Origin of the sequence: Nocardioides sp. zg-1230 (assembly GCF_013155335.1) — a bacterium.
In the GTDB taxonomy this organism is placed as follows: Bacteria; Actinomycetota; Actinomycetes; order Propionibacteriales; family Nocardioidaceae; genus Nocardioides.
In genome coordinates, this window is sequence record NZ_JABJQZ010000002.1 from 340198 (window position 1) to 395815 (window position 55618).

At 72.0% G+C, this 55618-nt stretch carries 55 protein-coding genes and 1 pseudogene (2 of these 56 running past the window's edge); 37 read left to right on the plus strand and 19 right to left on the minus strand.

Features of this window, described 5'->3' with window-relative positions:
* The 3 genes in view from HOO61_RS09605 to HOO61_RS09615 are tightly spaced (at most 31 nt apart) and all read right to left on the minus strand, a layout consistent with a single transcriptional unit that may run on beyond the window.
* Positions 1 to 69 carry the beginning of an Mrp/NBP35 family ATP-binding protein gene (locus HOO61_RS09605; RefSeq protein ID WP_172258489.1) on the minus strand. 1092 nt of this gene lie to the left of the window's left edge, so 69 of the gene's 1161 nt are visible here — the first part of the coding sequence; its start codon is at positions 67 to 69; its stop codon lies beyond the left edge, outside the window.
* A gap of 31 nt (positions 70 to 100) precedes the next feature.
* Complete coding sequence (locus HOO61_RS09610) at positions 101 to 613, minus strand: DUF1003 domain-containing protein (RefSeq protein ID WP_172258490.1); 513 nt, start codon at positions 611 to 613, stop codon at positions 101 to 103.
* Entirely contained in the window at positions 610 to 1878 is a 1269-nt protein-coding gene (locus tag HOO61_RS09615) for a CBS domain-containing protein (protein ID WP_172258491.1), read from the minus strand. The genes HOO61_RS09610 and HOO61_RS09615 overlap by 4 nt, the downstream gene beginning before the upstream one ends.
* Before the next feature lie 191 nt (positions 1879 to 2069).
* Here HOO61_RS09615 and HOO61_RS09620 point away from each other — a divergent pair, with 191 nt between their 5' ends.
* From HOO61_RS09620 to HOO61_RS09645, 6 genes are all read left to right on the plus strand, one after another.
* A complete protein-coding gene (locus HOO61_RS09620; protein WP_172258492.1) occupies positions 2070 to 3983 on the plus strand; it encodes an endonuclease/exonuclease/phosphatase family protein in 1914 nt (637 codons plus the stop codon).
* A gap of 116 nt (positions 3984 to 4099) precedes the next feature.
* Positions 4100 to 5290, plus strand: a complete 1191-nt coding sequence (locus HOO61_RS09625) for an endonuclease/exonuclease/phosphatase family protein (RefSeq protein WP_172258493.1) — start codon at positions 4100 to 4102, stop codon at positions 5288 to 5290.
* Between the two features lie 41 nt (positions 5291 to 5331).
* Complete coding sequence (locus tag HOO61_RS09630) at positions 5332 to 6897, plus strand: class I SAM-dependent methyltransferase (RefSeq protein ID WP_172258494.1); 1566 nt, start codon at positions 5332 to 5334, stop codon at positions 6895 to 6897.
* 13 nt (positions 6898 to 6910) lie between these two features.
* Positions 6911 to 7138: a DUF6752 domain-containing protein gene (locus HOO61_RS09635; RefSeq protein ID WP_172258495.1), complete on the plus strand. Its 228-nt coding sequence runs from the start codon at positions 6911 to 6913 to the stop codon at positions 7136 to 7138.
* Entirely contained in the window at positions 7135 to 8199 is a 1065-nt protein-coding gene (locus tag HOO61_RS09640) for a hypothetical protein (protein WP_172258496.1), read from the plus strand. Before HOO61_RS09635 ends, HOO61_RS09640 begins: the two co-directional genes overlap by 4 nt.
* Before the next feature lie 35 nt (positions 8200 to 8234).
* Positions 8235 to 9680, plus strand: a complete 1446-nt coding sequence (locus tag HOO61_RS09645) for a phospholipase D-like domain-containing protein (RefSeq protein WP_172258497.1) — start codon at positions 8235 to 8237, stop codon at positions 9678 to 9680.
* 8 nt (positions 9681 to 9688) lie between these two features.
* Here HOO61_RS09645 and HOO61_RS09650 read toward each other — a convergent pair whose 3' ends face one another.
* A complete protein-coding gene (locus HOO61_RS09650; protein WP_172258498.1) occupies positions 9689 to 10300 on the minus strand; it encodes a hypothetical protein in 612 nt (203 codons plus the stop codon).
* A 132-nt stretch (positions 10301 to 10432) separates the two neighbouring features.
* Here HOO61_RS09650 and HOO61_RS09655 point away from each other — a divergent pair, with 132 nt between their 5' ends.
* Positions 10433 to 11629, plus strand: a complete 1197-nt coding sequence (locus HOO61_RS09655) for an acyl-CoA dehydrogenase family protein (protein WP_172258499.1) — start codon at positions 10433 to 10435, stop codon at positions 11627 to 11629.
* A 19-nt stretch (positions 11630 to 11648) separates the two neighbouring features.
* Here the strand turns inward: HOO61_RS09655 and HOO61_RS09660 are convergent, their stop codons facing one another.
* The gene (locus HOO61_RS09660; RefSeq protein ID WP_367650107.1) at positions 11649 to 12842 is read right to left on the minus strand and encodes an ROK family protein; all 1194 of its coding nucleotides are present in this window, start codon (positions 12840 to 12842) and stop codon (positions 11649 to 11651) included.
* A gap of 95 nt (positions 12843 to 12937) precedes the next feature.
* On the opposite strand from HOO61_RS09660, the gene HOO61_RS09665 reads away from it, so the two are divergent.
* From HOO61_RS09665 to HOO61_RS09695, 7 genes are all read left to right on the plus strand, one after another.
* On the plus strand, positions 12938 to 14479 hold the full coding sequence (locus HOO61_RS09665; RefSeq protein ID WP_216658767.1) for a sugar ABC transporter ATP-binding protein: 1542 nt from the start codon (positions 12938 to 12940) through the stop codon (positions 14477 to 14479).
* Positions 14476 to 15615, plus strand: coding sequence for an ABC transporter permease (locus tag HOO61_RS09670; protein WP_172258501.1), 1140 nt, complete (start codon positions 14476 to 14478; stop codon positions 15613 to 15615). The genes HOO61_RS09665 and HOO61_RS09670 overlap by 4 nt, the downstream gene beginning before the upstream one ends.
* Positions 15612 to 16736 (plus strand): ABC transporter permease, encoded by a 1125-nt coding sequence (locus HOO61_RS09675; RefSeq protein ID WP_172258502.1) that lies wholly within the window; start codon positions 15612 to 15614, stop codon positions 16734 to 16736. The genes HOO61_RS09670 and HOO61_RS09675 overlap by 4 nt, the downstream gene beginning before the upstream one ends.
* A complete protein-coding gene (locus HOO61_RS09680; RefSeq protein ID WP_172258503.1) occupies positions 16736 to 17986 on the plus strand; it encodes a substrate-binding domain-containing protein in 1251 nt (416 codons plus the stop codon). The genes HOO61_RS09675 and HOO61_RS09680 overlap by 1 nt, the downstream gene beginning before the upstream one ends.
* 123 nt (positions 17987 to 18109) lie before the next feature.
* Positions 18110 to 18952, plus strand: coding sequence for a sugar phosphate isomerase/epimerase (locus HOO61_RS09685; protein ID WP_172258504.1), 843 nt, complete (start codon positions 18110 to 18112; stop codon positions 18950 to 18952).
* Between the two features lie 30 nt (positions 18953 to 18982).
* Positions 18983 to 20143, plus strand: coding sequence for a Gfo/Idh/MocA family protein (locus HOO61_RS24835; RefSeq protein ID WP_172258505.1), 1161 nt, complete (start codon positions 18983 to 18985; stop codon positions 20141 to 20143).
* Between the two features lie 74 nt (positions 20144 to 20217).
* Positions 20218 to 21249, plus strand: a complete 1032-nt coding sequence (locus HOO61_RS09695; RefSeq protein ID WP_253942240.1) for a MaoC family dehydratase — start codon at positions 20218 to 20220, stop codon at positions 21247 to 21249.
* 1 nt (position 21250) lies between these two features.
* On the opposite strand, the gene HOO61_RS09700 is transcribed toward HOO61_RS09695, so the two are convergent.
* Positions 21251 to 22336 (minus strand): hypothetical protein, encoded by a 1086-nt coding sequence (locus HOO61_RS09700; protein WP_172258507.1) that lies wholly within the window; start codon positions 22334 to 22336, stop codon positions 21251 to 21253.
* A gap of 36 nt (positions 22337 to 22372) precedes the next feature.
* On the opposite strand from HOO61_RS09700, the gene HOO61_RS09705 reads away from it, so the two are divergent.
* The gene (locus tag HOO61_RS09705; protein ID WP_172258508.1) at positions 22373 to 23185 is read left to right on the plus strand and encodes a class I SAM-dependent methyltransferase; all 813 of its coding nucleotides are present in this window, start codon (positions 22373 to 22375) and stop codon (positions 23183 to 23185) included.
* 68 nt (positions 23186 to 23253) lie between these two features.
* Positions 23254 to 23439 carry a DUF5302 domain-containing protein gene (locus HOO61_RS09710; protein ID WP_129455506.1) on the plus strand — a complete coding sequence of 62 codons (186 nt, stop codon included), beginning with the start codon at positions 23254 to 23256 and terminating at the stop codon, positions 23437 to 23439.
* A 12-nt stretch (positions 23440 to 23451) separates the two neighbouring features.
* Here HOO61_RS09710 and HOO61_RS09715 read toward each other — a convergent pair whose 3' ends face one another.
* Positions 23452 to 24624: an MFS transporter gene (locus HOO61_RS09715; protein WP_172258509.1), complete on the minus strand. Its 1173-nt coding sequence runs from the start codon at positions 24622 to 24624 to the stop codon at positions 23452 to 23454.
* A gap of 49 nt (positions 24625 to 24673) precedes the next feature.
* Between HOO61_RS09715 and HOO61_RS09720 the strand changes: the two genes are divergently transcribed.
* From HOO61_RS09720 to HOO61_RS09730, 3 genes are read left to right on the plus strand one after another with little or no spacing between them, the layout of a single operon-like run.
* Complete coding sequence (locus HOO61_RS09720; protein WP_172258510.1) at positions 24674 to 25240, plus strand: histidine phosphatase family protein; 567 nt, start codon at positions 24674 to 24676, stop codon at positions 25238 to 25240.
* A 1-nt stretch (position 25241) separates the two neighbouring features.
* Positions 25242 to 26087, plus strand: coding sequence for a PHP domain-containing protein (locus HOO61_RS09725; protein WP_172258511.1), 846 nt, complete (start codon positions 25242 to 25244; stop codon positions 26085 to 26087).
* Position 26088: 1 nt separating this feature from the next.
* The gene (locus HOO61_RS09730; RefSeq protein ID WP_172258512.1) at positions 26089 to 26538 is read left to right on the plus strand and encodes a hypothetical protein; all 450 of its coding nucleotides are present in this window, start codon (positions 26089 to 26091) and stop codon (positions 26536 to 26538) included.
* Here HOO61_RS09730 and HOO61_RS09735 read toward each other — a convergent pair.
* Positions 26513 to 27265 carry an SDR family oxidoreductase gene (locus tag HOO61_RS09735; RefSeq protein ID WP_172258513.1) on the minus strand — a complete coding sequence of 251 codons (753 nt, stop codon included), beginning with the start codon at positions 27263 to 27265 and terminating at the stop codon, positions 26513 to 26515. The genes HOO61_RS09730 and HOO61_RS09735 overlap by 26 nt on opposite strands.
* Before the next feature lie 60 nt (positions 27266 to 27325).
* On the opposite strand from HOO61_RS09735, the gene HOO61_RS09740 reads away from it, so the two are divergent.
* A complete protein-coding gene (locus HOO61_RS09740; protein WP_172258514.1) occupies positions 27326 to 28180 on the plus strand; it encodes a ParA family protein in 855 nt (284 codons plus the stop codon).
* A gap of 154 nt (positions 28181 to 28334) precedes the next feature.
* Here the strand turns inward: HOO61_RS09740 and HOO61_RS09745 are convergent.
* Positions 28335 to 29480: pseudogene (locus HOO61_RS09745) on the minus strand (DEAD/DEAH box helicase); the annotation flags it as partial.
* Between the two features lie 248 nt (positions 29481 to 29728).
* On the opposite strand from HOO61_RS09745, the gene HOO61_RS09750 reads away from it, so the two are divergent.
* Positions 29729 to 30403 (plus strand): ferritin-like fold-containing protein, encoded by a 675-nt coding sequence (locus tag HOO61_RS09750; RefSeq protein ID WP_172258515.1) that lies wholly within the window; start codon positions 29729 to 29731, stop codon positions 30401 to 30403.
* A gap of 78 nt (positions 30404 to 30481) precedes the next feature.
* Here the strand turns inward: HOO61_RS09750 and HOO61_RS09755 are convergent, their stop codons facing one another.
* From HOO61_RS09755 to HOO61_RS09770, 4 genes are all read right to left on the minus strand, one after another.
* Positions 30482 to 30766, minus strand: a complete 285-nt coding sequence (locus HOO61_RS09755; protein ID WP_172258516.1) for a GlsB/YeaQ/YmgE family stress response membrane protein — start codon at positions 30764 to 30766, stop codon at positions 30482 to 30484.
* Positions 30767 to 30909: 143 nt separating this feature from the next.
* Positions 30910 to 31128, minus strand: coding sequence for a DUF3107 domain-containing protein (locus HOO61_RS09760; RefSeq protein WP_172258517.1), 219 nt, complete (start codon positions 31126 to 31128; stop codon positions 30910 to 30912).
* 65 nt (positions 31129 to 31193) lie between these two features.
* Entirely contained in the window at positions 31194 to 31781 is a 588-nt protein-coding gene (locus tag HOO61_RS09765) for a TetR/AcrR family transcriptional regulator (protein WP_172258836.1), read from the minus strand.
* A gap of 220 nt (positions 31782 to 32001) precedes the next feature.
* Positions 32002 to 34278: an immune inhibitor A domain-containing protein gene (locus HOO61_RS09770; RefSeq protein ID WP_172258518.1), complete on the minus strand. Its 2277-nt coding sequence runs from the start codon at positions 34276 to 34278 to the stop codon at positions 32002 to 32004.
* 293 nt (positions 34279 to 34571) lie between these two features.
* On the opposite strand from HOO61_RS09770, the gene moeZ reads away from it, so the two are divergent.
* The 9 genes from moeZ to HOO61_RS09815 all read left to right on the plus strand — a co-directional run bounded on the left by moeZ (position 34572) and on the right by HOO61_RS09815 (position 41739).
* Positions 34572 to 35771, plus strand: coding sequence for an adenylyltransferase/sulfurtransferase MoeZ (moeZ, locus tag HOO61_RS09775; protein ID WP_367650108.1), 1200 nt, complete (start codon positions 34572 to 34574; stop codon positions 35769 to 35771).
* 37 nt (positions 35772 to 35808) lie between these two features.
* Complete coding sequence (locus tag HOO61_RS09780) at positions 35809 to 36678, plus strand: hypothetical protein (RefSeq protein ID WP_172258520.1); 870 nt, start codon at positions 35809 to 35811, stop codon at positions 36676 to 36678.
* A 73-nt stretch (positions 36679 to 36751) separates the two neighbouring features.
* On the plus strand, positions 36752 to 37543 hold the full coding sequence (locus tag HOO61_RS09785) for a DUF4129 domain-containing protein (protein WP_172258521.1): 792 nt from the start codon (positions 36752 to 36754) through the stop codon (positions 37541 to 37543).
* The gene (locus tag HOO61_RS09790) at positions 37540 to 37974 is read left to right on the plus strand and encodes a hypothetical protein (RefSeq protein WP_172258522.1); all 435 of its coding nucleotides are present in this window, start codon (positions 37540 to 37542) and stop codon (positions 37972 to 37974) included. Before HOO61_RS09785 ends, HOO61_RS09790 begins: the two co-directional genes overlap by 4 nt.
* A complete protein-coding gene (locus HOO61_RS09795) occupies positions 37961 to 38944 on the plus strand; it encodes a MoxR family ATPase (protein ID WP_172258523.1) in 984 nt (327 codons plus the stop codon). Before HOO61_RS09790 ends, HOO61_RS09795 begins: the two co-directional genes overlap by 14 nt.
* Positions 38941 to 40221, plus strand: coding sequence for a DUF58 domain-containing protein (locus HOO61_RS24840; protein ID WP_172258524.1), 1281 nt, complete (start codon positions 38941 to 38943; stop codon positions 40219 to 40221). Before HOO61_RS09795 ends, HOO61_RS24840 begins: the two co-directional genes overlap by 4 nt.
* Entirely contained in the window at positions 40221 to 40727 is a 507-nt protein-coding gene (locus tag HOO61_RS09805) for a hypothetical protein (RefSeq protein WP_172258525.1), read from the plus strand. Before HOO61_RS24840 ends, HOO61_RS09805 begins: the two co-directional genes overlap by 1 nt.
* Positions 40724 to 41056 carry an MGMT family protein gene (locus tag HOO61_RS09810; protein ID WP_172258526.1) on the plus strand — a complete coding sequence of 111 codons (333 nt, stop codon included), beginning with the start codon at positions 40724 to 40726 and terminating at the stop codon, positions 41054 to 41056. The genes HOO61_RS09805 and HOO61_RS09810 overlap by 4 nt, the downstream gene beginning before the upstream one ends.
* A 5-nt stretch (positions 41057 to 41061) precedes the next feature.
* A complete protein-coding gene (locus HOO61_RS09815; protein ID WP_172258527.1) occupies positions 41062 to 41739 on the plus strand; it encodes a 1-acyl-sn-glycerol-3-phosphate acyltransferase in 678 nt (225 codons plus the stop codon).
* Between the two features lie 230 nt (positions 41740 to 41969).
* Here HOO61_RS09815 and HOO61_RS09820 read toward each other — a convergent pair whose 3' ends face one another.
* From HOO61_RS09820 to HOO61_RS09830, 3 genes are read right to left on the minus strand one after another with little or no spacing between them, the layout of a single operon-like run.
* Complete coding sequence (locus HOO61_RS09820) at positions 41970 to 43358, minus strand: DUF1116 domain-containing protein (protein WP_172258528.1); 1389 nt, start codon at positions 43356 to 43358, stop codon at positions 41970 to 41972.
* Positions 43355 to 44839 carry an FdrA family protein gene (locus HOO61_RS09825; protein WP_172258529.1) on the minus strand — a complete coding sequence of 495 codons (1485 nt, stop codon included), beginning with the start codon at positions 44837 to 44839 and terminating at the stop codon, positions 43355 to 43357. The genes HOO61_RS09820 and HOO61_RS09825 overlap by 4 nt, the downstream gene beginning before the upstream one ends.
* Positions 44836 to 45570 (minus strand): DUF2877 domain-containing protein, encoded by a 735-nt coding sequence (locus tag HOO61_RS09830; protein WP_172258530.1) that lies wholly within the window; start codon positions 45568 to 45570, stop codon positions 44836 to 44838. The genes HOO61_RS09825 and HOO61_RS09830 overlap by 4 nt, the downstream gene beginning before the upstream one ends.
* 81 nt (positions 45571 to 45651) lie before the next feature.
* On the opposite strand from HOO61_RS09830, the gene HOO61_RS09835 reads away from it, so the two are divergent.
* On the plus strand, positions 45652 to 46911 hold the full coding sequence (locus HOO61_RS09835; protein WP_172258531.1) for a CdaR family transcriptional regulator: 1260 nt from the start codon (positions 45652 to 45654) through the stop codon (positions 46909 to 46911).
* Here the strand turns inward: HOO61_RS09835 and HOO61_RS09840 are convergent, their stop codons facing one another.
* Entirely contained in the window at positions 46912 to 48312 is a 1401-nt protein-coding gene (locus HOO61_RS09840; RefSeq protein ID WP_172258532.1) for an ATP-binding protein, read from the minus strand.
* Positions 48313 to 48460: 148 nt separating this feature from the next.
* Here HOO61_RS09840 and HOO61_RS09845 point away from each other — a divergent pair, with 148 nt between their 5' ends.
* Entirely contained in the window at positions 48461 to 49327 is an 867-nt protein-coding gene (locus HOO61_RS09845; RefSeq protein ID WP_172258533.1) for a glycerophosphodiester phosphodiesterase family protein, read from the plus strand.
* A gap of 23 nt (positions 49328 to 49350) precedes the next feature.
* Here the strand turns inward: HOO61_RS09845 and HOO61_RS09850 are convergent, their stop codons facing one another.
* Complete coding sequence (locus HOO61_RS09850; RefSeq protein WP_172258534.1) at positions 49351 to 49803, minus strand: GNAT family N-acetyltransferase; 453 nt, start codon at positions 49801 to 49803, stop codon at positions 49351 to 49353.
* A 20-nt stretch (positions 49804 to 49823) separates the two neighbouring features.
* Positions 49824 to 50120 (minus strand): hypothetical protein, encoded by a 297-nt coding sequence (locus tag HOO61_RS09855; protein ID WP_172258535.1) that lies wholly within the window; start codon positions 50118 to 50120, stop codon positions 49824 to 49826.
* A 344-nt stretch (positions 50121 to 50464) separates the two neighbouring features.
* Between HOO61_RS09855 and HOO61_RS09860 the strand changes: the two genes are divergently transcribed.
* The 5 genes in view from HOO61_RS09860 to HOO61_RS09880 are tightly spaced (each overlapping or abutting the next) and all read left to right on the plus strand, a layout consistent with a single transcriptional unit that may run on beyond the window.
* Positions 50465 to 51832, plus strand: a complete 1368-nt coding sequence (locus tag HOO61_RS09860; protein ID WP_253942241.1) for a uracil-xanthine permease family protein — start codon at positions 50465 to 50467, stop codon at positions 51830 to 51832.
* Complete coding sequence (locus HOO61_RS09865; protein ID WP_172258537.1) at positions 51829 to 52683, plus strand: xanthine dehydrogenase family protein subunit M; 855 nt, start codon at positions 51829 to 51831, stop codon at positions 52681 to 52683. The genes HOO61_RS09860 and HOO61_RS09865 overlap by 4 nt, the downstream gene beginning before the upstream one ends.
* Positions 52680 to 53189, plus strand: a complete 510-nt coding sequence (locus tag HOO61_RS09870) for a (2Fe-2S)-binding protein (protein WP_172258538.1) — start codon at positions 52680 to 52682, stop codon at positions 53187 to 53189. The genes HOO61_RS09865 and HOO61_RS09870 overlap by 4 nt, the downstream gene beginning before the upstream one ends.
* Positions 53186 to 55597 (plus strand): aerobic carbon-monoxide dehydrogenase large subunit, encoded by a 2412-nt coding sequence (cutA, locus tag HOO61_RS09875; protein WP_172258539.1) that lies wholly within the window; start codon positions 53186 to 53188, stop codon positions 55595 to 55597. The genes HOO61_RS09870 and cutA overlap by 4 nt, the downstream gene beginning before the upstream one ends.
* A protein-coding gene (locus HOO61_RS09880) for a carbon monoxide dehydrogenase subunit G (protein WP_172258540.1) crosses the window boundary here: on the plus strand, positions 55594 to 55618 show its 5' end (the start). 623 nt of this gene lie beyond the right edge of the window; 25 of the gene's 648 nt are visible here — the first part of the coding sequence; its start codon is at positions 55594 to 55596; its stop codon lies beyond the right edge, outside the window. The genes cutA and HOO61_RS09880 overlap by 4 nt, the downstream gene beginning before the upstream one ends.

Here is a 55618-nt window from a genome sequence, read left to right on the forward strand (position 1 = left end):
GCGCTTGATCTCGGGATCGTTGACGGTCGCCAGGGCGTCCATCACCTGCTGCTGCGTGGGGGTGCTCATGAGGACGAAGTCTACGAGCCACCCCGTGGGATCACGGTGTCGGCTCGTCCTCGGGCTCGCGGCGCGAGAGGTCCTCGATGTCGCCGAGGAGTCCGCGCAGCTCCGAGCGCAGGAAGTCGCGGGTGGCGACCTCGCCGACCGCCATCCGCAGCGAGGCGACCTCGCGGGCGAGGAACTCCATGTCGGCGTGGGCCCGGGCGTTGGCCTGGCGGTCCTGCTCGGCGACCACCTTGTCGCGCTGCTCCTGGCGGTTCTGGGCGAGCAGGATCAGCGGAGCGGCGTACGACGCCTGCAGGCTGAGCATCAGGGTCAGGAAGATGAACGGGAACTCGTCGAAGCGCAGGTCACGCGGCGCGAGGACGTTCCAGGCGACCCAGGCCGCGACGAACATCGTCATCCAGAGCAGGAACTTCGCGGTGCCCATGTAGCGGGCGAACGACTCGGCGAAGACGCCGAACGCGTCGGCGTCGACGCTCGGGCGCCGCACGAGCTGGCGGCGCGTGTCGCGGGGGGTGTCGAGCCGGATGCGGCGGTCGGTGCTCACCGGGCACCTCCCGTGATCGGTCCGGGTCGCGGGGCCCGGTCGCGCCAGCCCTCGGGCAGCATGTGGTCGAGCAGGTCGTCGACCGTGATCGCGCCGAGCAGGCGGCCCTCGTCGTCCACGACGGGCGCGGCGACCAGGTTGTAGGTGGCCAGGTGGGCCGCCACCTCGTCCATCGAGGCGTCGGGGCGCAGCGGGTCCATCGACTCGTCGAGCGCGGCGGCCACGAGGGTCGAGGGCGGCTCACGCAGGAGGCGCTGGATGTGCGCCGCCCCCAGCAGCCGACCCGTCGGGGTCTCCAACGGCTGGCGGCAGACGTAGACCAGCGCCGCGAGGGCCGGGGTGAGCTCGGGGTTGCGCACGTGAGCGAGAGCGTCGGCGATGGTCGCGTCGGGGGAGAGGATCACCGGCTCGGGCGTCATCATCGCGCCGGCGGTGTCGTCGTCGTACGACATCAGGCGCCGCACGTCCTCGGCCTCGTCGGGCTCCATCAACCCGAGCAGCGTCGCGGCCGTCTCGGGGTTGAGCTCGGCGATCAGGTCGGCGGCGTCGTCGGCCGACATCTCCTCCAGCACGTCGGCGGCACGCTCGGAGTCGAGGTGCTCGAGGATCTCGACCTGGTCCTCGTCGGGGAGCTCCTCGAGCACGTCGGCCAGCCGCTCGTCGTCGAGGGCCGCCACGACGGCCGTACGCCGCTCCGGCGGGAGGTCGTGGATCATGTTGGCCGCGTCGGCCGGACGCATGTCGTTGAGCGCCGCGATGAGGTGGGTGGCGCCCTGGGTGGGCTCGTGCCGGGTCAGGCCGGTCACGTCGCGCCACTCCACGACGTGGGTCTGCCCGCGCCGCCGGAACCCCTTGCTCGGCTCCTGCACCGCGACGCGCGAGAGGACCCAGTCGCGGTTGCGCGCCTGCTCCATCGCGACGTCGTACACGACGCCGGTGACGCCCGAGTCCTTGATCGTGACCGTGCGGTCGAGCATCTGGCCCATCACGAGCGTCTCGGTCGAGCGCTGCTCGAAGCGACGCATGTTCAGCAGGCCCGTCGTGTGCACCTGACCGCTGTCGATCGCGGTGATGCGCGTCATCGGCACGAAGATCCGGCGTCGACCGAAGACCTCGGCGACCATGCCGAGGACCCGCGGCTGGCTCGTCTCGGTGCGGAGCGCGACGACCAGGTCGCGCACCTTGGCCACCTGGTCGCCCTGGGGGTCGAAGATCGGCAGCCCGACGAGCCGGGCCACGAAGACGCGGGTCGGGGTGGTGCTCACGGCCGCAACGGTAGCGTGCCGTCCGCTCTCCGGAACCGCCTCCGCGCCGGAGCCGTGGTGTACTCTCATGTAGCACGAGTCACTTCTGTCACATCGATCGGGCCCGGGCCGACACGTCTGACGTGCGGCGGACGGGCACGGTCGGGTCACCTCGACGACGCCACTTCCCCGACATCTGTGAGGCCCCTTCCATGCCCGGCACGTCTGCTTCCTCGCGCCCGTCCTCCTTCCGACGCCTCGGCGCCGTCGGTCTGACGCTCGCCACGGCACTGCTCGTGGCCCCCACCGCTCCCGACGCCGGCCCGGCGTCCGCGGCTGCTGCCCAGCCCGCCGCCGCGCCCGTCACGGCCCGCGCGGCCGACACCGCGCAGACGACCCCGGCCACCTTCTTCCGGGTCGGCAACTTCAACGTCCTCGGTGCCGACCACACCGCTCCCGGCGGCAAGCGCAAGGGCTGGGAGTCCGGCACCGTGCGCATGGACCGCGTGGTGAGCCTCCTCCAGCAGAACACCCTCGACGTCGTCGGCTTCCAGGAGTTCCAGCCGCCGCAGGCGGCCCGCTTCGGCGAGCTGATGGGCACCTCCTGGCAGACCTACCCGGGCCTCGACAACCCGGCCGGCCCCTCGGTCAACTCGATCGGGTGGAACACCGGTGTCTGGACGCTGCTCGAGGCGCGCACGATCCCGATCCCCTACTTCGACGGCGTGCCCAGCCGGATGCCGGCGGTGCTCCTGCAGAACGTCGAGACCGGCCGTCGGGTGTGGTTCTTCAACACCCACAACCCGGCCGACGTACGCGGTCCGGCGCAGTCCTACCGCGACACCGGTTTCGCGATGGAGGTCGCGCTCGCCAACGAGCTGCGGGCCGCCTACCCCGACGCGCCGTTCATCTCCCTCGGCGACAAGAACGAGCGCGGCAGCTACTACTGCAAGGTCGCACCCGGCTCGAACATGTGGTCCGCCAGCGGCGGCTACGTCGACGGCAGCACCTGCCAGCCGCCCGCCGGTGGCGCGATCGACTGGATCATGGGCACCAAGGACGTCTTCTTCAACGGTTACACCCGGGTGTGGAACGACTTCGTCTCCAAGACCAGCGACCACCCCCTCTACTACTCCAACGCCGTCGTGCCGGCCTCCGCGCCGAACGGTGTCGACCACGTCGTGGTCGTCGCCGTCCCCGGCCTGACCTCGGCCATCGCCGGCGGCTCGAAGGCCCCCGGCGAGGCCACGCGCATGGTCAGCAACGGTGCGTCGACCACCAACGCGCGCACCGCTACTGAGAGCACCCAGGCCGACGCCAACCTGACGACGCTGCTCACCGGGCGCCGGGTGTTCCCCAAGAGGGGCGGACACGGTGTCGGCTCCGAGAAGAAGCTGCCGTCGACGGTCCACGACTCGGCGGGCCAGTACGTCTCCAGCCTCTTCGACCTCGCCCACAACAACTCGGGGCGCACCATGTTCGCCTCGAGCCGCAAGGAGACCCGCTTCGTCCTGAGCAGCTGGAACCGCAAGAGCGGCGGCAAGGACCCCTACGGCGTGGACGACGGCACGGCCAAGATCGACCGGTTCAAGATCAAGCGCGACGACGCCCAGGCCGTCGGCTGGTGGCGCGAGACGATCGAGCGCAAGCCCGCCGAGCTGAGCGTCATCGAGCTGTCGGGGGTCCTGAAGGCCGGGCTCGACGACGGCTTCAAGGGCGCGGCGTACGAGAAGGCGGTCCGCAAGGCGTTCCAGAAGGTCGCCGGCATCCGCCGCAGCATCGCCAAGTCGCCGGCGATGAACGGCACGACGCTGCTGGTCGTCACCGGCACCGGCGGCGCGCAGAAGTCGAAGGGCTCCTCGCGCACCTGGGCGAAGAGCTACAAGGTGCCGATGTGGGTGACGGGTCCGGGCGTTCCGGCCGCGAGCGACCTCTACTCCCTCAACCCGTCGTTCAGCTCGCCCGGCAGCCAGCAGACGGGCTACTCCGGCGCGCAGCCCATCCGGGTCGGCGACCTGACCAACCTGGTCACGCGCACGCTGGGTGTCCCGCCGGTGCCGGCCTCGTCGATGGACCCGGAGCAGCGCTTCCAGGTCTTCGACCCGCTGCTGGTCCCGGGGTCCTGATCCGAGAAGGTTGGTGCGGCGCTGCGGCGCCCGGTTAGGCTTGCGGCTCCGAGCCGCCCACGTCCCGCGTGGCGCCGTCCGCCGGGGCGTCGGCTCACCCCCCGCAGAAGGTGGCCGTGAAGCACAAGGACCCCGAGACCCCGAGCAGCCCGCGCCGCTCGCGTGTCGAGCTGTGGGCTCCCTTCCTCGTGCTCGCGATCATCGCCGCTGTGGTGTGGGCGTCGTTCTGGTCGGACTCCGCGGTCGACGAGGTGGCCACCGACCGGACGGGCGCCTCGCAGGCCACGGCTGCGTCCGATGCGTCCGACGACCCGGGCGCAGCGGCCGGGGATGAAGGGTCCGACGGGTCAGGCCGGCCCTCGGGCTCGGCCGGTGCCGAGCCGGAGCACCCGGAGCCCGAGCAGCTCGAGGCGTCCGTACGCCGTTTCCGTGCCGCCCAGCGCCGGCTCGCCGCCCGCGTCTCCCGGCAGGTGAGGGAGGTCGAGCAGCGCCTGCAGTCCTTCGAGTTCCAGGTCGCGAGCTACAACGTCCTCGGTGACTCCCACACGGGGCCGGGAGGCAACCGGCCGGGCTGGCCCGACGCCGGCCCGCGCATGGACATGACGATCGGCCAGCTGCGGAGCAACGGGATCGACGTCGTCGGGTTCCAGGAGTTCGAGCAGAGCCAGTACGGCATGTTCACCTCGCGGGCGGGGGAGTACTCGCTCTACCCGGGCATGTCGCTCGGCAACCGGTCGGTGCGCTTCAACATCGCCTGGCGCTCCGACATGTTCCGGCTGGTGGAGGCGCACACGCTTCCCATTCCCTACGCCGGAGGCAACCGGATCGACATGCCGGTCGTCCTGCTGGAGTCGATCAGCACCGGACGCCGGGCGTGGTTCGCGAACTTCCACAACCCCGCCGACACGCCCAACCTCGGCAACAACGCCCGGTGGCGGGCCGAGGCGGCCGCCATGGAGGTCGCCCACCTGACCGAGCTCCACCAGGCCGACGGCACTCCTGTGATCGCCACCGGCGACTACAACGAGCGCGCCGAGATCTTCTGCCGCTTCACCGCGGGCGGCGTCTTCACCGCCGCCGCGGGCGGCAGCTCGGCCGGTGGCTGCTCGCCTCCGTCCGGGATGCAGGTCGACTGGGTCTTCGGCTCCACCGGCATCGCCTTCGGCGGCTACGCCGTCACCGGCACGGGCCAGGCGTCCGACCACAACATGGTGCACGCCACCGCCACCCTCACCGAGGGCGTCGCGGAGCCGGGGACCGACGACCCGACCGACGACGAGACCGACGGCGAGACCGAGGCCCCGTAGCCCCCGAGGCCGCGGGCGGGCCGCTCGGTATAGTCCGCCGCGTGAGGTCCCTGAGCCAGCTGCGGCGTCCCGGCGCGCTGGAGGTCCTCCGGATCGACGCCGCGGGCCTGCTGGTCGCCGACGCCCCCGAGCAGCTGGTCGACGTGGCCTTCGACGGTCGCCGCATCTGGTCGTTCTGGCTGCTCCGCGACGGCGAGCGGAGCGACGACGGGATCAGCCTGCAGTGGCCCAAGCCCCTGCGGCCGTTCCTCGACGGGGTCACCGAGGTGACCCTCAGCGACCCCGGCACCGACACCGTGCTCTTCTCCCGCGAGGTGCAGTTCGGCGAGCGCCCCGACCGGATCGCCGTCGTCAACCCCGCCGGCCGTCCGCTGGCTCTCGACAAGTCGCTCAAGCTGGTCGAGACCTTCGACACCCGCGACGCCGCCCAGGTCGAGCCGCTGCTCGACGCGATCGAGGAGGTGCTCGGCGCGTTGCGCCGGGCCGGGCTCGACGCCTTCCTCGCCTACGGCACGGCCCTGGGCGCGATCCGCGACGGCGGCCTCATCGGCCACGACAGCGACGCTGACCTGGGCTACGTCAGCACCTACGACCACCCGGTCGACGTGATCCGCGAGTCCTTCCGGATCCAGCGCGCCCTCACCGACATGGGCTACCGCGTCACCCGCTACAGCGCGATCGCCCTCAAGGTCCACGTCCTGGAGAGCGACGGCCTCGACCGCGGGCTCGACGTCTTCGGCGGGTTCATGCGCGACGGCAAGCTCTACCTGATGGGTGAGATCGCCGTGCCGTTCGAGCGCGAGTGGATCTACCCGCTCGGGACGGCCTCGCTGGAGGGACGTGAGTTCCCCGTGCCGGCCGACGCCGACAGGTTCCTCACCGCCACGTACGGCCCCCACTGGCGGGTGCCCGACCCGGCCTACAAGTTCACCACCCCCGCCAGCACCATCGAGCTCTTCAACGGCTGGTTCCGCGGGATGCGCACCGGACGCGCCGGCTGGCACGCCTACCACAAGCGCACCGCGCACCACGCCGCGTCGGTCTCGGCCGTCGCCGAGGCGGTCGCCGCACGCCACCCCGACCTCGCGACGTACGTCGACATCGGCTGCGGCCGCGGCACCGACGTCGCGTGGTTCGCCGACCGCGGCGTGACCGCGATCGGGCTCGACTTCCAGCCCTACGCCTACGACGCCGAGGCTCAGCGCCGCGCCGACGACCCGCGGGTGACCTTCCAGCTCTTCAACCTCCTCGAGCTGCGCCACGTGCTCGCCGTGCCGGCCTGGATCGCCCGGATGCCCGGCCCGCGCGCCGTCGGGTGCGTCCACGTCGTCGAGCGGCTCGGTCGCCGGGGTCGCCTCAACATGCTGCGCGCGGCCCGCATGGTGGTGGCCGGGACGAACGGCACCCTGCACCTGCAGTTCCTCAGCGAGAAGGGCCGCGACGGCTACGCTCGCCGCACCGGCGCCCGCAAGCCCCTCGACCCCGCGATCGTCGCGGCCGAGGTGGCGGAGTCCGGAGGCCGGGTCCTGGAGCAGGTCCGCGAGCACGTCTCGGACGCGCCCGGGAGCTCGCAGGTGTGCCGCATGATCATCGACTGGAACGCGTGAGGTGGGAGCAGACATGTTCGGACTGGGCATTCGGAGGGGGCACCGCTCCGGCCCCGAGGTCGGCGGCGACCTCGAGAAGCGCGTCGCCGCGCTCGAGGAGGCCGTCCAGGAGAACCGCGCGCTCAACGTGCGCCTGGCCGAGCTCACCGACGTCGTGACGGAGCTGCTGCTGCCGGTGGCCGCGCGTGACGAGGAGAAGCTGGAGGAGCTGCTCGGGAAGTACCGCGAGGACTTCTCTTGAGCGCTGGCCCGCGCGGCCACGGTGGGCCACGCCGGGTGTTCCTCCACATCGGGCTGCCCAAGACCGGGACGACGTACCTCCAGCAGGTCGTCTGGGCCAACCGCGCCCCCCTGCGGTCGGCGGGGCTGTTCCTGCCGGGGTTCGGTCACCGCGAGCACCTCTGGGCAGCGCTGGACCTGCAGGAGCGGCCGCGGCTCGCCCGACGCCACCCGGACGCACCCGGGGCGTGGCGGCGGCTCGTCGACCAGGCGTCCGCGCAGTCCGGCGACGTGCTGATCACCCACGAGTTCCTCTGCGGGGCGAGCGCGCGGCAGGCCTCCCGGGCCATCGCCGACTTCCCCGACGCCGAGGTGCACCTCGTGGTCACCGCGCGCGACGCGGCCAGCGTGGTGTCGGCCGGGTGGCAGGAGTCGGTGAAGAACGGCAGCACCGTCGACCTCGACGCGGTGATGGCGGGCAAGGCCGCGGGTGGGCCCGAGTTCAGCATGCGCACCTGGGACCTGGCCGGGGTCCTCGAGCGGTGGACCCCCGACCTGCCGGCCGAGCGGGTGCACGTCCTGGTGATGCCCGGGGCCGGCCAGCCGCGCGACCTGCACTGGCGGCACTTCGCCGAGGTGCTCGGCGTCGATCCCGGCGCCTTCGAGGCGCCCGCCGATGCGGTCAACCCCGCCCTCGGGATCGTCCAGATCGAGACCCTCCGGCTGGTCAACAAGCACCTCCCGCCCTATTCGGCGCAGGAGCGCGGGGTGTGGATCCGCGGCTACCTCGCCGAGGACCTGCTGGCCCGGCAGCCGCGTGAGCGCGGAGGCCTGCCGGCGCACCACCGGGAGCGGTTCGCCGAGCTCGACCGCGCGGCCACGGCGCTGATCGCCGACCGCGGCTTCCACGTGCTGGGGGACCTCGCGACGCTGACCGCGGACACGGGGGGTGCCCCGGGGCGCGAGCCCGACACGGTCACCACCGACGAACTTCTCGAATCGGCCTCGCGACTCGTCGCTGATATCGTGGCCGACGTCCGCGCGAGCACAGGTGATGTGCCGCCACGTCGGGGGAATCTCTGATCCGGGCGCCCTGAGGGTGCCACGTAGGAGTCTTTGTGCGTTCCAAGTTCGTCGTCCTGCTCGCCACCTGTGGGCTCCTGGCCTCGCTGGCCGCGTCCACCTCGGGTGCCACCGCCGCGCCCGCACCGACCCCGGGTGCGGTTGACGCGTCGTCGTCGGCCCCGCTGACGGGACTCGCCGCGCGCAAGCCCGGCAAGCCCAACAAGAAGTGGAAGGTCCCCACCGGGGCGAAGTTCAACAACCCGATGATCCCCAGCAAGCGCTTCGTCATCGAGCGCCACGTGCTGCGTGCGATCCGCAACACGCCCAAGGGCGAGCGGATCACCATCTCGGCCTACTCGCTGGACCGCCAGGTCTTCGCCGACGAGCTCATCCGCGCCAAGAAGCGCGGCGTGAAGGTCAAGGTGCTGCTCAACGACCACCTCGTGCCCGGCGCGCAGGTCCGCATCCAGAAGGTGCTCGGTCACAACACGAAGAAGAAGAACTTCCTCAAGCGGTGCACGTCCGGCTGCCGCGCCGACGAGAACGAGTACAACAACCTGCACAGCAAGTTCTACCTCTTCAGCCGCACCGGCAAGAACCGCAACGTCGTCATGCTCGGCTCCTACAACATGACGCTCAACGCCGTGCGCTGGCAGTGGAACGACCTGTGGACCACGGTCGGCAAGGCGACGCTGTACGACCAGTACATCGCGCTGTTCAACGACATGCGTCCCGACTGGGACAAGCGCCGTGCGACCTACGGGTTCTGCGAGGCGGGGCTCAACTGCCCCTCGGGCGACCAGCACAAGTACTACAACATCGTCTTCCCCCGCTACACGACGCCGTCCAACGACGCCGTCCTCGACATCCTCAACAACATCCAGTGCGTCTACACCGATGCCGCGGGCGCGCAGCGCCGCACCCAGCTCGCGCTGTCGATGCACTCGATGCGCGGCAAGCGCGGCAACTACATCGCCGACAAGCTCCGCGACCTCTACGCGCAGGGCTGCAACCTCCGGGTGAACTACGGCCTGATGGGCTTCCACACCAAGCAGCACATCGGTGCCGCGACCGCCCGTGGGCGCGTGCCGCTGCGCTCCACCGGCTTCAACCTCAAGGAAGACGTCCCGACCGGTGACCCCGAGATCGACAACATGCCCGAGAACATCGAGCGCTACACGCACCACAAGTACTTCGTGCTGAAGGGCTCCTACAAGGGCAACGTCGACAGCAACATGGTGTGGACCGGCTCGACCAACTGGTCCAGCCTCGGCACGCCGCAGGACGAGATCCTGTTCAGCATGCACGGGCGCGGCAACGTGCGCGACTACATGGAGAACTTCAACCTCATGTGGCAGAAGCCCTACAGCCGCGACGCCTACACCACGACGTACTCGTCCTGGAAGACCGTCAACGGCCGCCGCGTCGGCGTCGGCCCGATGGTGACGGTCGAGCCCGACCGCCTCAAGGGCGCGGGCCCGACCTGGGAGAACGACTGAGCTGAGGCTCAGCCCTCCTGCTCGCCGGCCTCGTCGGCCGGCAGGAGGGTCTCGGCGAGCCCGCGGACGGTCTCGAGGTCGGGGCCCTGGAGCACCACGGTGCTGCCCTTGAGGTCGTAGGCCAGCACGGTCGCGCCCTCGTGGTCCCACGCCGACCAGTCGCCGGTGCCCCAGTCGGAGAGGTCGACGTCGTCGGCCGCCACGAGGTCGGGCTGGTCGGCCAGCACGTCGTCACTCGTGCCGGGAAGCTGGTCGAGGACCACGTCACCGGTCGGTGCGGTGAACTCCATCCGCCACCACTGCGGGTCGGGCTGGTAGCCGCCGCCCACCGTGGTCCAGCCCTCCGGGAGGGCCGAGGGGACCATGGTGATGAGCTCGTCGCTGGTCGCGCGCAGCGCGGCCTTCTTGTAGCGCTCGGCCACGGCCGGCTCGGTGCCGAAGTCGACCGGCTCGACCGGCGCGGCGGTGGGCGTCTCGCTGGGGGTCTCGGTGGGAGTCTCGGAGGAGGAGGTCTCCGACGAGGGGTCGATGCCCGTGTCGGGGGTGTCCTCCCCGCACGCTGCGAGGAGCAGGACGAGGGAGGCTCCGAGGGCTGGTCCGATCGTTCGGGTGGCTCGCATGCGTTCACTCTCTCACGCGGGCCCGACCATCCGGCGACTGTGACGACTGTCTCGGCTCGGGACCCTGCCCCCGGCGTTCGGTCGACACCTAGACTCCGAGCGATCCAGCCGCGAGCGCCCAGGAGCCACCACATGCCCCGCCTCTGCCAGACCGACGGCCTCTCCGAGGACCAGACCGAGATCCTGAAGGCCGTACGGCAGTTCGTGGACGAGCAGATCATCCCGGTCGCGCAGGAGCTCGAGCACGCCGACGAGTACCCGACCGAGATCATCGAGGGGCTCAAGGAGCTCGGGGTGTTCGGCCTGACGATCCCCGAGGAGTTCGGCGGGCTGGGGGAGTCGCTGCTGACCTACGCCCTGGTGGTCGAGGAGATCGCGCGCGGGTGGATGAGCGTCTCGGGCGTGATCAACACCCACTTCATCGTGGCTTACATGCTCATCCAGCACGGCACGGAGGAGCAGAAGCAGAACTACCTCCCGCGCATGGCGACCGGCGAGGTGCGCGGCGCGTTCTCGATGTCCGAGCCCGGCCTCGGTTCCGACGTGTCGGCCGTGTCGACCAAGGCGACGAAGGCTGACGACGGCAGCTACTCGATCACGGGCCAGAAGATGTGGCTGACCAACGGCGCCACCTCCACCCTGGTCGCGGTGCTGACGAAGACCGACGAGGGCGCTGAGAGCGTCTACAAGAACATGACGACGTTCCTGGTGGAGAAGGAGGCCGGGTTCGGCGAGACCGCCCAGGGCGTCACCGTGCCGGGCAAGATCGACAAGATGGGCTACAAGGGCGTCGAGACGACCGAGCTCATCCTCGAGGGGCACCAGATCGGCGCCGACCAGATCCTCGGTGGGGAGCCGGGCAAGGGCTTCTTCCAGATGATGGACGGCGTCGAGGTCGGGCGCGTGAACGTCGCGGCACGCGCGTGCGGCCTGGCGTGGCGCGGCTTCGAGCTCGCTATCGCCTACGCCCAGCAGCGCAGGACCTTCGGCAAGGCGATCGCCGAGCACCAGGCGGTGCTGTTCCGGCTCGCCGAGATGGCCACCAAGGTCGAGGTCGCGCACACGATGATGGTCAAGGCCGCGCGGCTGAAGGACACCGGCCAGCGGATGGACGTCGAGGCCGGCATGGCCAAGATGGTGGCCTCCGAGTACGCCAACGAGGTCGTGGAGGACTCCTTCCGCATCCACGGCGGCTACGGCTACTCCAAGGAGTACGAGATCGAGCGGCTGATGCGCGAGGTCAAGTTCATGCTCATCGGCGAGGGCACCTCCGACATCCAGAAGATGATCATCGGCCGCAGCCTGCTCAAGGACTACCAGCTGCGCTGAGCCGCGGTCCGAGCCGGGATCAGCGGCCCCCGGCCGCCTCGGCCGCGGCGTCGGCCGCGGCCAGCGCCTCGCTGGCGGCCTCGACGACGTCGGGGGAGAGGACGTGCTCGATCGCGAGGGCGGAGGCGCCCAGCACGGCCGCCTCGCCGCCCGCGCGCGAGGTCACGATGCGCAGGTGCTCGGTCGCCAGCGGCAGCGACCGGTGGTAGACCGACTCGCGGATCCCGGCCAGCAGGTGCTCGCCGGCTCCCGCGACCTGGCCGCCGATGACGACCACCGACGGGTTGATCAGGTTGACCATCGTGGCGACGACCTCGCCGATGTCGCGCCCCGCCTGGCGCACGACGCCCATCGCGACCCGGCTGCCCGAGCGCACGAGCTCGACCACGTCGCCGCCCGTCTCGGCCTGCTCACCCTGGGCGCGCACCGCCGCCGCCAGCGCCGGTCCTGCCGCCACGGCCTCGAGGCACCCGGAGTTGCCGCACCGGCACGGTACGTCGTCGGCGCCCGGCACCCGGACGTGCCCGAGGTCGCCGGCCGTGCCCTGAGCGCCGCGCTGCAGCACGCCGCCGGAGACGATGCCCGCGCCGATGCCGGTGGCGACCTTGATCAGCACGAGGTCGTCGACGTCGCGCAGGTGCCCGCGCCGCTCGCCGAGGGCCATGATGTTGACGTCGTTGTCGACCAGCACCGGGACGTCGTACTGCTCCTGGAGGTAGGCCGGCACGTCGAAGCGGTCCCAGCCCGGCATGATCGGCGGGTTGATCGGGCGCCCGGTGGAGTGCTCGACCGGGCCCGGGAGGCCGATCCCGATGGCCGCGAGGTCGGTGACCGGGCGCTCGCTCGTCTCGAGGAGGTCACGCACCGACTCGACCACCCATGACAGGACGGCCTCGGGGCCGTCGGCGACGGCGATCTGGGCGTCGACCTCGCCGAGGATGGAGCCGTTGAGGTCGGTCAGCGCGGCCCGCGCGTGGGTGGCACCGACGTCGACGCCCACGACGAGCTTGGCGGTGGGGTTGAGCGCGAAGAGCGCGGGCGGGCGGCCGCCGGTCGACCGGGCGCCGCCGAACGGGGCGACCAGGCCCAGCCGCATCAGGGTGTCGATGCGAGCGGTGATCGTCGACCGCGCGAGCCCCGTCGCCTCGGCCAGCTGGGCACGGGTCCAGGGCCTTCCGTCACGGAGGAGATCGAAAAGCTCACCGGTGCGCACGGGCGGAGTCAAGCACATGCATGACTTTGCACGCTAGAGGTAACACTTTTGGTAGGTGCTCGACAAAAGCCCGTGACGCGTGCCACAGTGTCGCCGTGCCCCCGATCAACCCCCCGAACGAACCGGCTCGCGAGCAGGGTGGGAACGCCCTCGTCGCGACCGGGATGACCAAGAGCTTCTTCGGCAACACCGTGCTCGACGGACTCGACCTGACGCTCCGCGCGGGCCAGGTCCACGGCCTCGTCGGCGAGAACGGCGCCGGCAAGTCGACGCTGATGAAGATGCTCGCCGGCGTCTACACCCCCGACAGCGGCACGATCGTGGTCGGGGGCGAGCAGGTCTCCTTCAGCCACCCGGTCCAGGCGCAGCGCGCCGGCGTGTCCACCGTGTTCCAGGAGTTCAACCTCCTCCTCGAGCGCACCATCGCCGAGAACATCTGGCTGGGCCGCGAGCCCCGTCGCTTCGGCCGGTTCGGTCCGGTCGACACCGGGCGCATGCGGCGCGACACCGAGGAGCTGCTGACCGGGCTCGGCGTGTCCGGCCTCAAGGCCGGCACCCTCGTGCGGAGCCTCTCGGTCGCCGAGCAGCAGATCGTCGAGATCGCCAAGGCGGTGAGCTTCGACGCCAAGGTGATCCAGATGGACGAGCCGACGGCAGCGCTGGCCGACCACGAGGTCGAGCTCCTCTACTCGATCATCCGTCGCCTCACCGAACGCGGTGTGGCGATCGTCTACGTCTCGCACCGGCTGAAGGAGATCTTCGACCTCTGCACGACGATCACGATCCTCAAGGACGGCCAGCACGTGGCCACCCGGCCGGCCGCCGAGCTGTCCGAGGCCGAGCTCGTGCGCCTGATGGTGGGCCGTCCGCTGACGACGTACTTCCCCGAGAAGCCCGCCGACGTCGTCGTCGGGGACGTGCGGCTCGCGCTGTCCGGAGTCGGCAACGGCTACGTCGACGACATCTCCCTCGAGGTCCGCGCCGGTGAGATCGTCGGCATCGCGGGACTGCAGGGCTCCGGACGCACCGAGGTCCTCGAGACCGTCTTCGGCGTCCACCCGGTCTCGCGCGGCACCATCACCCTCGACGGGTCGCCGCTCGAGGTCAGCAGCCCCCGCCAGGGCGTGCGCGCCCGGCTCGCGTTCATCACCGAGGACCGGAAGGCCAAGGGCCTCGCGCTCAACCAGTCGATCCTCGACAACGCCCTCGGCGTGGTGCGCTCGGTCTTCCCACGGCGCACCACCACTGCGCGGCGCGAGATGCCGGGCGTGCTGTCCAACCTCGACGTCGCCGCCCACAGCCTGGCCCAGGAGGTCCAGTTCCTGTCCGGCGGCAACCAGCAGAAGGTCGTGCTGGCCCGCTGGCTGAGCATCGACCCGCTGGTCGTGCTGATGGACGAGCCCACCCGCGGCATCGACGTCGGCGCCAAGCACCGCGTGTACGAGCTGATGCGCGAGCTGACCCGTCAGGGCGTCGCCGTGCTGATGGTGTCCAGCGAGCTCCCCGAGGTGATCGGCATGTCCGACCGGATCCTCGTGATGCGCGACGGGCTGCTCGCCGGCGAGCTCCCGGCGGGCTCGAGCGAGGAAGCCGTGCTGGCGATGGCCACCGGAGCAGCGAGCGAGGAAGCCGCATGAGTGCCACCACCGACAGGACGCCGGAGCCGGCGCACACCCCCGACCCCGACGGGAGCGTGGAGCCCCGCGACTCCGTACGCCGCCGGCGCGCCGCGCGACCGCGCGGGTCCCGGCAGCTCGACTCGACCGCCCTCATCTACCTCGTGCTGGTCGCGGTCATCGCCGTGTCGGCCGTGCTGACCGGCATCGAGGGACGCAACTTCTTCAGCCAGGGCAACATCTGGGCCGTCCTCACGGCGATGAGCGTGCTCGGCCTGATCTCGATCGGCCAGACGCTGGTCATCCTCGTGGGCAGCCTCGACCTGTCGGTGCCCTACGTCGTGAGCCTCGCGACCGTGATCGCCGCCGGCGGCATGAAGGGCCTCGACGGCAACATCCCCGCCGCGGTCTTCAACACCCTCGTGGTGTGCGCCGTGATCGGCCTCGTGATGGGGCTGCTGGTCAGCGTCCTGCACGTGCACGGCTTCATCGCCAGCCTCGGCATCGGCCTGATCGTGAGCGGCTACCTCGGCACCAACTACCAGGGCAGCCACGGCAGCGCAGCTCCCGACCTGCGGCTGCTGGGTCGCAGCGGCATCGTGGGCTGGATCCCCACCGCGTTCCTCGTCCTCCTGGTCTGCGCGGTGCTGGTGACGCTCCTGCTCCGCTACACCCGGCTGGGTCACCACGTCTACGCCATCGGCGGCAACCGTGACGTCGCCCGCATGTCGGGCGTGCGCACCACCCTCCCGGTGGTCTCGGCCCACGTGCTCTGCTCGGTGCTGGCCGGTCTCGCCGCGCTCCTCCTGCTCTCGCGCACCGGCGTCGGGTCGCCGACCATCGGGTCGCAGGGCCGCTACGACCTGCTGTCCATCGCGGCTGTCGTGCTCGGCGGCACCCTGCTCGCCGGCGGCAAGGGCAGCGTCGTCGGCACCATGGGCGGCGTCGCGATCTTCGCGGTCCTCGACAACGTCATGGGCGTCATGCAGGTCAACCCGTTCCTCAAGGACTTCGTCCGCGGCCTGGTGATCGTCCTCGCCGTCGCCGTCTACGCCCGCCGCAGCGTCGTACGCCGCCCACCGCGGTTCGGTGCCTCCAGACCCGTCCTCCCCGTCCCCTCCTCGAAGGGCCCGTCCACGAAGGGGGAGCCCGCATGAGCGCCACCACCTCCACCCCCAGCACGGCGGGCCGCACGCTCCCGCTCTCCGAGGGCTCGCTGGTCCAGCGAGTGCTGCGCGGCGCGGTGACCCCGGGTGGCGCGGTGTTCATCCTCGCCGCGATCCTCTTCCTCGCCGTGGTCTGGGCGAACCCCTCCTTCGGCGACCCGCCGCAGCTGATCCGCTTCATCGGTCGCACCGCACCGATCGCGATCGCGGCCATGGGCCAGTACTACGTGATCGTCTCCGGCGAGTTCGACCTCTCCATGGGCGCGGTCATCGCCACACAGGTCGTGATCGCCGGCAACTACATCGGGGACGACGAGAGCCGGGTGCTCCCGGCCATCGCGCTCATGCTGCTCATCGGCGTGATCGTCGGACTGGTCAACGGGCTGGGCACCACGATCCTGCGGGTGCCGAGCTTCATCGTCACCCTCGGCACCATGCTGGCCCTCGGCGGGCTCGTCCGGTTCCTGACCGGCGGCGCCGCCACCGGCAACCCGGTCGACACGTTCCGCGAGATCGGGCGCGGCGGCATCCAGGACGTCCCCGTCCTCGAGGTGCTGCCCTACCCCGTGATCATCCTCGTGGTCATCATGGGGGCCGGCGTGTGGCTGATGCGCTCGCCGTTCGGACGCACGATCATCGCCACCGGCGACAACCCCGACGCCGCCAGCCTGGCCGGTGCCCACGTCTGGTGGGTCAAGACCCGCGCCTTCATGCTGTCGTCGCTCTCGGCCACGGTCGCCGGCATCCTCCTCGTCGGCTACGCCGGCGTGCACCCCTCGGTGGGGGCCGGCTACGAGTTCACGGCGATCACCGCCGTCGTGCTCGGCGGCGTCGTCCTCGGCGGCGGTCGCGGCTGGCTCCTCTCCGCCGCGGCGGGCGCCTTCGCGCTCGAGCTGCTCTTCTCGTTCCTCAACTTCCAGGAGATCGAATCGACCTGGAGGCCGACGGTCCAGGGCGTGATCATCATCGTCGCCGTCGCTGCTGCCGGCCGTGCGTGGTCCTTCGGCCGGCGACCCCCTCGGGCGTCACCACCTGCACAACCCGCCACACCTGCTCAACCCGCACCATCACCCACCACTGCCCGCCCGGGCACTGAAACAGGAGAAATCTGATGCGCCGAAAGATCCACCGCGCGCCGATGGCCGTGGCCTCGGCCCTGCTGCTCGGGGTGTTCGCCACGTCCTGCAGCACCGAGGACCCGACGGACTCCGCGTCGGGCACCGACGAGAGCTCGGAGACGTCCGAGTCGCCCGACGCCGCGGAGAGCCCGGAGGAGGGCGGCGAGGAATGGTTCGACCAGGCCGTCTACGACGAGCAGTACGAGCAGCGCTCGGCGACCTTCGAGGGCGACCCCGAGACCCCGTGGCTGCAGTACATCGACGGTGAGATGACCGACACCGCCGAGTACAAGTCCAACAAGGCGGGCAAGGCGTGCTTCGCCAACGCCTCGATCTCCAACCCGTGGCGCCAGACCGGCTGGATCACCATGAACCAGCAGCTCAAGGACCTGCAGGACAAGGGCGTCATCTCCGAGATGGAGACCCGCGACGCCGGCGACGACGACAACACCCAGATCGCCGACATCGACTACTTCATCTCCGAGGGCAACTGCGACGCCTTCATCATCTCGCCCAACTCCACCGCCGCCATGACCGACGCGGTCGAGCGTGCGTGCGAGACCGGCAAGCCCGTGATCGTCTTCGACCGCGGCGTCGAGACCGACTGCGCCACCAGCTTCATCCACCCCATCGGTGGCTTCGCGTGGGGCATCGACACCGCCGAGTTCCTCATCGACAACCTCGAGGAGGGTGACAAGGTCGTCGCGCTGCGCATCCTTCCCGGCGTCGACGTCCTCGAGCAGCGCTGGGCCGCGGCCGAGAAGCTCTTCGAGGAGAACGGCATCGAGGCGGTCGACTTCTTCACCGGCGCCGACCCGACCGAGATCAAGACCTTCATCACCGACGAGCTCAACAAGGGTGAGGTCCAGGGCGTGTGGATGGACGCCGGCGACGGTGCCGTCGCCGCCATCGAGGCCTTCGAGGACTTCGGTGCCGACCTGCCGGTCATGACCGGCGAGGACGAGATGAGCTTCCTGCGCAAGTGGGAGGACACCGGTCTCACCGGTCTCGCGCCCGTCTACTCCAACTTCCAGTGGCGCACCCCGCTCCTCGCGCTCGAGAAGATCTGGGCCGGCGAAGAGGTCCCGAAGGAGTGGGTCCTGCCCCAGACCCCGATCACCGAGGACGAGCGCGGCGACTACCTCGAGGCCAACGACGGCATGCCCGACGGCCACTACGCCAAGTTCGGCGGAGAGGACCTTCCCGGCTACCCCGAGGTCTGGCAGGAGCGCCAGATCCCCTGATCCGGCACTGAGACGGATCCGATCATGATCTGATCCACCCGTCGGTGGGCCGGGCTCGCGCCCGGCCCACCGTCACCCCTCCCACCCCGCACGTACCCCGGACGAATCCTGGAAGGACGGCCCATGCGAGAGATCGGCGTCAACACGTGGGTCTGGACCTCGCCGCTCACCGACGCGGACGTGGCCGACCTGCTGCGCCGGATCGCCGACATGGGCTTCGACGCCGTCGAGCTGCCGCTCGAGAACGCAGGCGACCTCACCGTCCCGGTCGTGTCCGACGTGCTCGCCGAGACCGGCCTGACGCCCTGCGTCGTGGGAGCGATGGCGCCGGGCCGTGACCTCGTCGACGCCTCGTGCGTGGCCGACACGCAGGACTACCTGCGGGCCTGCATCGACTTCGCCGCCGGTGTCGGCGCGCGCTCGGTGTGCGGCCCGTTCTACGCCTCCACCGGCCGGGTCTGGCGCATGGACACCGACCAGCGGGAGGCGGCGTACGACGATCTCCGCAGGCACCTCGCCCCGGTCGTCGACCACGCGGTCGCGCGCGGCGTACGCCTCGGGATCGAGCCCCTCAACCGCTACGAGACCTCCCTCGTCAACACCGTCGACCAGGCCCTCACCGCCCTCGAGCCGTTGCTCGGCGAGGGACTGGGCCTGGCCCTCGACAGCTACCACCTCAACATCGAGGAGCGCTCCAGCGCGGACGCGGTCCGAGCCGCAGGTCAGCACCTGGCACACGTCCAGGTCTGCGGCAACGACCGCGGCGCCCCCGGCGGCGACCAGACGGACTGGCCGGCCCTGTTGTCCGCTCTCGACGAGGTGGGCTACGACGGCCCCCTCGTCATCGAGAGCTTCACCGCAGACAACGCCTCCATCGCCACGGCCGCCTCCATCTGGCGTCCGCTGGCACCCACCCAGGACGAGCTCGCCCGAGACGGCTTGTCCTTCCTCCGGTCGCTCGCCTGAGCGACCGCCACCGCAAGTCAGGAGAAGCACGTGACCAGCACACCCAGCGCATCGGGCGCCGCCGGGTCCCCGGGAGTCGCCGTCATCGGCTACGCCTTCATGGGCAAGGCCCACTCCCACGCATGGCGCAACGTCGCGGCACTCCGCCCCGGCGCTCCCGGCGTACGCCAGCAGGTGCTGGTGGGTCGTGACGCGGACGCGGTGGCGGCCGCCGCAGGCCAGTACGGCTGGGCCGAGTCGGCCACCGACTGGCGCGCGGTGCTCGACCGCGACGACATCGACGTCGTCGACGTGTGCGTCCCCGGGCACCTGCACGCCGAGGTCGCGATCGCGGCGCTCGAGGCCGGCAAGCACGTCATCGCCGAGAAGCCGCTGGCCAACACGATGGCCGAGGCGGAGAAGATGGTCGCCACCGCACGAGCCGCCCGCGAGCGCGGCGTGCACTCCATGGTCGGCTTCAACTACCGGCGCGTGCCCGCGCTGGCACTGGCCCAGCGCCTCGTCGCCGACGGCCGGCTCGGCGACGTCCGTCAGGTGCGCGTCTCCTACCTGCAGGACTGGCTGGCCGACGACACTGCGCCGATGACCTGGCGGCTGCGCCGCGAGCTGGCCGGCTCGGGCGCGCTGGGCGACCTCGCCTCCCACGCCGTCGACCAGGTGCGCTTCCTGCTCGGCCAGGAGGTCACCGCGGTCAACGCGACGACCCACACCTTCGTGCCGCAGCGCACCGGGGCAGACGGCCCCGAGGAGGTCACCGTCGACGACGCCGCGTGGGGCACCCTGCGCACCGACGGCGGCGCCGTGGTCAGCCTCGAGGTGACCCGCATGGCGACCGCCCGCAAGAACGCCCTCGGCATCGAGGTCTACGGCAGCGACGGGGCCCTGCGCTTCGACCTCGAGTCGCTCAACCACCTCGACGTGTGCCTCGACGGCGCCGACAGCTTCACCCGCCGGCTCGTCACCGAGCAGCAGGACCCCTACATCGACGGCTGGTGGCCGCCCGGGCACGTCCTCGGGTGGGACGCCCCCTTCACCAACCAGGCCGCCGACTTCCTGACCGCGCTCGCGGCGGGCCGTGAGCCGACGCCGTCCTTCGAGGACGGTCTGGCCGTCCAGCGGGTGCTGGCCGCGATCGAAGCCAGCTCGGCCCGCGGGGGCAGCTGCGTCGAGGTCGAGGGCCGGCTCGGGTGATGCGCTGCGGCGCGTGACGCATCCCACGTGACCGCGGCGGCCCGACGCGGCGCCGCTGCGGCACGATGTCCGGCATGAAGACCAACGCCGGCAACTTCTTCGAGGACTTCACCGTCGGGCAGGTGATCGAGCACGCGACCCCGCGCACGATCACCGAGGGCGACCGGGCGCTCTACGGCGCGATCTACCCCACGCGGTTCGCCGTGCCGTCGTCGGCCGCGTTCGCCGCGTCGGTCGGGCTGTCCGCCCACCCGGTCGAGGAGCTGATCGGCTTCCACGTCGCCTTCGGCAAGACGGTGCCGGACGTCTCGCTCAACGCGGTCGCCAACCTCGGCTACGCCGAGTGCCGCTTCCACGTGCCGGTGGTGCCGGGTGACACCCTGCGCACCCGCTCGGAGGTCATCGGGCTCAAGGAGAACTCCAACGGCCGCACCGGCGTGGTGTGGGTGCGCTCGACCGCGACCAACCAGCGCGGCGAGGTCGCCATCGACTGGGCGCGGTGGGTCATGGTCCACAAGCGTTCCGCCGAGTCGCCGGCCCCCGAGACCGTCGTACCGTCGCTGGCCCCGACCGTGGCCGCCGAGGACCTCGTGGTGCCCGCCGGCCTCGACTTCTCGTCGTACGACGTCGTGGCCGCGGGTGGCCCGTACCGGCTCGGCGACTACGAGGTGGGGGAGCGCATCGACCACGTCGACGGCGTCACGCTCACCGACGCCGAGCACATGATGGCCACCCGCCTGTGGCAGAACACCGCCAAGGTGCACTTCAACACCGACGCGCGCCCCGACGGGCGGCGTCTCGTCTACGGCGGCCACGTGATCTCCCTGGCGCGGGCGCTGTCCTTCAACGGCCTGGCCAACGCCCAGCTCGTCGCGGCGATCAACGCCGGCGCCCACCTCGCGCCGGCCTTCGCCGGGGACACGGTCCACGCCTGGTCCGAGGTCCTCGACACGGCGACCCTCGACGCGCCGGGCGTCGGGGCGTTGCGGCTCCGCCTGGTCGCCACCCGGGGCCGCGACGAGTCGATGACCCTGCGCGGCGACGACGAGAAGTACGCCGACGGGGTCCTGCTCGACCTCGACTACTGGGCGCTCGTGCCGCGCTGAGTCACCGCTCGGCGGGGGCTGGGGCGCACCGCGCGCGCAGGTCGTCGCTGATCGCGGCGAGCGCGGCGTCGAGACCGGTCTCGTCCGCGAGCCCCAGCCGGGACAGCACGACCTGAGCGGCGGCGAGCAGCTCCTCGTCGGTCGCGTCGTCGGGCGTACGGCCGTCGCGGGGCGGTGCCGGCAGCAGGTCGTCGAGGTCGCCCACGACGTCGTACGAGCTGGTCCGCAGGCCGGCGACGATCGCCGCCGACCGCTCGTGCACCCAGGGGTGGTGCCGGGCGGGGAGGACGAAGGACTCACGCGACGCGGAGCCGACCAGCGCCTCGGGGACGAACGTCCCCTTCACGTGGCGGGTCAGCTCGGGCGACCGCTCCGCGCGGGGCAGCCGCTCGTTGACCCGCCGCAGGAGCTCCGCCTCGACGAGGCCGAGGGAGTCGTTGGGCCGGTGGGCCTCGGTGTCGAGGCCGGTGACGTCGACGCCGAGCACCGAGGCGGTCCGCAGCCACAGCTCCTCGCGCGGCGCGCCCGGGGGAGGTACGACGACGAGGTGGGCGCGCCCGGCGGGGAGGCCGCCCGACCAGAGCGCGAGGATCGCCGGCACGTCCTGGTAGCGCCAGAACTTCTGGTCGTCCTCGTCGCGTCGCACCGTGGCGAGGAAGCGGCGGTAGCGCTGCCGGGCGCCCATCTTGACCCGCTGCTGCCACGCCGAGGGCAGCACCCGCCCCAGGTCGCGTGCCGTCACGACCAGGTGCACCTCGTCCGCGGCGCCCGCGAGGTCGGCGAGAGCGGCGGCGGCCGCCTCGGCGGGGGAGTCGGAGAAGTGCTCGTTGGTCAGCAGGACGTCGCCCCGCCACGCCCCCGCCTCCTCGAGGAGCCGCTGCCACGCGTCCAGCTCGCGGTCGCTGAGCGTCTCGACGACGGCGGTCATGCCCTTGACGACGGCTGCCGCGGCGAAGTGGTCGCGACGCCGGCCCGGCAGCAGCAGGCCACGACCACGCAGCTCGTCGCGGTGCCGCCACCACAAGTCCTGCAGGAAGGAGGTGCCGGACTTCGCCGTGCCGACGTGGAGGAACACGCGGCGAGCCATGCCGGTGACCCTACTGGAGGACGGCAGACTCGCTCCGTGGCCTGGGATCGCACGTTCTTCTACGACACCTACCCGCGGCTCGAGGCCGCCTTCGCGGCCCGCCTCGACGAGAGCCTCGCACCGCGGGACCCGTCGGTGCTGCTGCAGGTGGTGCGCGAGCTCGACCTGCGCCCCGACAGCAGGGTCGTCGACGTCGGCTGCGGCGAGGGCGCCCACGCCGTCCGCCTCGCGACCCACTTCGGATTCCGCGTCCTGGGCATCGACCCGGTGCAGCGGCACCTCGACCTCGCCCGGGCCACCCGCCGCGACCTCGTGCCCGACATCGCCTCCCGCCTCGCGTTCGAGCGCGGCACCGCCACGCACGTGCCGGTGGCCGACGCCTCGCTCGACCTGGTCTGGTGCCGCGACGTGATGGTCCACGTCGAGCACCCCCAGGACGCCTTCGCGGAGTTCGCTCGCGTGCTCCGGCCGGGCGGCCACGTCGTCGCGTTCCAGGCCGTGGCGACCGACCTGCTCGGCCAGGAGGAGGCCGTCCAGCTCTTCGACGTCATGGGCGTGGTGCCCTCCTCCGCCGACCCGGGGGTGATCGACGACGCGATCGCCCGGTCGGGACTGGAGGTGGTCGACACCCTCGACCTGTCCACCGAGTGGGGGGAGTGGTCGCAGGAGCAGGACGGCAGCGGGGGCCGCGCGCTCCTCCACCTGGCGCGGTTGCTGCGCGACCCCGGGCGCTACCGGTCCGAGTTCGGCGACGCGGCGTACGACGTCATGCTGGGCGACTGCCGCTGGCGGGTCTACCGCACGATGGGCAAGCTCGGCGCGCGTGTCGACGTGCTCCGCAGGCATTAAGCGCTCGACCCCGCGCGGGGCGTTTGGCAGGGTGGGCACCCCGTACCGTCATCGACGAGGAGGACCTCATGGCTGATCAGGACCCCAACGCAGACATCAAGGCGAAGATGCGGGAGGCCCTCGATCGCAAGAAGGGCCACGACCACCCCGACGACCGGGCCGACTCGCGCGAGAAGGCCCACGGCTCCGAGGTCAACGACAAGAACGTCGCCAAGCCGATGCACCGTCGCAAGGCCGGTGGCGGCGGCGTCTGAGGCCGGACCCGGTCACCGGCGCGCGCCGGCGGGCACCTCGTCCGCCGGCGCGAACGCCTTCGCCAGCCAGAACAGGGCCACCACGAGCACCAGGGGCACGGCGAAGCCGACGCGCAGCGAGCCGGACCCGACGGCTCCTGTCATGACGGCGCCGAGGAGCGCGCCGGCGTAGTTGAACTGGTTGAACCGGGCGACCACCGCGTCGACGCGGGCCCGTCGCGTCGCCGGGTCGGCGTCACGCCCGGCCAGTGCCGCCGCGGCGGAGAAGCTCAACGGGGCCACCACCGCCACCCCGCAGCCGAGGAGCGTGAAGCCGAGCACCGCGACCGGCCACGACGGGGCCGCGACCACGATCGTCAGCGCGACCAGAGCGATGCCCGCGCCGACCCGGAGCAGGCGGACGGCGCCGACCCGCTCGGTCAGGCGGTCGCCGGCCAGCCGCACGATGCCGCTGGCCACGAGGTAGGGCAGAGTGGCCAGGGCGACCAGGCCGTCGGGGGCGCCGAACTCGTCGTCGAGGTAGACCGGCCCCCAGGTGGCCGCTGCGGTGTCGACGGTGTAGAACACGACGAGCGCCAGCCCGACCGTCACGATCGCGCGCCACGGCACGTCGGTCTCGGTGCTGGTGGCCGCTGGGCCGTGGTCGCGGGGGAGGTACGACGCCGCCGTCGCCGCGAGCGGGAGCACGGCCACCAGCGCCACCGCGGGCCAGGGGACGTCGCCGGTGAGCAGGGTCGCGACGGCCCCGACGATGCCGCCGAGGGTCCACGCCCCGTGGCACGACGGCAGCACGACCCGGCCCCAGCGGTGCTCCAGGGCCACGGCCTGCATGTTGCCCGTCGCGTCCACGAGCCCGAGGCCGACGCCGTACGCCGCCAGGCCGAGCACGAAGACCACCGTGGTCGGGGCCAGGACGGCCGTCGCGACCGAGACCGCCACCACCAGCAGCCCGGCACGCAGGACCGCGGCGCTGTCGAGGCGCGGTGCGAGCCGCTCGGCGACGAGCGAGCCGACCCCGGCGAGGAGCACCATCATCAGCAGCACGGCCGAGAGCTCGAGCTCGCCGAGGTCCCAGCGCTCCTGGAAGCGCGGCAGCCGCGTCGTGAGGCTGATGAACACCAGGCCCTGCACGGCGAACGCGGCAGCGATCGCCCACCGGGCGCGGCGGAGGTCGGCCGTCGTCATGCCGAGCATCGTGGCAGCCCCGTCCGACGCGCGTGACAGACTCGCGGACATGTCCAGCACAGGTCCCGAGCTCTGGGTCGTCCGGCACGGCGAGACCGAGTGGAGCCGCGACGGCCGCCACACGTCCGTCACCGACCTGCCGCTGACCGACGAGGGCGAGGAGGCCGCCACAGCGCTGGCCCCTCGCCTGGCCGAGGTGGAGTTCGACCTCGTCCTGACGAGCCCCCGCCGGCGCGCGCGTCGTACGGCCGAGCTGGCCGGCTTCGCCGACGCGGAGGTCGACGACGACCTCGTAGAGTGGGCCTACGGCGACTACGAGGGAGTGACCACCCCGGAGATCCGCGAGGACGTGCCCGGCTGGACGGTGTGGACGCATCCCGTGCCCGGCGGCGAGACCGCCGACGAGGTCGCCACGCGCCTGGACCGCGTGGTGCGGCGCACGCGCGAGCACGACCGCTCGCTCGTCTTCGCGCACGGCCACTCGCTGCGCGTCCTCACGGCACGGTGGCTGGAGCAGACCGCCGCCGAGGGGCGGTTCTTCAAGCTCGACACCTCGACCGTGTCGGTGCTCGGCTACGAGCGCGAGCACCCGGCCCTGCTGAGCTGGAACAGCTGACGTGCGCATCGACCTCCACACGCACTCCTCGGCGAGCGACGGCACCGACACCCCCGGCGACCTGGTCCGCGAGGCCGCGGCGGCCGGACTCGACGTCGTCGCGCTCACCGACCACGACGCGATGTCGGGGTGGGCGGAGGCCCAGCAGGCGGGCGACGAGGTCGGCATCACCGTGGTGCCCGGGCTGGAGATCAGCACGCGCTACGGGCACCGGGGGGTCCACCTGCTCGGCTACCTCCCCGACCCGACGCACCCCGCGCTGGTGCTCGAGCTCGACCGCATCCTGGAGGGGCGCACCGCGCGCACGCCCGCGATCGTCGCGGCCCTCCGCGCCCACGGCATCGACATCTCCGAGGACGACGTACGACGTGAGTCGGGCGGGTCCGTGGCTGCCGGACGACCGCACGTCGCCGACGCCCTCGCGCGACTCGGCGTGGTCCGCGACCGCACCGAGGCGTTCGCGACGCTGCTCAGCCCCGGCCAGCCCGGCTACGTCAACCGCTACGCGTCTGCGCTGGAGGAGATGATCCCCCTCCTCGTCGACGCGGGAGGTGTCGCGGTGCTCGCGCACCCGTGGGGTCGCGGCAGCCGGTCGGTGCTGTCCGCCGAGGCGCTCGCCGAGCTCAAGGACCTCGGCCTCGCCGGGATCGAGGTCGACCACCAGGACCACTCCGCAGCAGACCGCGCCGAGCTGCGCGCCATCGCGGCCGACCTCGACCTCGTGGTCACCGGCAGCAGCGACCACCACGGTCTCGGCAAGGTCGACCACGACCTCGGGGTCAACACGACCGCCCCCGAGCACTACGAGCGGCTCCTCTCGCTCGCGGGGCCCTCTCTCGGTGGTTGAGGTGCGAGCGCAGCGAGCCTCGAAACCACTCCCCGACCGCGTGCTCCTCTACGGCGTCACGGGGAGCGGCAAGTCGACGGCCGCGCTCGCCGTCGGCGCCCGGACCGGCCACCCCGTGGCCCTGGTCGGCGAGCTGACCTGGCTGCCCGGCTGGGTGCCGGTGGACGGCGTGGTCCAGCGCGAGCTGATCGGCGAGGTCGTGGCGGGGGAGCGGTGGCTCCTCGACTCGGCGTACGGCGCCTGGCTCGACCTCGTGCTCCCGCGCGCGGAGTGGAGGCGTGGCTCGCGACGCTCTAGCCAAACGTCGCGAGATCCGCGCCCGTCGCACAGCGGGGAGTCTCGTCGTGACATGTCGAGCACGATGTTCCCCACTGTGGGGCTGCCGCCTGTGGGGGCCGGCCCGCACCTCCGTCAGGTCCGCACCGTCACCGGCGGCCCATGTTCTGCGTGAGCCGGAGGGCGCGGTTGGGGATGGCCTTCGTCAGGGCGATGATCGTCTTGTACTGGGCGCCGGGGATCGAGTACGCGCGGCCCTTGTCGAAGTCCTCGAGCGACTTGCGCACGAGGAAGTCGGCCTCGAGCCACATGAAGCCCTCGCCGCGCTTGACCTGCATCCGCTGGTGGAACTCGGTCTTGGTGAAGCCCGGGCACAGCGCCATCACCTTCACGCCGCGTGACTTGTACTCCAGGTGGGCCCACTCGCTGAAGCTGTTCACCCACGCCTTCGACGCCGAGTAGGTGCCGCGGGGGAGGAAGGCGGCGACGCTGGAGACGTTGATGATGCCGCCGTGGCCGCGCTCGGCCATCGCGCCGAGGGCGGCGTGGCTGAGCCGCAGGACAGCGGTGACGAGGACCTCGAGCATGGCCGTCTCGTCGTCGGCGGTGTTGTCGAGGAAGCGCTTCTTGAGCCCGAAGCCCGCGTTGTTGACCAGCAGGTCGACCGGCCGGTCGCGGTCCGCGAGGCGGGCCTCGACCGTGGCGAGCTGCTCGCGGTCGGTCAGGTCGGCGACCAGCACCTCGACCTCGACCCCATGGGCGCGGCGCAGGTCCTCGGCCACCTGCTCGAGGCGGGCGGAGTCGCGAGCCACGAGGACGAGGTCGTCGCCGCGTGCGGCGAGCTGGACGGCGTACTCGTGGCCGATGCCGGCGGTCGCGCCGGTGATCAAGGAGGTGCTCATACCACCAGCATTTCAGGACCCGGCGTGCGCGTGCGACCCGGTCCGGCACAATTGCCCGCAATGAGCACCAAGAGCCGGGGAGCGGCCCCCATCACGCTGGCCGTCGCCAACCAGAAGGGCGGGGTCGCCAAGACCACGTCCGTAGCCTCGATCGGTGCCGCGCTGGCCGAGCTCGGGCACCGGGTCCTGCTGGTCGACCTCGACCCGCAGGCCTGCCTGACCTTCTCCCTCGGCATCGACCCGGAGGACCTCGACATCTCGGTGCACCACGTGCTGACCCAGGGCGTCGACGCGACCGAGGTCATCCTCGAGACCGAGGAGGGCGTCGACGTCCTGCCGGCGACCATCGAGCTCGCCCGGGCGGAGGCCGACCTGCTCACCCGCACCGGCCGCGAGCACGTGATCAAGGGTGCACTCGAGCAGCTCGCCGACGACCTCGAGGAGTCCGAGGAGGGGGCCTACGACTGGGTCCTGCTCGACTGCCCGCCGTCCCTCGGCGTGCTGACGGTCGCCGCTCTCACCGCGGCCGACGGCGTGCTCGTCCCGCTGCAGTGCGAGACCCTGTCGCACCGCGGGGTGGGGCAGCTGCTCGACACGGTCCACGACGTACGCCGTTTCACCAACCGAGGCCTCGAGGTCTGGGGCGTGCTGCCCACGCTCTACGACGGTCGCACCAACCACGCCCGCACGGTGCTGGAGACGATCAGCGAGACCTACGACCTCGAGGTCGTCGAGCCGCCGATCCCCAAGACCATCAAGTTCGCCGAGGCCCCGGCCGCCGGCCGGTCCATCCTCGCCACCAGCCGCAGCAGCAAGGGCGCCACGGCCTACCGCGAGGTCGCCCGGAACCTCGTCGAGCGGGCCTCCCGCCCCAAGAAGAAGGCGGCGAAGAAGCCCGCTCGCGCGACGAGGTGACCCGGAGGCCGGTGGGTCAGGCCTTGGGGGCCTCGACCGACTGGCCGCCGCGGGTGCGACGGCGGTTGCGGTTGCGACGGCGCGGGGCATCGCCCGACGACGAGGCGGACGAGGAGTCCGAGCGGTCCGAGCCCGAACGACGCTCGCGCGGCGCGCGCTCCTTCTTCTCGACCGGGGCGGGGTCCACGACGCGGCCCTTGGTGCCGGCCGGGATCCCCTGGTCGTGGAAGAGGTGCTCGGAGGTGGAGTAGGTCTCCTGCGGCTCGGGGAAGGGCAGGTCGAGCGCCTTGTTGATCATCTTCCAGCGGTGCACGTCGGCCCAGTCGACGAAGGTGATCGCCGTGCCGGTGGCGCCGGCGCGGCCCGTGCGACCGATGCGGTGCACGTAGGTCTTGTCGTCCTCGGGGCACGTGTAGTTGATGACGTGGGAGACGCCGCGCACGTCGATGCCGCGGGCCGCGACGTCAGTGCACACGAGGACCTGGATCTTGTCCTCGCGGAAGCGGGCCAGCGCCTTCTCACGCGCGACCTGCGCCATGTCGCCGTGGAGCGGGGAGGCCTTGAAGCCGCGCTCCTGGAGGTCCTCGGCGACGCGCTGCGCCTGGCGCTTGGTGCGGGTGAAGACGATCATCTTGTCGGCGTCCTCGGCCTGCAGGACGCGGCCGATGATCTCGGGCTTGTCGAGGTCGTGGGCCTGGTAGATGAACTGCGCGGTCGCGGGGACCGTCGCGTTCTCGTACGACGACTCGGCGCGGATGTTCATCGGGTGGCGCATGTGGGTGCGGGCCAGCGCCACGATCGCGGCGGGCATGGTCGCCGAGAACAGCATCGTCTGGCGGGTCTCGGGCGTCTTGGAGATGAGGGTGATGACGTCGGGCAGGAAGCCGAGGTCGAGCATCTCGTCGGCCTCGTCGAGCACGAGGGCATGCACGTGGGAGAGGTCGAGCGCGCGGCGGTTGGCCAGGTCGATGAGACGGCCCGGGGTGCCGACGACGATGTCGACACCGGCGTCGAGTGCCTCGAGCTGCGGCTCGTAGCCGACGCCGCCGTAGACGGTGAGGACCCGCAGGCCCATGTCCTTGCTGGCCAGCGCGAGGTCGCCGGAGACCTGCAGCGCGAGCTCGCGGGTCGGCGCGACGATGAGCGCCTGCGGCTTGCCCTGCGGCAGGTCGGCGTACGCCGGGTTGGTCGGCGCGATCGAGCGCTGCAGGACCGGGATGCCGAAGGCGAGGGTCTTGCCGGTGCCGGTGCGGGCCTGGCCGATGAGGTCGGTGCCGAGGAGGGCGACCGAGAGGGTCATCTCCTGGATGGCGAAGGGGGTGGTGATGCCGGCGCGGTCGAGCGCGTCGCAGATCTCGGGCAGCACGCCCAGTTCACGGAAGGTGGTCACGAAGTGGTGTCGCTTTCGATGAGTCGGGTTGTCCCACGCGTATGCGGTCAGCCCACTCGAAAGCCCCTGCGGGCAAGTGCCGACCGCGCACATACAGGCGGCCACCGGCAGATGCGTCGGCGGCTCGGTCACCATGATGCTATCGCTAGGCTGCGAACATGACGGAATCGCCCGACGAGGACTACCGCCGCGCTGCAGTCGACCTCCTCGGGGCGATCGCCTACGGCGAGCTTTCGGCGTTCGAGCGCCTCGTCGAGGACGCCAAGTTGGCACCCGGGATCGACGACAAGATCGCGATCGGGGCGATGGCCACCGCCGAGTTCGGGCACCTGCAGAAGCTCGTCGAGCGCCTCGAGCAGCTCGGCGCCGACCCGACCGAGGCGATGCAGGCCTTCCGGCCCAGCTTCGACAGCTTCCACGCCCACACGGCGCCGTCGGACTACTACGAGGGCCTCATCAAGGCCTACGTCGGTGACGGGCTCGCCGCCGACTTCTACCGCGAGATCGCGGCCTACCTCGACGCCGAGACCCGCGAGGTCATCATCAGCTCGCTGGAGGACTCCGGGCAGACGGCGTTCATCGTGGAGCGCGTGCGTGCCGGGATCGCCGCGGACCACCGGCTGGGTGGCCGGCTGGCCCTGTGGGGCCGGCGCCTGATGGGGGAGGCCCTCACCCAGGCCCAGCGCGTCGCCGGCGACCGCGACTCCCTCACGGCCCTGCTGGCCGGGGGAGTGGACCGCCCGGGGCTCGACCTGGCGGCGATGGGCCGGATGTTCACCCGGCTGACGGAGCTGCACGCGGCCCGGATGGCGCAGCTGGGGCTGGAGGCCTGAGCCGGGCTCCTGACGCATCGACGTGACGAGGCCCCGCATCCGTCGGATGCGGGGCCTCGTGCTGTCGCGCGGGTCGCCTCAGAGTCGCGAGCGGCTGCCGGTGTTGCGGCCGGTCACCGTCGAGGCGATCACGACCAGGACGGCCGCGGTCAGGATCGCGACGATCCAGCGGACCCAGTCGACGCCGCGCGAGCCGTCGCCGCCGAAGAGGGAGTAGATCCAGTAGCCCAGCAGCACGCCGCCGATGCCGCAGAGGATCGTGAGCCAGATGGGGATGTTGTCCTTGTCGCCCGGTGCGACGAACTTGCCGAGCAGACCGATGATCGCTCCGATGATGAGGAGGACGATGAGATCTACGACCATGATGGGCCACCTTTCTTTGCCACGAGCTCGTGACGGGAGTGCCGGCAGTGTGTGCCGGCTTCTCCATCATGTTCCCCGGCGTGGGCCGGTTCAATCACCGCGCGCCCCAAGGGATGGGGTGTCATCACCCCGGGCGGTGGGCCTCAGCGGAAGCCGACGGTGCTCGCGGTCGGGGACCCGAGCTCGATGTAGGCGACCTTGTCGGCAGGCACGACGACGGAGCGGCCCTTGGTGTCGGCCAGCCGGAGCACGCCGTTGCCGGACAGCGCCTCGGTGAGTCGGGCCTCGATGTCCTCGGGCGTGCTGTCGGTGTCGAGCACCAGCTCGCGCTGCGCGTGCTGCACGCCGATCTTGACCTCCACGATGTTGCTCCTCAGCTCAGGGGGTTGGGGTGTCGTCTCGATGATGCCGGGTGAGTGGTCGCCGGTCAGTGGTCGTCGGTCATCGGGTAGCCCCGGATGCCGCGCCACGCCAGGCCGGCGATGAGGGCCGCGGCGTCGTCCTGGGCGATCTCGCCGCCGCCCGCGAGCCAGAACCGCGCCGAGACCTGCGCCATTCCCACCAGGGACACTGCCAGCAGCTCCGAGGCCTCGTCGGGCAGACCCGTGTCGGTGCGGATCACGTCGGCGATCATCGACGCGCACTCGGTGGTGACCCGGTCCACCCGCTCGCGCACATCGGGTTCGCTCGTGAGGTCGGACTCGAAGACCAGCCGGAACGCGCCCTCCTCGGACGCGACGTAGCTGTAGAAGACCTTCATCGTCGCCGCGACGCGTTCGCGGTTGTCGTTGGTCGAAGCGAGCGCCTCGCGACAGTTGTCGATGATGAGGTCGCATGAGGTGTCGAGCAGCGCGAGGTAGAGGTCGAGCTTGCCGGGGAAGTGCTGGTAGAGCACGGGCTTGGAGACTCCGGCGCGGTCGGCGATGTCGTCCATCGCGGCGGCGTGGTAGCCCTGCGCCACGAACACCTCGAGCGCGGACTCGAGCAGCTGCACGCGACGCTCGCGACGCGGCATCCGGCCGCCGCGCGGTCGGGGGTGGACGCCGTCGGACGTGGTGTCGGTGCTGCCTGCGGTCACGTCGTGCTCCTGTTGCCGGGGGGTGGTGCTGGAGTGCTGCTGGGCCGTGCAGCCGGAAGGTACTGCCGGGTAGGCCACGCCGAGCCTATCGGCAGCCGGACGTGCGAGGAGGGACCCCGGTCGTGCCGGAGTCCCTCCCCGTGTGTCGGGCGACGCCTCAGTAGGTGACGTCCACCAGCATCGTGCGGCTGGCGCCGTCGACGCTCTTGACGGTGGCCTTCACGCCCTCCCCGGCGACCTGCACCGAGTTCTGCGGGTTGTCGGTGCCGTCGTAGTAGGCAGACACCAGCGTGTCGTCGAAGGTCGCCTGCTGCTTCACGCCGCCGGCGCACGTCTCCAGCGTGGTGTAGCCCTCGGCGTTGTCCGCTGCGACCTGCTTGTGCAGGCAGGTCGGGTCGATCATGTCGAGGCCGAAGGTGGCGTCGAACGGCTCACGCCGGTTGGTCGGGCTGCTGCCGTCTTCGTAGGTGAACGAGTTCGGAGTGGCATCGACCGGCAGGGCGTACCCGGAGCCCGGGTGCACCGAGGTGTTGTTGTCGGCGGTGGTCGGGTCGACCATCCACACGAGCATGCCGTCCTGGAAGTCGAAGAACTCCACCCAGTTGGGCCGGCTGATCGCCTCGGAGAAGTTGTACGGGCCCTCCGCCAGGGTGGCGTCGTAGCCGACGTACTGCCGGTTCTCGATGAGGTAGTAGCGGTTGTCCGACACCGTCTCGAGGCCGGTCGAGCGCTTCCAGCCCTTGGCCGTCCACCCGGCGTCGAGGGTCTCCACGTCGTCGGTGAAGGTGGTCCGGTCGGCCTTGACCGAGATGTTGTCGAGGAACGCGCCGGCCTCGTTCACACCGCCGTCGGTGGCGTAGCGGAACCGGAACTTCGTGGCCTGGCCGCCCGGCTTGTAGCTGAACCGGAGGCCGCCCCAGCGCGTCTTGGAGCCGGTGAGGCCGCGACCGATCGTGGTCCAGGTGGTGCCCTGGTCGGTCGAGTACTGGGCGTAGAGGAAGTCGTAGCCCTGCTCGATGTCGTACCACCCGTCGGCGGTGACCGTGACCGAGGTGGCGGCGGGCACGTCGCGGGTCAGGGTGTTGCGCAGCTCGTCTCCGCGACCGGACCACCAGGCGTAGTCCCCGCCGGGGATGTCGACCTGGGCCTGCGTCGTGGTGGCCTGGGGCAGGTTCACCTTGACGGCCTGGTAGGCGCCGTCGACCTGCTTCTCCGAGGGGCTGAGGCTGATGCTGCGGGTGCCCTCGCCCTTGTTCACCTCGGTGTACTTCAGCCAGCCGAGGAAGAGCTTCTCCTCCGGGCCGAAGCTGCCGGGCTGGGTGCCGATGCCCTCGTCGGCGCCGCCGTGGCCGAGCCACGAGCCGGACGACATGGTGGTCCAGAAGGACGAGCCGTTGTCGCCGCCGTTGGTGTCGTAGAAGTCGGGCAGGCCGAGGTCGTGGCCGTACTCGTGGGCGAAGACGCCCAGGCCGCCGTTCTCAGGCTCGACGGTGTAGTCACCGATGAAGTAGTCGCTCTCACCGATGCGCGCGCCACCGTTGAGGTTGGGCTTGCCGTCGACGGACGGGCCCTCGGACCCGGCGGTCGTCGGGTAGGCGTACCAGCGGTGCGACCAGATCGCGTCGGGGTCGGCGCCGGCCTCCTCGCCCTCGCCGGCGTGGACGGCCTGGAAGTGGTCGATGTAGCCGTCGGCCTCGTCGAAGTTCCCGTCCTCGTCGAAGTCGTAGCGGTCCCAGACATCGAACTGCTTCAGGTAGTCGTTGAGCTCCGCGGTCGACTTGCCCGACGAGGTCGCCCACGCGTCGGCCGTGTCGTTGATGAACGACCACGAGCCGCCGTCGTCCTCGACCGCGTTGTCCCCGTACGTCGACGCGTTGCCCGGGACCGTGACCCAGTCCTCGGTGGTCACGTCGACGGTGTAGGCGCCGTTGGACTGGGCGGAGTAGAAGTTCGCCATCGACTCGCCCGAGCCGTTGAAGAGCTCGTCGTAGTAGGCCTTGCCGTAGTCCGGCTCCCAGGTCGTGGAGTTGTCCTTCGTGCGGTCGGGCTGGGGGATCTCGTTGTGCAGCGGTCCGGGGGTCTCGCCGAGCTTGCGCGAGCCCTGGTTGCCGAACTCCGAGAGGATCGTCCAGATCTTGTCCTCGCCGGTTTCGCCGAGCTCGACGAACTCGCCCTCGGCGACCTCGACGACCTGGCTGCCGTCGGCCTGGGTGCGGGCCTTGGCCGTGCCGTTCTCGAGCATCGCGCGGGCCTTCGCCTTGAGGCGGGCCTGCTTGCGGATCTGCGGCGAGGTCCGGTTGTCGGGCTTGGCCCGGACCTGCTCCGAGGACGCCGGGGCGCCGTCGGAGGGGACCGCTGCCGCGGGGAGGGCGGCCGCGCCGAGGGCGAGGCACGCCGTACCGGCCACGAGGCCGGACAGTGACTTCTTCTTCACAGGGAGTTCTCCGTGTTCCGAGAGGTGGGGGGATGGTGATGGACGACCCGGACGAACACCAGAAGTGGTCACAACGGGTCACCAGCGGGCTACTCCACCCCAGCCACGACGGGTCTGGCAAGGAAAACTTTCGCAATCCACCCCAGAGGCCGGAGATGCTGCGGTGGCGGCACCCGTCGGCACTCGGTCGGCACCGCGTCCGCATCCCGGGACCGGTCGGGTGCCTGGTGGGTCCGCGGGGAACATGGAGGACGCGGGTGCTGTTGCACCCACACCCGAGTCAAGGAGAAGACGTGTCGTTCCCCGCACTTGTCGAGCCCGCCGCCGAGCTCACCACCGACGAGGTGCGCCGCTACAGCCGCCACCTGATCATCCCCGACGTGGGCATGGCCGGACAGAAGCGGCTGAAGAACGCCAAGGTGCTGGTCATCGGCGCCGGCGGTCTGGGCTCGCCCGCCCTGCTCTACCTGGCCGCGGCCGGAGTCGGCACGCTGGGGATCGCGGAGTTCGACGAGGTCGACGAGTCCAACCTGCAGCGCCAGATCATCCACGGCATGTCCGACATCGGGCGCTCCAAGGCGGAGTCGGCCAAGGAGTCGATCGCCGAGGTGAACCCCTACGTCGAGGTCGTCGTGCACCCCGAGCGCCTCGACAACGACAACGTGCTGCAGGTCTTCGAGGGCTACGACCTCATCGTCGACGGCACCGACAACTTCGCGACCCGCTACATGGTCAACGACGCCGCCTACTTCCTGAAGATCCCCTACGTCTGGGGCTCGATCTACCGCTTCGACGGGCAGGCGTCCGTCTTCGCCCCGACCCTCGCCGACGACGCGCCGTGCTACCGCTGCCTCTACCCCGAGCCCCCGCCGCCGGGCATGGTCCCGAGCTGCGCCGAGGGCGGCGTGCTGGGAGTGCTGTGCGCGAGCATCGGCTCCATCCAGGTCAACGAGGCGATCAAGCTCCTCACCGGCATCGGCGACCCGGCCATCGGCAAGCTCGTCATCTACGACGCCCTCGAGCTCGAGTGGCGCAAGCTCAAGGTCCGCAAGGACCCCAGCTGCGCACTGTGCGGCGAGAACCCCACGGTCACCGGCCTCATCGACTACGACGCCTTCTGCGGGGCCGTCTCCGACGAGGCCGCCGAGGCCGCCGCCGGGTCGACCATCTCGGTCACCCAGCTCGAGGCGATGCTCAAGGAGCGCGAGGAGGGCGCCCGCGACTTCGAGCTCATCGACGTCCGCGAGCCCAACGAGTTCGAGATCAACCGGATCCCCGGCGCCCGGCTCGTCCCCAAGGGCGAGTTCCTCAACGGCAACGCCCTGGGCGACCTGCCCAGCGACAAGCCGATCGTGCTGCACTGCAAGTCGGGCGTCCGCTCGGCCGAGGTGCTCGCCATCGTGAAGGGCGCCGGCTACGCGGACGCCGTGCACGTCGGCGGCGGTGTCGTCGCGTGGGTCAGCCAGGTCGACCCCAGCCAGCCGGCGTACTGACGCGTAACCCTCCGACGGCGGACGTCGTTGGAGGGACATGCGTACTCCCACGAAGGTCCTGACCCTGGCCGCGGCGGGCCTGGTGGCCGCAGCCGCCACGAGCGCCCCCGCGACTGCTGCCCCCGAGAAGCAGGCGCGCGTCGCGTGGGCGCCCGCCGCGTCGGCCGCCATCCACCCGGGCGTGCAGATGTACACCGAGGGCGCCCAGTGCACCGCCAACTTCGTCTACACCGACACCGCCGGCACGACGTACGTCGGCTACGCGGCGCACTGCGCCGGGACCGGTGAGGCCACCGACACCAACGGCTGCGACGCGGGCTCCCTGCCGCTCGGCACGAAGGTCGACTTCGTCGAGGGCGGCTCGCTGGTGTCCGAAGGCACCCGCGTCGGTGGTGGCACGCTCGTCTACTCCTCGTGGCTGGCGATGCAGCGCGCCGGCGAGACGGACGAGAACGCCTGCGCCTACAACGACCTCGCGCTGGTGCGGGTGGACGCCGCGGACGCCGACAAGGTCAACCCGTCGGTCCCGTTCTGGGGTGGCCCGGTCGCGCTCAACATGTCCGGCACCGCCGCCGGCGACACCGTCTACTCCTACGGGAACTCGAGCCTGCGTGCGGGCATCGAGCAGCTCTCGCCCAAGCAGGGCACGAGCCTCGGCACCGAGGGCGAAGGGTGGTCCCACCCGGTCTACACCGTGACCCCGGGCGTGCCCGGTGACTCCGGTTCGGCCTTCCTCGACGCCGACGGCAACGCGCTCGGCACGCTGTCCACGCTGGCCCTGGCGCCGCTCGCGGGCTCCAACGGAGTCGGCGACCTGGCCCATGAGCTGGCCTACGCCCAGGCCACGAGCGGCATCGCGGGCCTCCGTCTGGTGCCGGGCACGGAGCCCTTCAGCCCGATCCTCTGACCTGCCCGAGGCGCCTGTCCCCACCAGGCGTGCCCCCCTCGCATGGCGCGACCCCGTCACCTAGGGTCGCGCCATGCGTGCGTTCGGGAACTGGCCGCCCGGCCTGCGCGCCGTCGCCGCCGTGGCCGGTGCGTGCCTGCTGATGGTCCTGGTCGCGTGGGCGACGCTGATCGGCCCCGACGAGGTCTTCACCGGGCCCGGGCCGCGCCAGGCCACGACCACCACCGAGACGTGCGCTCCTCGTCCGCCCGTCGCGGACGACGCGGGCTCACCCAGCGGCGACGACCCGAACGACGTCGTCGAGCGGTTCTACTGCAAAGACCCCGTCGAGGCCTCGGACGACGGCCAGGAGGTCGTCGAGAGGCCGCCACCGGTGTGGATGTCGGTGATCATCTGGATCCTGCTCGGGGCCATGGTGGCCGGGGTCGCCGCACTCGTGCTGTGGCTCCTCGCCGCGGTGCTGCGGGAGGTCCGGGCCCGCCGGATCCGCCCGGAGGAGCGCGACGAAATCGCGTTCGCCGTGCTCGACGAGCCGGTCCGGGTCGCGGAGCAGGTGGCCGCCGACGCGGAGGAGCAGGACACCCTGCTGCGCGAGGGCGACCCCCGCAACGGCATCGTCGCCGCCTGGCACCGCTTCGAGGTGCAGGGCGAGCGGGCGGGCGTGGGCCGGCGGGTCTCGGAGACGTCGTCGGAGTACGCCCTGCGCATCCTCGACCTCGCCGACGCCGACGCCGGGCCCGTCAACCGGCTTGCCGAGCTCTATCGCGAGGCCCGGTTCTCCGACCACGCGGTCACCGAGGCGCACCGCTCCGAGGCCCTCGCCGCCCTCGCCGCCATCCGGCACAGCCTGGGGGCCCGGACGTGAGCCTCCGCGAGCGGTGGCGCGGCCGCCTGGCGGGCGGTGTGGCCCTGGCGGGCGCCGGGTACGTCGTCACGCTGCTGCTCGACATGGACCCCCGCCCCCTGCCGTACGCCGTGTGGTCGGTCGTGGTGCTGGCGCTGGCGTTCCTGGTCCTCGACATCGTCGACGTGCCGGCCGCGGAGTGGCAGCAGGGGACGACGTCGTCGGCGGACCGGGTCGACGAGGCCACCTCGGACCTCCGCGTGCTCTCCAGCCACCAGCAGGCCGACCAGCCCTCGGACGCCCTGGCACGCCGGCTCGTGGCACTCGCACGAGGCCGTGACCCCGACCTCGGCGACGCCGTCGAGCGCGAGCTCGCCGACGCAGGCCGGCTCTCCCCGGCCGACATCGACCACATCCTGACCCGAATCGAGGACGTCCGTGACCGCAGCTGATCCCCGCACTGATCCCGCCCAGGTGGCGGAGTTCGCCGAGCGCGTCCTCGACGAGGTGGGCCGCGCGGTGGTGGGCAAGCGCGAGGTGCTGGCGCTGGTCCTCGCCGGCATCCTGGCCAAGGGCCACGTGCTGCTGGAGGACTTCCCCGGCCTGGGCAAGACCCTCGCCGCGAGGTCCTTCGCCCGGGCGCTCGGCCTGGAGTTCGCCCGCGCGCAGTTCACCCCCGACCTCCTGCCGGCCGACCTCACCGGCTCCTACGTCTACGACCAGCGTCGCGCGGAGTTCGACTTCCGGGCCGGCCCGGTCTTCGCCGGCCTGCTGCTGGCCGACGAGATCAACCGCACCCCGCCGAAGACGCAGGCCGCGCTGCTCGAGGCGATGCAGGAGGGACAGGTGACCGTCGAGGGCCAGACGCACGCGCTGCCGAGTCCGTTCCACGTGCTGGCCACCGCCAACCCGGTGGAGTACGAGGGCACCTACCCGCTGCCGGAGGCCCAGCTCGACCGCTTCCTGCTCCGCGTCGCCTTCGGCTATCCGAGCGCGTCGGAGGAGTACGACGTGCTTCGCCGCCGCCTCGACCGGCAGCGCGAGGAGGTCGACGTCGCCCAGGTCACCGACGCCGGCGGCCTCGCCGCGGTGCAGGCCGCCGTCGAACGGGTCGTGGTGGACGAGTCGGTTGCTCGCTACTGCGTCGCGGTCGTGGCCGCGACCCGCGCCCACGCCGACGTGCTGACCGGCGCCTCGCCGCGCGGCAGCCTCGGCCTCGTGCTCACGGCCCGCGCGTGGGCGGCGATCCGCGGCCGCGACTTCGTGGTGCCGGAGGACGTCAAGGCGGTCGCGCGCGCCGTGCTGGCGCACCGGATCACGGTCAAGCCCGACCTCTGGATGACGCAGGCGTCCGGATTGCGCGTCGTGGACGCGGTCCTGTCGTCGGTGGAGGCGCCGCGTACGCTGGAGTCGCACCGGTGACCTCGTGGCGGCCGACCCCCGCGCTCGTCCGGGCCTGCCTGATCGCGCTCGGCGGGATCGCCGGCGGGATCGTGCTGGGCCAGGAGGTGCTGGTGGTGCTGGCCGCCCCCTTCGTCGTGCTGGCCGCGGTGGGGCTCGCGTCGCGACCGCGCCACGCCCCGCGGGTCGTCGCGCGCATCGACCACCACCGCCTCCACGAGGGGCAGGGCACGACCTCGCGGCTCGAGGTCGACGACCTCACCGGGGTCGAGCACGTCACCCGGGTCGGCGCTCGCGCCGCCCACGTCGCCACCTCCCCGACCTACGGGGCATCGGGCTCGCTCGTCGCGGACGGCCTGCCCGGGCTCGAGTTCAGCCCGCGCCGGTGGGGCCGGCGCGCGGTCGGCGCCGAACGGGTCGCCCTGACCAGCGGGTGGGGAGGGTGGCGCTGGGGTCCGGTCGACCTCCCCGAGAGCGGTCTCGTCGTGCTGCCGCAGCGGGCGCCGTACGACAGCCGCGCGGAGGTGCCGCAGCCCGACGGCCTGGTCGGGCGGCACCGGTCCCGGCGGCTGGGCAGCGGCACCGAGCTCGAGGGCATCCGCCCCTTCGCTGCCGGCGACCGCCTCAAGCGCATCACGTGGCCGGTCTCGCTGCGCACCGGCGAGCTGCACGTCATCACCACGCGTGCCGAGCAGGACGCGGGCGTGTGGCTGGTGGTCGACGGCCTGCGCGACCTCGGGGTCTCCGGCGGGATCGACGGCGCGGCGAGCACCCTCGACCTCACCGTCCGCGCGGCTGCCGCGCTGGCCGAGCACCACGTGCGCACCGGCGACCGGGTCGGACTCCTCGTCGTGGCCGCCGACGGCGCACGGGTGCCCCTCGGGTCCGGTCCGCGCCACCTCCACCGGCTGCACGGCACGCTCGCCCGGGTGCGCGCCGGGGCGCGCAGCGCCGCCCCCGAGCGGCTCGACCTAGGCGCGGGCGCGGGCAGCGCGGTCTACGTCCTGTCGCCGATGCTCTTCACGCCGCTCGTGACCGCGACGGCGAGCCTGCAGCGCAGGGGAGCCTCGGTGGTCGTCATCGACACCCTCGGTGACGCCCTGGACGCACCGGAGGGCTCCGACCGGCTCGCCCTGCCCACCCTGGCCGCGCGGATGCGGCGGATCGAGCGCGACGACCGGCTGCGCCACCTGTCCGCGCTCGGGACGCCCGTGGTGCCGTGGCGCGGGCCTCGCACGCTCGACACGGTCCTGCACCAGCTGGCGCGCCGCGAGCGGGTGCCGAAGGTGCGCACGTGATGCGCCTGCTGCGCCCCGGGGTCACCGTGCCCGTCGTCGCGCTGCGCGCGCTGCTGTTCGCGCTGCCCTGCGCCGCGCTGGCGCTCGCCCTGCCGCAGGTGCCGCACGGGTGGGTCGTCGTCGGTGTCGTGGTCTCCGCAGCGGCCTGGGCGTGGCTGCCCGACCACGCCGTGGGCGTCGTTCCGCTGGTGCTCGTCGGCGGCTGGTGGGCGGTGCACGACGTCGTCGACTGGCGGCTGCTGGTGGTCGGCGTGCTGCTCGTCGCCGCGCACCTCGCCGCAACCCTGGCGTCGTACGGCCCCTCGACGCTCGCCGTCGACCCGCGCCTGGCACGGCTGTGGCTCGCCCGCGGCGTGCTGGCACTCGTGCCGCTGCCGGTCACCTGGCTCGCTGTCCGCGGCCTCGACCCGGGACTGGCACCCTCCTGGCTGTGGCTCGCCGCCGCAGCGACCGTCGTCGCCCTGCTGCTGGCCACCGCCCGCCTGGTCCGACCCGAGGTGTCATGACGACCGAGGAGGAGCGCGAGCTCTACGCCGAGCTCGTGCTGCAGTGCGCCGAGTCCGTCCCGAGGGGTCGGGCGACGACGTACGGCGCGATCGCCGACGTGGTCGGCGAGCGGCTCGGGCGGGGTGGTCCGCGCCTGGTCGGGTCGGTGCTCGCCGCCCACGGGGGCGGGGTGCCGTGGTGGCGCGTGGTCCGTGCGGACGGGTCCCTGCCGCCCTCCCACGACGAGGAGGCCCGCCAGGCCTACCTCGAGGAGGGCACCCCGCTGCGGCCCAGCGGATCCGTGGATCTGACACGGGCGTTCTGGTCGCCGCGCCTCGGGGCAGAATGACCGCCATGCTCTACACGGTCGCGCACGGCGTCATCCCTCCGCTCGCCCGTGCCGTGTGGCGCCCGGAGGTCGAAGGCCTGCACCACGTGCCCGCCACCGGACCGGTCATCGTGGCCAGCAACCACCTCTCGTTCTTCGACAGCGTCGTCATCCCGGTCGTGGTGCCGCGCAAGGTCGTCTTCCTCGCCAAGTCCGACTACTTCACCGGCACCGGCGTGAAGGGCACGCTCACCCGCGCGTGGTTCGAGGGACTGGGCATGCTGCCGGTCGACCGCGACGACACCAAGGCCGCGATCGCCAGCCTCGACACCGCGCTCGAGGTGCTGCGGCGCGGGGAGGCGTTCGGGATCTACCCCGAGGGCACCCGTTCGCGCGACGGCCGGCTCTACCGCGGCCGCACCGGCGTGGCCCACCTTGCCCTGACCGCCGGCTGCCCGGTGGTGCCCGTCGGCCTGCAGGGCACCGAGGACATCCAGCCGGTCGGCTCCAGCCGCCCGCGGCTGGGCAAGGTCGACGTGACAGTCCGCTTCGGCGAGCCGATCACGGTCGCGGGTGAGTACGACGGCGTCCCCAGCGGTCGCGCGCGCCGCGACCTGACCGACCGGATCATGGGCGCGATCGCCGGGCTCACCGGCCAGGAAGCGGCCGGCGTCTACAACGAGCGACCCGCGCCCTCCGCCTGACGCGCCTGGCGCGCCTGGCGCGTCGCGGCGCTGGCCTGCGTCGTCGCCCGGGGCGTAGTCCAGTGAGATCGGGTTGCCACATCTGGGTAGTCCAGCGAGATCTGGCTGGCGAAAAGGCCTCCAGACGACCACTTCCCACTGGACTATCCCGCGCCCCGGCCCGGCCACGCCGGCCCGGCCGGCCTCGCCCCGCTCGGGCCGGCCCGCCCAGGCCAGGACCGGCCGGGCGACTACGACTGCGGGGCTCGGACCGCGAGGGCGGCGAGCGCCTTCGGGAAGATCTCCGCGGGCGGGGTGACGAGTCCGGCACCGACCTGGCCGACGCCCGCGACCGCGCCGGCCATGCCGGTGTTGATCTGCGGCAGGATGCCGGTGCGGCACACCTTGGTGACGTCGATGCCGGTGGGCGTGCCCTGGAACTCCAGCACGGGCACCGACCAGCGCGGGTTCTCCGCGAGGGTGATCTCGTGCATCCGCCGGGTGGTGGCCAGCGCGTCGGGCACCGTCCCGCCGACGAGGCGGACGATCGCCGGGGCGGTCGCCATCGCGAAGCCGCCGATGCCGGCGGTCTCGGTGATCGCGGAGTCGCCGATGTCGGGGTTGGCGTCGTCGGGGCCGTAGTCGCCGAGGAACAGGCCCTCCGCGACCTGTGCCGGGCCGGTGAACCACTCGTCGCCCGTGCCCGAGACCTGGATGCCGAAGTCGGTGCCGTTGCGGGCCATCGCCACGACCATCGTGGAGCCCGGGACGTCGCGCCCGGCGTCGAGCGCGAGCTTGCACGCGGGCATCGCGAGGTTGAGGAAGAAGTGGTCGTTGCCACCGACGAAGCGGAGCACGTCGGCGACGTCCTCGCCGTCGAACCCGGCACTCACCATCGCGGGGGAGAGGTCGCGCAGGAGCATCAGCGTGCCGGCGCGGTTGCGGTTGTGCGCCTCGTCGCCCATCTGGAGCATCTGGGTGAGGATGCCCGTGACGTCGGTGGCCTCCTCCGTGCCACGGACCGCGGCCTGCAGCAGCGGGCCGAGGACGTCGCCCATCCAGCGCAGCCGGGTGAGCACCTCGGGGGAGTAGGCGCCGTAGCGCAGCACCTTGCCCAGGCCCTCGTTGAGGGAGCAGTACGTCCGGCGACCGGTCGCGCGGTCCTCGAGGACCCACATCCACATCGACGGCGTGACGACGCCGGCCATCGGGCCGACGGCGCTGCGGTGGTGGCACGGCTCGAGGCTGACCGAGGATCCGGACTCGAAGAGCGCGACGGCGTCCTCGGGGTCGTCGACGAGTCCCTCGAGCGCGGCGCCGCCCATCAGCGCGCCCCGCAGCGGGCCCGAGGTTCGCGCCCACTCGATGGGCGGGCCGGCGTGCAGGAACTGACCCTTCTCGAGGCCGAGCACCTCGGAGGCGGGCGCGACGTCGACGAGGTGGGCCGTGACGCCCAGCATCGCCTCGACGGCCCTCCGGTTGGCGTCGGGCCGGCGGGGGTCGGTGGCGACGGTCGCGAGGTCGGCCTCGGTGCCCGGCATCGGCGGGCGCCAGTCGACCCGCTCGACGTCCACGGCCTGACCGGCCACGGCGTCGGCGAACATGTCGGCGCCGACGGTGACGACGGTGGGCTGGCTCATCGGGCCGCTCCTTCGATCAGCTGGATGGCGCGCCGGGTGGCCGACGCGTTGGAGAGGTGGACCTCGGCGCCGGCGGCGACGAGGGCGTCGCGCGTCGCGTCGAGGCCTTGGGGGTCGAGGTCGGTGCCGACGAGGCTGACGACGACCGGGACTCGCCGGTCCCGGCGGGCCTCGGCGATCGCCGGGGCGAGGAGGGCTGCGGGGTCCGGCTCGGCGCCGTGGCCGAGGACGAGGTCGAGGAGGATCACCCCGGTCGCGGGGTCCGCGGCGGCCCGGGCGAGCTGCTCGTTGCGCAGCGTCGGGTCGATCATCGGGTGGGCCCGGCCCTGCGTCAGTGCGTCGTCGCCGAAGTCGACCATCGTGTGGTCGTCGACGAGCAGGTCGTCGCCCAGGGCGAGGTCGTCGGAGAGCGGGATGTTGCTGCGGATCGGGCCGAGGACCTCGGTCGCCATCAGCATCGACTCGTCGCACAGGGTCCCGCCGACGAAGAGCCCGCGCAGCAGCGGACCGGTCGCGGGGCCGGTGTTGTCGGTGCCGTGTACCGGCCACTCGGGCGCCTCGTGGCCGAGCCGCTCCAGCACGGCCTCGGCGACCGCGGTGAGGTCTCGCTGGCCGCGCCCCAGCAGGCCGAGCTCGACGGGCGTGGCGAGCGCCTCCGTGTCGCGGGCGAGTGCCTCGGCCACCTCGGGGGCCGGCGGCTTGGACACCACGACGACCAGGTCGACGTCGGGGTCGGCGTCGAGCCGGCGCAGGGCCTCGCGGGTCGCGAGGCCGCCGACGGCCGCGGACAGGTCACGACCACCCACGCCGAGCGCGTGGCGCACGCCGACGCCTTCGGACGTCTCGCCCGCGTGGTGGAGCAGCGCGAGGAGCTGCTGGCAGCCGGTGCCGGAGGCGGCGACGATGCCGATCCGGCCGGGGCGCACGGCGTTGGCGAACCCCAGCCCGACGCCGTCGACGACCGCGGTTCCGCAGTCGGGTCCCATGACCAGCGCGCCGCGAGAGGCGGCGTACTGCTTGAGGGCGACCTCCTCGGCCACCGGCACGTTGTCGCTGAAGACCATGACGTCGCGTCCGGCCTCGAGCGCGTCCATCGCCTCGACGGTGGCGCTGGCGCCGGGCACCGAGACGAGGGCGAGGGCGTCGCCGCCCGTACGACGCAGCGCGCTCGCCGTGGTGCGGGGCGGGGCCACCGTGGTGTCGCCGGCCGTCGGCCGGGTGGGTGCCAGGGCCGCGTCGACGGCGGCGAGCGCGGCGGCCACGTCGGCGTCGTCGTCGAGGCGGAGCGCGACGACCATGTCGTTGGGGGAGGAGGCGGGGATCGCGAAGCCCATGCCCTCGAGCACCTCGAGGTTGAGGCCGGTCGCCATCGCGACCTGTGCCGCCACGACGCCGGGGGTGACCTGGACGGCCCGGCTCACCTGCAGCAGCGTGACCGAGTCGGCGTACGCGCCGCTGCGGAGCTCGACGTGGTCCTTCATGCGACAACCCTCCGGGGTGTGGTGTGGTCCTCGATCGAGGCCAGGGCGAGCCCGGCGCCGGCGAGGAGGCCGGCGCCCGAGGTGGCGCCGACGGCGAGCAGCGCGTCCGTGGTGGCGTCCGTGGGTTCGGCGAGCCAGTCGGCGAGCTGGGGCAGCGCCTCGCCCCGGATCGCGCAGTCGAGCAGCGTGGCCGACAGCAGGGTGGTGACGCCGAGGCGTCGTCGTACGGCCGCGGACAGCACGTCGTCCGGCTGGCCGAGCGCGGCGCGGGTCGTGAGCCACCCGGACAGCACGTCGTCGCCGAGCGGCGTGAGGCCGGGGCCCCGCCCGAGGAGCCGGTCGAGGTGCGCCGGGGTCAGTCGGCCGTCGGCCGGGAGGTCGAGCCCGGACGTCATGGGAATCGTCGGTTCGAACCTCGAGATCTCATGACGTCCCACCCGGGTCACGCGCGGGTCGACGAGCCGGGTGACCCGCACCGGCCGGTCGCCGACCACCAGCTCCCCGCGGTGCACCTGCACCACCGGGTCGAGGACACCGAGGTCGGGCAGGGTCGACCAGAGCGCGCACGGCACGCGGGTCGCCGTCGCCGAGACCAGCCCGAGGCACCAGCCGTCGAGGTCGACGTACACGGCGGTGCTGCTCGCGTGGACGACCTCGCGGGGGCCGTCGGACGCCTCGCGGAGCCGGTCGTGCACCCGCTGCGGTGCCGCGACGGAGATCGGTCCGGACATCACTCCCCAGACGCTAACGGCTCGTGCGACACTCGCGAATGTGAGAACTTGTCGGACCAAGGGGTGAATGTGGGCCAAGACTTGATAAGCGACCCGGAGGCCGTCGCCGCGCTCGAGCGCGCCGACGCGCTCCACACCGCCCTGACCCACATCGTGCTCGAGGGTGGCGACCTCGCGGCCATCGCGGAGGCCGTCGGCGATGCCCTCGGCTGCGGCGTCGTCTTCACCTCCACCGACGGCCGCGAGCGCGCGGCCCACCTCGACGAGGCGCAGCGCGAGACGCTGGCCGGTGCCGACCTGCTCGACCCGACGGGGCGCCTGCGCGTCGAGCGGATCGACGCCGACGGCACGGCGGTCGGTGCGGGGGAGGCGCTCGTCCGACGCGTGGTCGCGGCGGGTGTCGACCTCGCCCGGCTGGTGGCGCTGCGGCCGGACGGCAGGATCCACTCCTCCGACGTGCACGCCCTGGAGCGCGCCGCGATCGTGGCCGCGCTGCTGGTGACGCGCGTGGAGGCGATCACCGCGGTGGAGAACAAGTACCGCGGCGACTTCCTGCGTGACGTGTTCCTGGGCCGGGCCGGTGACGAGGAGTACGTCGCCGAGCACGCGCAGGCGTTCGGCTGGCACCTCGACCGCCCGGTGATGGTCGTGGTGGCGGTGCTCGACCCCGACGCGATCGCCGCCCTGGCCCCCGAGCCGGAGGACCGCCGAGCGTGGCAGGACCGGTTCGCCCATGCCTGGAGACAGGTCTCGGCGACGGTGGACCCGAGCATCGCGTCGGTCGCCTTCAGCCGCGAGGTGGTGACCCTGGTGCCGGTCGACCTGTCCGGCGACCCTGCCGACGCCCACGTCGCCGTCGACCGGATCATCGCCGCCGTGCGCGGCGACCGCGGCGGTGGACGGATCGCCTTCTCCGCGGGCGTCAGCCGGGTCTCCCACGGCCTGGGCGAGCTGCCCGAGGCGTTCCGCCAGGCGCAGCGGGCCGTCGAGATCGGCCGACGCGTGCACGGGGGGAGCTCGGTGACGCGCTTCGACCAGCTCGGGCTGCACCGGCTGCTCGCCCTCGTGCCGGACGGCGCCGAGCTGACGGCGTTCGCCGCCGACGTGCTCGGCCCGCTCGCCGAGCGCACCCCCGAGGCCGCCGACCTCCGCGAGACCCTCCAGGTGCTCCTCGACACCAACTTCAACGTCGCCGAGGCCGCGCGCGCCCAGTTCTTCCACTACAACACGATGCGCTACCGCGTCGGCAAGCTGCAGCGCATCCTCGGACCGGTCGCCACCGACCCCCACCTGCGCCTCGACGTCGCCGTCGCCCTCCGGGCGCTGGAGATCGTGGGCTGATCAGCCGGACGAACCGAGCAGGGCGCGCGTGAGAGCGGAGGAGTCGGACTGCAGCTCGGCGGTCGCGGCGTCGAGGTCGTCGTCGCCCGGCTCGCGTCCGTCCAGGGCCGCGAGCAGGACCGCGCGACGCACCAGCTCCTTGGCGTACGACGCCGTGGTGCCCGCGGACTCGCGCGCTGCCCGCGCCACCGCATCCGACGTGAAGTCCACCTGGGCGCTGTAGAGCTCGATGAGCGCCCGACGCGCCGGCTCCTCGGGGAGCGGGATCTCGACGGCCATGTCCACCCGACCCGGCCGCTGGGCCAGCGCCTTCTCCAGCGCCTCGGCGCGGTTGGTGGTGAGGAGGAAGACGACGTCCGCGTCCGGGTCGAGGCCGTCCATCGCGTCGAGCAGCGTGAAGAGCAGCGGGGACGGCCCGCCCCCGTAGTGGTGGTCGCGGTCCTCGGCGATCAGGTCGCAGTCCTCGATCACCACGATCGCCGGCTGGTGCGCCCTGGCGATCTGGGCGGCGGCGCCCACGTGCACCATCTCCGCACCGCTGAGGAGCACCACCGTGGTGTCCGGCGCGGCACCCACGAGGTGGCGGACGGTGTGGGTCTTGCCGGTGCCGGGCGGTCCGTAGAGCAGGACGCCGCGCTTGAGGTGCTGGCCCCTCTCGCGCAGGCGGTCGCGGTGCTCCGCGAGCCCGACGACGTGGGCGCGCACGTGCTCGAGCGTGCCGTCCTGCAGCACCACGTGGCTCGCCGGCAGGTCGGGCCGGTGGTGGAACGTGAGCCCGGACATCGAGCGTTCGTAGGGGTTGCCGCTGAAGCTGATCACCTGCCGCCACAGGACGCTGCTCCGCATCGCCTCGTCACGGACCTCGGCCAGCAGGGCCGCGGCCGTGTCGTCGTCGGCTGCCAGCACCTCGAGGCGCGACTGCGAGCCGTACTGCGGGTTGCCGACCCGCTGCAGCACGACGACCGGCGCCCCGTCGTGACGGAAGAGGTGGAGGCCGAAGGCGACGGTCGCCCGCTCGCTGTCGGGGCCCGTGGGCACGTTGAGGCGGTCGACCTGGCCGCTGCGGAAGCGACCCCACGGGCCCTGGGACATGAGGTCCCCGAACGAGCTGTGGTGGCGCTGGTCGCCGCCTCCGATGCCGAGCAACCTCGCCTCCGGGTCGCGTCCGGCGATCGTGGCGAGGGCGATGTCGGTGTCGGCCCACCGGTGGACCGCGATCGGCTCCACCACGACGGGCAGCTCGTCGGCCCCGGCACCCAGGTGGGCGTCCAGGACCGGCATCAGGTCCACTCCCCGACGGTCGACCGGCTCCTCGTCGCGGAGGAGCTGGTGGACCAGCCGCCTCAACCCCGCCCGCAGCTCGTCGTCGTCCTGCACCTGATCGATCTCCCCCGTGGTCATGACCTGTGAACCTAGTGGTTCCGCAACCGGCCGGGGAGCCGTCGCGACCGGTTGGGACGCTGGTCACCGCCCGTTGGTCTCAGCCGACCACGGTGTCGGGTGAGACCCGGCCGATCAGGCAGGGCCCTGACACCCTCGGGAGATCCGGATGCGGCGTACCGCACGAGTCCTGTCCATTCCAGCCCTCACCACCGCCCTGCTCGGCGCCGTGGTGGCCCTGTCGACGCCCAGCGCGTCGGCCGCACCGGCCCCGGCGATCGACGTCGTCGCCCACCGCGGGTCGTCGGGGGCAGCGCCGGAGAACACGCTCGCCGCGGTGCGGCTGGCGATCGCCCAGAAGTCCGACGTGGTGGAGAACGACATCCAGCGCACCGCGGACGGTGAGCTGGTGATCATGCACGACGTCACGCTCGCACGCACGACCGACGTCGAGCAGGTCTTCCCCGATCGTGCGCCGTGGAACGTCCGCGACTTCACGCTCGCCGAGATCAAGCAGCTCGACGCCGGGTCGTGGTTCGCGCCCGAGTTCACGGGGGAGCGGGTGCCCACGCTGGCCGAGTGGGTCGACGCGGTCGGGGACCGGGCCGGCATGCTCCTCGAGCCCAAGGCACCCGAGCTCTACCCCGGCATCGAGGTCGACCTCGACAAGGAGCTGCGCTCGCTCCCGGTCTTCAACCGGGCGCTGCAGCGTGATCGGGTCGTCGTCCAGTCCTTCAACCACCTCTGGCTGCGGGCCTACAAGGACCGGGCACCCGACGTGACCGTCGGGCTGCTCTACGGGACCAGGCCGACCGTGGCGGACATCGCCGCGGCGGCGACCTGGGCGGAGCAGGTCAACCCGGCGCTCGGGGCGATCGACGAGGCCACCGTCGACCAGATCCACGCCCAGGGCATGGAGGCGCACGTGTGGACCGTCAACGCCGGTCAGGACATGCGGCGCGCGATCCGCTGGGACGTCGACGGCATCATCACCAACTACCCGCAGGTGCTGCTCGACATCCTCCGCCGGGGCTGAGGCCGGCGGGCGCGCAACACCCGTCAGATCACCTTCTCGTAGAACACCCGCGTGACACCGTCGTCGGTCGAGCGGTGGGTCTCGGCGTAGCCGATGCGCTCGTAGAGCGCCTGGTTCTCCACCATGGTGACGTGGGTGAAGAGCCGGATCCGCGTGCAGCCGCGGGCGGTCGCGCGGCTCTCGGCGAGCTCGAGGAGCGCGCGGCCGATCCCGCGGCCGTGGTGGGCGGGGAGGACGGCGACGTTCTCGAGCACGAGCACGTCCGGTGGGTCCGCGGACAGCACCAGCAGGCCGACCGGTGCCCCGTCGACGCAGGCGACCCAGGTCTCGGAGACCTCGACGGCCTCCACGTAGTCGGCGTCCAGCGGACCGGGGCGCTGGCCACCCATGCGGGGCAGGTAGGGCGAGTACGCCGCCGACGCGATCCGCTGCAGCGCGGGCGCGTCGGCGGCGTCAGCCCGACGGAGCTCGGTCACTCCGCGAGTGTGGCAGCGCCTCAGCCCTTGGTGCCGTTCCTGCTCCCGTTGCACGCGGTGCCGGGGTGCTCGCCGATGGTGGCCAGGAAGTCGCGGACCTCCTTGGGGATGCTGCCCCAGTTCTGCACGACACCGGGCTGCACCGGCGCCTCGAAGTCCATGTCGTCCAGGCCCGAGAACGCGCAGATCGAGTTCGCGTTGTAGCCGTTGACCGGGGTCGGGTTGCCGGTGCCGGTGATCTCGCCCGCGGACGCGGCCGTGCCGGTCGCTCCCACGGTCGCGAGGGCCACCACGATCGTTGCCAGGATCCTCTTCATCGCTGATCTCCTTGGGGTCGTGCGTCCGGACGCCCGAGAGACGCGGCGGCGACGCTAGGGCGCCGCATCGCCGGCGGCGCGGCCCCGGACGCCGAGATGACCGAAAGTGGTGAGGTCGGGCCGGGCGCGCCGAGCCCCTCGAGCCGTTCGGCGTACCCCGACCCGCCCGAGAACTTGTCAGCGACTCCGGCGTTCCTTCGGCAGATGTCGCCAGTGAGGGTGTGAGATGGACCGCACTAGTTTGTGGCTTCTCGGGTAACCACCCCGTCAGATCTGGAGGCCTGCACATGTCGATGTTCAAGTGGGAAGTGGTCGATCCCGCGCCGGGGCAAGCGGTACTGCCGATGCAGCGCCTGCCGTGGGGCAAGACGATCGGGCTCGGTGCCCAGCACGTGGTCGCCATGTTCGGCGCCACCTTCGTGTTCCCCCTGGTGATGGGGCTCGACGCCAACCTCGCCATCATGTTCTCGGGCTTCTGCACCATCCTGTTCCTGCTGATCGTGCAGAACCGGGTGCCCAGCTACCTCGGGACGAGCGCGTCGTTCGTCGCCTCGGTCGCGGCGATCCGCGCGCTCGACGAGGGCAACGACTCGTCGTACGTCACCGGCGCGATCCTCGTCGGCGGCCTGGTGCTCGCCGCGGTCGGCGTGCTCGTGCACTTCGCCGGCGCGCACCTGATCCACCGCATCCTGCCGCCGGCGGTCACCGGCGCGGTGGTCATGCTGATCGGCTTCAACCTCGCTCCGGTCGTCGCCGGAATCTACTGGCCCCAGGACCAGTGGGTCGCCCTGGCGACCGCGGCCTTCATGGTCTTCGCCGCCGTGATGCTTCCCGGCTTCTGGTCGCGCATCGCGGTCTTCCTCGCCCTGGTCTTCGGCTACCTCCTGTCGTGGCTCCTCGACCTGACCTTCGGTCCCATCACCTCCGTGCTCGGAGGCGCCACCGAGGCCACCGAGCACGACCGCGTCTCGTGGGCCGGTGTCGAGGCGGCGAGCTGGATCGGCCTGCCGAGCGGCACCCTCGCCGACGGCGTCTCCGTCGTCCACGGCCCGTCGTTCTCGCTCACCGCGATCCTGCTCGTCCTGCCCGGCGTCATCGCGCTCGTCGCGGAGAACACCGGCCACGTCAAGGCCGTCGCCGAGATGACCGGCGAGGACCTCGACCCCTACATGGGACGCGCGATCGGAGCCGACGGTCTCGCGACCGCCTTCGCCAGCGCGTTCGGCGGCTCGCCGACCACGACGTACGCCGAGAACATCGGCGTCATGGGTGCGACCCGGGTCTACTCCTCGGCGGCCTACTACGTCGCTGCTCTGGTGGCCATCCTGCTCGGCCTGTGCCCGAAGTTCGGCGCGGTGGTCAACGCGACCCCGGGCGGCGTCCTCGGCGGCATCACGGTTGTGCTCTACGGAATGATCGGACTGGTGGGCGCGAAGATCTGGGTCGAGAACAACATCGACTTCGGCAACCCCGTCAACATGGTGGGTCTGTCCGCGGGCATCATCGCCGGCATCGGCGGCGTGACGCTCACGTTCGGCGACGACTTCGAGCTCGGCGGCATCGCCCTCGGCACGATCCTGGTCATCGTCTTCTTCCACATGGTCAAGGGCCGCACCGGCACCGGCGCCGGCACGGTCACCCGCAACATGAGCCACCCCGACTACGACGAGGGCGTCGACGACGCGGCCTCCGGAGGCACGCACAAGCGATGAAGCCCGCACCCTTCGCCTACCTGCGACCCACCACCCTCGAGGAAGCCCTCGCGGCGCTCGCGGGGGAGCAGGGGGCGAAGGTGCTGGCCGGCGGTCAGTCGCTCGTCCCGCTGCTCTCCATGCGGCTGGCCGCACCCTCGATGCTCGTCGACATCAACGCCCTGCCCGACCTCGGCCACGTCCGCGTGGCCGAGGACGGGGTCAGGGTGGGGGCCCTGGCCCGGCACGCCGAGGTCCTCGCCTCGGCCGAGGCCCAGGAGTCCCAGCCGCTGCTCGCGATGGCGCTGAGCCACGTGGCGCACCCGACGATCCGCAACCGCGGCACCACCGTCGGCTCGATCGTGCACGCCGACGCCGCGGCCGAGATGCCGATGGTGCTGCGACTGCTGGAGGGATCCGTCGACGTCGCGTCGGTGCGCGGTCGTCGTACGATCCCGGCGGCGGAGCTGTTCGCCGGCCCGCTCGAGTCCACCCTGGCCCACGACGAGGTCGCCGTCGAGGCGTTCTTCCCGGCCCTCGCACCCGCTGCCGGCGTCGCCTTCCAGGAGATCGCCCGCCGTCACGGCGACTACGCCCTCGTGGGCGTCGCCGCCCTCGTCGAGACCGACGGGGGAGAGGTCACCCGCGCGCGGATCGGCTTCGTCTCGGTGAGCGACGTCCCCGTCGTCGTCGACGTCACCGACGCGCTCGACGACCCCGCCGCGAAGTCCCTCGCCGAGCTCGACCCCGCCGAGGACATCCACGCCACCGCCGCCTACCGCGCCCACCTCGTGAAGGTGCTGGCGCCGCGCGTCATGGCGGCTGCGACCGACCACGCCCGCTCGCGGGCAGGAGAGGCGATCCACCCGTGACCACCGAACAGCTCCACGACGTGCGCCTGCACGTCAACGGGTCCGTCCATGAGGTGCAGGTGCCCGCGCGGCGCCTGCTGTCCGACGCCCTGCGCCACGACTGCGGACTGACCGGCACGCACGTCGGCTGCGAGCACGGCGTGTGTGGGGCCTGCACGGTGCTGGTCGACGGCACGCCGATGCGCTCGTGCCTGATGCTCGCCGTCTCGGCAGTCGACGCCGAGATCACGACGGTCGAGGGCCTGACCGAGGACGACGGCTCGCCCCAGGGCCGTCTCAGCCCCGTGCAGCAGGCGTTCTCCGACTGCCACGGCCTGCAGTGCGGATTCTGCACGCCGGGCTTCCTGACCACCATCACCGCCGGCCTGCGCGAGACGCCCGACCCGACCGAGGACGAGGCGAGGGAGATGATCGCCGGTAACCTCTGCCGCTGCACGGGCTACCAGAACATCGTGAAGTCGGTGCTCCGCGCTGCGGAGATCCAGGCCGAGCGGGGCGAGGCATGACGACGAAGATGTTCGGCGCCAAGGTGCCGCGCGTGGAGGACCAGCGCTTCCTGCGCGGCCAGGGACGCTACGTCGACGACCTGCTCACCGACGACCCGCGGCTGCTGCACTCGGCTGTGCTGCGCTCGCCCCACGCGCACGCCCGCATCGTCGACATCGACGTCTCCGACGTGCTCGACGTCGAGGGCGTCGTGGCCGTGTGGACCTACGACGACCTGACCGGCGCGATGGCCGAGCCGCTGCCGCTGCTGATCCCGCACCCGACCCTCACCCACGGTCGCACGCAGTACGCCCTGGCGAAGGACGAGGTCAACTACGTCGGCGAGGCGATCGCCTTCGTCGTCGCCGTCGACCGCTACGTCGCCGAGGACGCCGTCTCGCGCATCCGCGTCGACTACGAGTACCTGCAGCCCGTGGTCGGGATCGCCGCCGCACGCGCCGCCGAGCGCACGGTGCACGACGACGTGCCCGACAACGTCGGCGCGCGGATGGAGCAGGAGAACGGTGACGCCCGCGCAGCCATCGCCCGCGCGCCCCACACGCTGACGCTCGACCTCGACGTCGAGCGCTCCGCCTGTACGCCGATGGAGGGGCGCGGCACCGTGGCCCGGTGGGACCCCGACACGTCCCGCCTGACGGTGTGGTCCTCGACCCAGACGTCGACCGGTGTGCGCGGCTGCGTCGCCGCCAAGCTCGGCCTCGACCTCGCGAAGGTCGACGTCGTCACCCCCGACGTCGGTGGCGGCTTCGGCGTCAAGATCAACCACCCGTGGCCCGAGGAGCTGCTCGTGCCGCTGGCGGCGATGACGCTGGGGCGGCCGGTGAAGTTCACCGAGGACCGGCGCGAGCACTTCATCTCCTCGGCCCACGAGCGCGCCCAGCAGCACCACGTCGAGGTCGGCTTCGACGACGACGGCCGCCTGCTCGGGCTCAACGTCGAGTTCTGGCACGACCACGGCGCCTACACGCCGTACGGCCTCATCGTCCCGATCATCACCTCGACCCAGCTGCTCGGGCCCTACAAGCCGGAGAACTACCGGGTCGCCTTCGAGTCGCTCTACACCAACACGGTGATCGTCACGCCCTACCGCGGCGCCGGTCGACCGCAGGGCTGCTTCGTCATGGAGCGCACCATGGACGCGATCGCGGCCTACCTCGGCAAGGACCGCACCGACGTCCGCTCGGCCAACTTCATCCAGCCCGACGAGTTCCCGTACGAGCACGGGCTGGTCTTCCAGGACGGGCGCGAGCTGACCTACGACTCCGGCGACTACCCGGCCTCGCTGGCCAAGCTCAAGGAGCTGGTCGGCTGGGACGAGTTCGAGGACTTCCGTGCGGAGATGGCCGCGCAGGGGCGCAGGGTCGGCATCGGCCTGGCGTGCTACGTCGAGGGCACGGGCGTCGGTCCCTACGAGGGCGCCCACGTGCACATCGAGACCTCGGGCAAGGTCAAGGTCGCGACCGGCCTGACCACCCAGGGGCAGGGCCACCAGACGGCGTTCGCCCAGATCGTCGCCGACGCCCTCGGCGTGCGCTTCGAGGACGTCGAGATCACCACCGGTGACACCCGCAAGATGCCCTACGCCGTGGGCACCTTCGCCTCGCGTGCGGCCGTGATGAGCGGCTCGGCGATCCATCTCGCCGCTCTGCGCGCGAAGGAGAAGGCGCTGCGGATCGCGGCCGAGGCACTCGAGGCGTCCGAGGACGACCTCGAGATCGCCGACGGCGTCGTGTCCGTCCGTGGCACGGACGCCTCGATCGACCTCGGCACGGTCGCCGTCCTCTCCAACCCACTGCGCTACGCCTTCGACGAGGCATCGAAGGCCGCCACCCAGTTCTCCGTCGGCGACCCGGGCAAGCCGCCGGTGGCCGAGGACGACGAGCCCGGCCTCGAGGGCAAGGACTTCTACTCCCCGCCGCGCTCGACCTTCGCCAACGGCATGCACGCCGTCATCGTCGAGACCGACCCCGACACCGCGGAGATCAGGATCCTCAAGTACGCCGTCGTCCACGACTGCGGCCACCTGATCAACCCGATGATCGTCGAGGGCCAGATCCACGGCGGCGTCGCGCAGGGCGTCGGCGGCGCGCTCTACGAGCGGATGGCGTACGACGAGTCGGGACAGCTGCTCAACGCCTCGTTCATGGACTTCCTCATGCCCTACGCGACCGAGGTCCCGACGTCGATCGACATCGACCACCTCGAGACCCCGTCCCCGCTCAACCCGCTCGGCATCAAGGGCGCCGGCGAAGCGGGCGTCATCCCGTCCGCCGCCGTCTTCGCCGCGGCCATCGAGGACGCCGAGGGCTTCCCGATCACGTCGATGCCGATCTCGCCGTCCGAGCTCTTCGCCCTGCGGCTCGAGCACGTCGACGAACCCCACCCCCTGTCTGAGGAGACCGCATGAAGTTCACCGGAGAGAACACGC

Bases quoted from the DNA above. Each gene is read 5' to 3' on its own strand.
- HOO61_RS09620 (WP_172258492.1), top strand. From the start codon at position 2,070: ATGCCCGGCACGTCTGCTTCCTCGCGCCCGTCCTCCTTCCGACGCCTC.
- HOO61_RS09635 (WP_172258495.1), top strand. From the start codon at position 6,911: ATGTTCGGACTGGGCATTCGGAGGGGGCACCGCTCCGGCCCCGAGGTC.
- HOO61_RS09650 (WP_172258498.1), bottom strand. From the start codon at position 10,300: ATGCGAGCCACCCGAACGATCGGACCAGCCCTCGGAGCCTCCCTCGTC.
- HOO61_RS09655 (WP_172258499.1), top strand. From the start codon at position 10,433: ATGCCCCGCCTCTGCCAGACCGACGGCCTCTCCGAGGACCAGACCGAG.
- HOO61_RS09670 (WP_172258501.1), top strand. From the start codon at position 14,476: ATGAGTGCCACCACCGACAGGACGCCGGAGCCGGCGCACACCCCCGAC.
- HOO61_RS09675 (WP_172258502.1), top strand. From the start codon at position 15,612: ATGAGCGCCACCACCTCCACCCCCAGCACGGCGGGCCGCACGCTCCCG.
- HOO61_RS09680 (WP_172258503.1), top strand. From the start codon at position 16,736: ATGCGCCGAAAGATCCACCGCGCGCCGATGGCCGTGGCCTCGGCCCTG.
- HOO61_RS09685 (WP_172258504.1), top strand. From the start codon at position 18,110: ATGCGAGAGATCGGCGTCAACACGTGGGTCTGGACCTCGCCGCTCACC.
- HOO61_RS09695 (WP_253942240.1), top strand. From the start codon at position 20,218: ATGAAGACCAACGCCGGCAACTTCTTCGAGGACTTCACCGTCGGGCAG.
- HOO61_RS09700 (WP_172258507.1), bottom strand. From the start codon at position 22,336: ATGGCTCGCCGCGTGTTCCTCCACGTCGGCACGGCGAAGTCCGGCACC.
- HOO61_RS09710 (WP_129455506.1), top strand. From the start codon at position 23,254: ATGGCTGATCAGGACCCCAACGCAGACATCAAGGCGAAGATGCGGGAG.
- HOO61_RS09715 (WP_172258509.1), bottom strand. From the start codon at position 24,624: ATGACGACGGCCGACCTCCGCCGCGCCCGGTGGGCGATCGCTGCCGCG.
- HOO61_RS09720 (WP_172258510.1), top strand. From the start codon at position 24,674: ATGTCCAGCACAGGTCCCGAGCTCTGGGTCGTCCGGCACGGCGAGACC.
- HOO61_RS09735 (WP_172258513.1), bottom strand. From the start codon at position 27,265: ATGAGCACCTCCTTGATCACCGGCGCGACCGCCGGCATCGGCCACGAG.
- HOO61_RS09740 (WP_172258514.1), top strand. From the start codon at position 27,326: ATGAGCACCAAGAGCCGGGGAGCGGCCCCCATCACGCTGGCCGTCGCC.
- HOO61_RS09750 (WP_172258515.1), top strand. From the start codon at position 29,729: ATGACGGAATCGCCCGACGAGGACTACCGCCGCGCTGCAGTCGACCTC.
- HOO61_RS09755 (WP_172258516.1), bottom strand. From the start codon at position 30,766: ATGGTCGTAGATCTCATCGTCCTCCTCATCATCGGAGCGATCATCGGT.
- HOO61_RS09765 (WP_172258836.1), bottom strand. From the start codon at position 31,781: ATGCCGCGTCGCGAGCGTCGCGTGCAGCTGCTCGAGTCCGCGCTCGAG.
- HOO61_RS09780 (WP_172258520.1), top strand. From the start codon at position 35,809: ATGCGTACTCCCACGAAGGTCCTGACCCTGGCCGCGGCGGGCCTGGTG.
- HOO61_RS09785 (WP_172258521.1), top strand. From the start codon at position 36,752: ATGCGTGCGTTCGGGAACTGGCCGCCCGGCCTGCGCGCCGTCGCCGCC.
- HOO61_RS09805 (WP_172258525.1), top strand. From the start codon at position 40,221: ATGCGCCTGCTGCGCCCCGGGGTCACCGTGCCCGTCGTCGCGCTGCGC.
- HOO61_RS09810 (WP_172258526.1), top strand. From the start codon at position 40,724: ATGACGACCGAGGAGGAGCGCGAGCTCTACGCCGAGCTCGTGCTGCAG.
- HOO61_RS09815 (WP_172258527.1), top strand. From the start codon at position 41,062: ATGCTCTACACGGTCGCGCACGGCGTCATCCCTCCGCTCGCCCGTGCC.
- HOO61_RS09820 (WP_172258528.1), bottom strand. From the start codon at position 43,358: ATGAGCCAGCCCACCGTCGTCACCGTCGGCGCCGACATGTTCGCCGAC.
- HOO61_RS09825 (WP_172258529.1), bottom strand. From the start codon at position 44,839: ATGAAGGACCACGTCGAGCTCCGCAGCGGCGCGTACGCCGACTCGGTC.
- HOO61_RS09830 (WP_172258530.1), bottom strand. From the start codon at position 45,570: ATGTCCGGACCGATCTCCGTCGCGGCACCGCAGCGGGTGCACGACCGG.
- HOO61_RS09840 (WP_172258532.1), bottom strand. From the start codon at position 48,312: ATGACCACGGGGGAGATCGATCAGGTGCAGGACGACGACGAGCTGCGG.
- HOO61_RS09845 (WP_172258533.1), top strand. From the start codon at position 48,461: ATGCGGCGTACCGCACGAGTCCTGTCCATTCCAGCCCTCACCACCGCC.
- HOO61_RS09855 (WP_172258535.1), bottom strand. From the start codon at position 50,120: ATGAAGAGGATCCTGGCAACGATCGTGGTGGCCCTCGCGACCGTGGGA.
- HOO61_RS09860 (WP_253942241.1), top strand. From the start codon at position 50,465: ATGCAGCGCCTGCCGTGGGGCAAGACGATCGGGCTCGGTGCCCAGCAC.
- HOO61_RS09865 (WP_172258537.1), top strand. From the start codon at position 51,829: ATGAAGCCCGCACCCTTCGCCTACCTGCGACCCACCACCCTCGAGGAA.
- cutA (WP_172258539.1), top strand. From the start codon at position 53,186: ATGACGACGAAGATGTTCGGCGCCAAGGTGCCGCGCGTGGAGGACCAG.